Source organism: Enterococcus sp. DIV0294 (assembly GCF_050558155.1).
Taxonomy (GTDB): domain Bacteria; phylum Bacillota; class Bacilli; order Lactobacillales; family Enterococcaceae; genus Enterococcus; species Enterococcus faecalis.
On record NZ_CP187889.1, the window covers coordinates 173,015 to 220,000 of the forward strand.

At 39.4% G+C, this 46,986-nt stretch carries 55 protein-coding genes, 1 rRNA gene and 1 riboswitch (2 of these 57 only partly in view); of the genes, 49 read left to right on the forward strand and 7 right to left on the reverse strand.

Annotated features, from left to right (window positions below; all coding sequences use genetic code 11):
• The 29 genes from rpsC to truA all read left to right on the forward strand — a co-directional run.
• A protein-coding gene (gene rpsC, locus IGJ20_RS00800; RefSeq protein ID WP_002356207.1) for a 30S ribosomal protein S3 crosses the window boundary here: on the forward strand, nt 1-18 show its final stretch. Its footprint begins 639 nt before the window's first position; the window shows 18 of its 657 coding nt (coding positions 640-657); its start codon lies off the left edge, out of view; it ends in the stop codon at nt 16-18.
• A gap of 2 nt (nt 19-20) precedes the next feature.
• Nucleotides 21-455, forward strand: coding sequence for a 50S ribosomal protein L16 (rplP, locus tag IGJ20_RS00805; protein ID WP_002356208.1), 435 nt, complete (start codon nt 21-23; stop codon nt 453-455).
• Nucleotides 445-633, forward strand: a complete 189-nt coding sequence (gene rpmC / locus IGJ20_RS00810; RefSeq protein WP_002383858.1) for a 50S ribosomal protein L29 — start codon at nt 445-447, stop codon at nt 631-633. Before rplP ends, rpmC begins: the two co-directional genes overlap by 11 nt.
• A 23-nt stretch (nt 634-656) precedes the next feature.
• Nucleotides 657-923 carry a 30S ribosomal protein S17 gene (rpsQ, locus tag IGJ20_RS00815; protein WP_002359348.1) on the forward strand — a complete coding sequence of 89 codons (267 nt, stop codon included), beginning with the start codon at nt 657-659 and terminating at the stop codon, nt 921-923.
• Nucleotides 924-980: 57 nt separating this feature from the next.
• A complete protein-coding gene (gene rplN, locus IGJ20_RS00820; RefSeq protein WP_002356211.1) occupies nt 981-1,349 on the forward strand; it encodes a 50S ribosomal protein L14 in 369 nt (122 codons plus the stop codon).
• Nucleotides 1,350-1,384: 35 nt separating this feature from the next.
• Nucleotides 1,385-1,696, forward strand: a complete 312-nt coding sequence (gene rplX / locus IGJ20_RS00825) for a 50S ribosomal protein L24 (protein WP_002356212.1) — start codon at nt 1,385-1,387, stop codon at nt 1,694-1,696.
• A 25-nt stretch (nt 1,697-1,721) separates the two neighbouring features.
• Nucleotides 1,722-2,261, forward strand: a complete 540-nt coding sequence (gene rplE, locus IGJ20_RS00830) for a 50S ribosomal protein L5 (RefSeq protein WP_002356213.1) — start codon at nt 1,722-1,724, stop codon at nt 2,259-2,261.
• Between the two features lie 18 nt (nt 2,262-2,279).
• Complete coding sequence (locus IGJ20_RS00835) at nt 2,280-2,465, forward strand: type Z 30S ribosomal protein S14 (protein WP_002356214.1); 186 nt, start codon at nt 2,280-2,282, stop codon at nt 2,463-2,465.
• A gap of 35 nt (nt 2,466-2,500) precedes the next feature.
• Nucleotides 2,501-2,899 (forward strand): 30S ribosomal protein S8, encoded by a 399-nt coding sequence (gene rpsH, locus IGJ20_RS00840; protein ID WP_002356215.1) that lies wholly within the window; start codon nt 2,501-2,503, stop codon nt 2,897-2,899.
• A gap of 31 nt (nt 2,900-2,930) precedes the next feature.
• On the forward strand, nt 2,931-3,467 hold the full coding sequence (rplF, locus tag IGJ20_RS00845; RefSeq protein WP_002356217.1) for a 50S ribosomal protein L6: 537 nt from the start codon (nt 2,931-2,933) through the stop codon (nt 3,465-3,467).
• 160 nt (nt 3,468-3,627) lie between these two features.
• Nucleotides 3,628-3,984 carry a 50S ribosomal protein L18 gene (gene rplR / locus IGJ20_RS00850; RefSeq protein WP_002356218.1) on the forward strand — a complete coding sequence of 119 codons (357 nt, stop codon included), beginning with the start codon at nt 3,628-3,630 and terminating at the stop codon, nt 3,982-3,984.
• Between the two features lie 20 nt (nt 3,985-4,004).
• Nucleotides 4,005-4,505, forward strand: coding sequence for a 30S ribosomal protein S5 (gene rpsE, locus IGJ20_RS00855; protein WP_002356219.1), 501 nt, complete (start codon nt 4,005-4,007; stop codon nt 4,503-4,505).
• Nucleotides 4,506-4,519: 14 nt separating this feature from the next.
• On the forward strand, nt 4,520-4,699 hold the full coding sequence (gene rpmD, locus IGJ20_RS00860) for a 50S ribosomal protein L30 (protein WP_002356220.1): 180 nt from the start codon (nt 4,520-4,522) through the stop codon (nt 4,697-4,699).
• Between the two features lie 47 nt (nt 4,700-4,746).
• Nucleotides 4,747-5,187, forward strand: a complete 441-nt coding sequence (gene rplO, locus IGJ20_RS00865) for a 50S ribosomal protein L15 (protein ID WP_002356221.1) — start codon at nt 4,747-4,749, stop codon at nt 5,185-5,187.
• Nucleotides 5,188-6,486, forward strand: coding sequence for a preprotein translocase subunit SecY (gene secY / locus IGJ20_RS00870; protein WP_002359350.1), 1,299 nt, complete (start codon nt 5,188-5,190; stop codon nt 6,484-6,486).
• A gap of 86 nt (nt 6,487-6,572) precedes the next feature.
• The gene (locus IGJ20_RS00875; protein WP_002356223.1) at nt 6,573-7,223 is read left to right on the forward strand and encodes an adenylate kinase; all 651 of its coding nucleotides are present in this window, start codon (nt 6,573-6,575) and stop codon (nt 7,221-7,223) included.
• Nucleotides 7,224-7,433: 210 nt separating this feature from the next.
• Nucleotides 7,434-7,652, forward strand: coding sequence for a translation initiation factor IF-1 (infA, locus tag IGJ20_RS00880; RefSeq protein ID WP_002356224.1), 219 nt, complete (start codon nt 7,434-7,436; stop codon nt 7,650-7,652).
• A gap of 32 nt (nt 7,653-7,684) precedes the next feature.
• Complete coding sequence (gene rpmJ / locus IGJ20_RS00885) at nt 7,685-7,801, forward strand: 50S ribosomal protein L36 (RefSeq protein ID WP_002288710.1); 117 nt, start codon at nt 7,685-7,687, stop codon at nt 7,799-7,801.
• A gap of 19 nt (nt 7,802-7,820) precedes the next feature.
• The gene (gene rpsM / locus IGJ20_RS00890) at nt 7,821-8,186 is read left to right on the forward strand and encodes a 30S ribosomal protein S13 (protein WP_002356225.1); all 366 of its coding nucleotides are present in this window, start codon (nt 7,821-7,823) and stop codon (nt 8,184-8,186) included.
• Between the two features lie 27 nt (nt 8,187-8,213).
• Nucleotides 8,214-8,603, forward strand: a complete 390-nt coding sequence (rpsK, locus tag IGJ20_RS00895; protein ID WP_002356226.1) for a 30S ribosomal protein S11 — start codon at nt 8,214-8,216, stop codon at nt 8,601-8,603.
• A gap of 80 nt (nt 8,604-8,683) precedes the next feature.
• A complete protein-coding gene (locus tag IGJ20_RS00900) occupies nt 8,684-9,622 on the forward strand; it encodes a DNA-directed RNA polymerase subunit alpha (RefSeq protein ID WP_002356227.1) in 939 nt (312 codons plus the stop codon).
• 73 nt (nt 9,623-9,695) lie between these two features.
• Nucleotides 9,696-10,079: a 50S ribosomal protein L17 gene (gene rplQ, locus IGJ20_RS00905; protein WP_002356228.1), complete on the forward strand. Its 384-nt coding sequence runs from the start codon at nt 9,696-9,698 to the stop codon at nt 10,077-10,079.
• Between the two features lie 45 nt (nt 10,080-10,124).
• Entirely contained in the window at nt 10,125-10,337 is a 213-nt protein-coding gene (locus IGJ20_RS00910) for a hypothetical protein (RefSeq protein ID WP_002387511.1), read from the forward strand.
• A gap of 16 nt (nt 10,338-10,353) precedes the next feature.
• Nucleotides 10,354-11,553 (forward strand): DUF819 family protein, encoded by a 1,200-nt coding sequence (locus IGJ20_RS00915; protein ID WP_002356229.1) that lies wholly within the window; start codon nt 10,354-10,356, stop codon nt 11,551-11,553.
• 15 nt (nt 11,554-11,568) lie between these two features.
• Nucleotides 11,569-12,744 (forward strand): M20 family metallopeptidase, encoded by a 1,176-nt coding sequence (locus IGJ20_RS00920; RefSeq protein ID WP_202522275.1) that lies wholly within the window; start codon nt 11,569-11,571, stop codon nt 12,742-12,744.
• A 201-nt stretch (nt 12,745-12,945) separates the two neighbouring features.
• On the forward strand, nt 12,946-13,785 hold the full coding sequence (locus tag IGJ20_RS00925; RefSeq protein WP_002359354.1) for an energy-coupling factor ABC transporter ATP-binding protein: 840 nt from the start codon (nt 12,946-12,948) through the stop codon (nt 13,783-13,785).
• Nucleotides 13,761-14,630 carry an energy-coupling factor ABC transporter ATP-binding protein gene (locus IGJ20_RS00930; RefSeq protein ID WP_002381364.1) on the forward strand — a complete coding sequence of 290 codons (870 nt, stop codon included), beginning with the start codon at nt 13,761-13,763 and terminating at the stop codon, nt 14,628-14,630. Before IGJ20_RS00925 ends, IGJ20_RS00930 begins: the two co-directional genes overlap by 25 nt.
• Entirely contained in the window at nt 14,627-15,424 is a 798-nt protein-coding gene (locus tag IGJ20_RS00935; protein WP_002373841.1) for an energy-coupling factor transporter transmembrane component T family protein, read from the forward strand. Before IGJ20_RS00930 ends, IGJ20_RS00935 begins: the two co-directional genes overlap by 4 nt.
• An 18-nt stretch (nt 15,425-15,442) precedes the next feature.
• Nucleotides 15,443-16,192 carry a tRNA pseudouridine(38-40) synthase TruA gene (gene truA, locus IGJ20_RS00940; RefSeq protein ID WP_002364524.1) on the forward strand — a complete coding sequence of 250 codons (750 nt, stop codon included), beginning with the start codon at nt 15,443-15,445 and terminating at the stop codon, nt 16,190-16,192.
• Between the two features lie 50 nt (nt 16,193-16,242).
• On the opposite strand, the gene IGJ20_RS00945 is transcribed toward truA, so the two are convergent.
• The 3 genes from IGJ20_RS00945 to IGJ20_RS00955 all read right to left on the reverse strand — a co-directional run bounded on the left by IGJ20_RS00945 (nt 16,243) and on the right by IGJ20_RS00955 (nt 18,624).
• On the reverse strand, nt 16,243-16,554 hold the full coding sequence (locus tag IGJ20_RS00945; RefSeq protein ID WP_002381365.1) for a heavy metal-binding domain-containing protein: 312 nt from the start codon (nt 16,552-16,554) through the stop codon (nt 16,243-16,245).
• Nucleotides 16,555-16,686: 132 nt separating this feature from the next.
• Nucleotides 16,687-18,042 (reverse strand): branched-chain amino acid transport system II carrier protein, encoded by a 1,356-nt coding sequence (brnQ, locus tag IGJ20_RS00950; protein ID WP_202522276.1) that lies wholly within the window; start codon nt 18,040-18,042, stop codon nt 16,687-16,689.
• A gap of 90 nt (nt 18,043-18,132) precedes the next feature.
• Complete coding sequence (locus IGJ20_RS00955; RefSeq protein WP_002376398.1) at nt 18,133-18,624, reverse strand: GNAT family N-acetyltransferase; 492 nt, start codon at nt 18,622-18,624, stop codon at nt 18,133-18,135.
• Between the two features lie 173 nt (nt 18,625-18,797).
• Between IGJ20_RS00955 and IGJ20_RS00960 the strand changes: the two genes are divergently transcribed.
• On the forward strand, nt 18,798-19,382 hold the full coding sequence (locus IGJ20_RS00960; RefSeq protein WP_002394583.1) for a TIGR00730 family Rossman fold protein: 585 nt from the start codon (nt 18,798-18,800) through the stop codon (nt 19,380-19,382).
• 44 nt (nt 19,383-19,426) lie between these two features.
• Here IGJ20_RS00960 and IGJ20_RS00965 read toward each other — a convergent pair whose 3' ends face one another.
• From IGJ20_RS00965 to IGJ20_RS00975, 3 genes are all read right to left on the reverse strand, one after another.
• Complete coding sequence (locus IGJ20_RS00965; protein WP_002356242.1) at nt 19,427-20,167, reverse strand: amino acid ABC transporter ATP-binding protein; 741 nt, start codon at nt 20,165-20,167, stop codon at nt 19,427-19,429.
• 11 nt (nt 20,168-20,178) lie between these two features.
• A complete protein-coding gene (locus IGJ20_RS00970) occupies nt 20,179-21,762 on the reverse strand; it encodes an ABC transporter substrate-binding protein/permease (protein WP_002381368.1) in 1,584 nt (527 codons plus the stop codon).
• A gap of 194 nt (nt 21,763-21,956) precedes the next feature.
• Nucleotides 21,957-22,131: riboswitch (Lysine riboswitch) on the reverse strand.
• A 189-nt stretch (nt 22,132-22,320) separates the two neighbouring features.
• Nucleotides 22,321-22,617 carry a hypothetical protein gene (locus tag IGJ20_RS00975; RefSeq protein WP_002356244.1) on the reverse strand — a complete coding sequence of 99 codons (297 nt, stop codon included), beginning with the start codon at nt 22,615-22,617 and terminating at the stop codon, nt 22,321-22,323.
• 172 nt (nt 22,618-22,789) lie between these two features.
• Here IGJ20_RS00975 and IGJ20_RS00980 point away from each other — a divergent pair, with 172 nt between their 5' ends.
• From IGJ20_RS00980 to IGJ20_RS01000, 5 genes are all read left to right on the forward strand, one after another.
• The gene (locus IGJ20_RS00980) at nt 22,790-23,503 is read left to right on the forward strand and encodes an NAD-dependent protein deacylase (protein WP_086317586.1); all 714 of its coding nucleotides are present in this window, start codon (nt 22,790-22,792) and stop codon (nt 23,501-23,503) included.
• A 4-nt stretch (nt 23,504-23,507) separates the two neighbouring features.
• Nucleotides 23,508-24,353, forward strand: a complete 846-nt coding sequence (locus tag IGJ20_RS00985; protein ID WP_202522277.1) for a chorismate mutase — start codon at nt 23,508-23,510, stop codon at nt 24,351-24,353.
• Nucleotides 24,354-24,363: 10 nt separating this feature from the next.
• A complete protein-coding gene (locus IGJ20_RS00990; protein WP_002356248.1) occupies nt 24,364-24,876 on the forward strand; it encodes a transcription repressor NadR in 513 nt (170 codons plus the stop codon).
• Nucleotides 24,877-25,103: 227 nt separating this feature from the next.
• Entirely contained in the window at nt 25,104-26,615 is a 1,512-nt protein-coding gene (locus tag IGJ20_RS00995; RefSeq protein WP_202522278.1) for a glucosaminidase domain-containing protein, read from the forward strand.
• A 274-nt stretch (nt 26,616-26,889) separates the two neighbouring features.
• On the forward strand, nt 26,890-28,380 hold the full coding sequence (locus IGJ20_RS01000) for an aldehyde dehydrogenase family protein (RefSeq protein ID WP_002363446.1): 1,491 nt from the start codon (nt 26,890-26,892) through the stop codon (nt 28,378-28,380).
• A gap of 225 nt (nt 28,381-28,605) precedes the next feature.
• Here IGJ20_RS01000 and IGJ20_RS01005 read toward each other — a convergent pair whose 3' ends face one another.
• Complete coding sequence (locus IGJ20_RS01005) at nt 28,606-29,589, reverse strand: L-lactate dehydrogenase (protein ID WP_002356251.1); 984 nt, start codon at nt 29,587-29,589, stop codon at nt 28,606-28,608.
• A gap of 335 nt (nt 29,590-29,924) precedes the next feature.
• On the opposite strand from IGJ20_RS01005, the gene pth reads away from it, so the two are divergent.
• The 14 genes from pth to IGJ20_RS01075 all read left to right on the forward strand — a co-directional run.
• On the forward strand, nt 29,925-30,491 hold the full coding sequence (pth, locus tag IGJ20_RS01010; RefSeq protein ID WP_202522279.1) for an aminoacyl-tRNA hydrolase: 567 nt from the start codon (nt 29,925-29,927) through the stop codon (nt 30,489-30,491).
• Between the two features lie 19 nt (nt 30,492-30,510).
• Nucleotides 30,511-34,050, forward strand: a complete 3,540-nt coding sequence (gene mfd / locus IGJ20_RS01015) for a transcription-repair coupling factor (protein ID WP_407027255.1) — start codon at nt 30,511-30,513, stop codon at nt 34,048-34,050.
• Nucleotides 34,051-34,065: 15 nt separating this feature from the next.
• Nucleotides 34,066-35,655, forward strand: a complete 1,590-nt coding sequence (locus IGJ20_RS01020; protein WP_016626546.1) for a putative polysaccharide biosynthesis protein — start codon at nt 34,066-34,068, stop codon at nt 35,653-35,655.
• Nucleotides 35,656-35,669: 14 nt separating this feature from the next.
• Nucleotides 35,670-35,933: an RNA-binding S4 domain-containing protein gene (locus tag IGJ20_RS01025; protein ID WP_002356255.1), complete on the forward strand. Its 264-nt coding sequence runs from the start codon at nt 35,670-35,672 to the stop codon at nt 35,931-35,933.
• Nucleotides 35,934-35,972: 39 nt separating this feature from the next.
• Entirely contained in the window at nt 35,973-36,140 is a 168-nt protein-coding gene (locus IGJ20_RS01030; protein WP_002368544.1) for a hypothetical protein, read from the forward strand.
• A gap of 47 nt (nt 36,141-36,187) precedes the next feature.
• Nucleotides 36,188-36,667, forward strand: coding sequence for an FtsB family cell division protein (locus IGJ20_RS01035; RefSeq protein WP_002356257.1), 480 nt, complete (start codon nt 36,188-36,190; stop codon nt 36,665-36,667).
• Between the two features lie 44 nt (nt 36,668-36,711).
• Nucleotides 36,712-37,191, forward strand: coding sequence for a S1 domain-containing RNA-binding protein (locus tag IGJ20_RS01040; RefSeq protein WP_002356258.1), 480 nt, complete (start codon nt 36,712-36,714; stop codon nt 37,189-37,191).
• Nucleotides 37,192-37,276: 85 nt separating this feature from the next.
• A complete protein-coding gene (tilS, locus tag IGJ20_RS01045; RefSeq protein WP_002379219.1) occupies nt 37,277-38,665 on the forward strand; it encodes a tRNA lysidine(34) synthetase TilS in 1,389 nt (462 codons plus the stop codon).
• 18 nt (nt 38,666-38,683) lie between these two features.
• Nucleotides 38,684-39,229: a hypoxanthine phosphoribosyltransferase gene (gene hpt, locus IGJ20_RS01050; protein WP_002356260.1), complete on the forward strand. Its 546-nt coding sequence runs from the start codon at nt 38,684-38,686 to the stop codon at nt 39,227-39,229.
• 93 nt (nt 39,230-39,322) lie between these two features.
• The gene (ftsH, locus tag IGJ20_RS01055) at nt 39,323-41,479 is read left to right on the forward strand and encodes an ATP-dependent zinc metalloprotease FtsH (RefSeq protein ID WP_002363441.1); all 2,157 of its coding nucleotides are present in this window, start codon (nt 39,323-39,325) and stop codon (nt 41,477-41,479) included.
• 161 nt (nt 41,480-41,640) lie between these two features.
• Nucleotides 41,641-42,537 carry an Hsp33 family molecular chaperone HslO gene (hslO, locus tag IGJ20_RS01060; RefSeq protein ID WP_002359370.1) on the forward strand — a complete coding sequence of 299 codons (897 nt, stop codon included), beginning with the start codon at nt 41,641-41,643 and terminating at the stop codon, nt 42,535-42,537.
• An 11-nt stretch (nt 42,538-42,548) separates the two neighbouring features.
• Nucleotides 42,549-43,547, forward strand: coding sequence for a tRNA dihydrouridine synthase DusB (dusB, locus tag IGJ20_RS01065; RefSeq protein WP_002356263.1), 999 nt, complete (start codon nt 42,549-42,551; stop codon nt 43,545-43,547).
• A 93-nt stretch (nt 43,548-43,640) separates the two neighbouring features.
• Nucleotides 43,641-45,137: a lysine--tRNA ligase gene (gene lysS, locus IGJ20_RS01070; protein WP_002359372.1), complete on the forward strand. Its 1,497-nt coding sequence runs from the start codon at nt 43,641-43,643 to the stop codon at nt 45,135-45,137.
• A gap of 654 nt (nt 45,138-45,791) precedes the next feature.
• A 16S ribosomal RNA gene (locus IGJ20_RS01075) occupies nt 45,792-46,986 on the forward strand; it runs 366 nt beyond the window's last position.

Here is a 46,986-nt window from a genome sequence, read left to right on the forward strand (position 1 = left end):
GAGAAAGGAGGGAAATAATCATGTTAGTACCTAAACGTGTAAAACACCGTCGTGAATTCCGCGGAAAAATGCGCGGTGAAGCTAAAGGCGGAAAAGAAGTAGCATTTGGTGAATGGGGTTTACAAGCAACTGAATCTCACTGGATTACTAACCGTCAAATCGAAGCAGCCCGTATTGCAATGACTCGTTACATGAAACGTGGCGGGAAAGTATGGATTAAAATTTTCCCTCACAAGTCTTACACAAGTAAAGCTATCGGCGTACGTATGGGTAAAGGTAAAGGGGCACCAGAAGGCTGGGTATCACCAGTTAAACGTGGTAAAATCATGTTTGAAATCGCAGGCGTTCCTGAAGAAGTAGCTCGTGAAGCTCTTCGTCTTGCATCTCACAAATTGCCGGTAAAAACTAAGATCGTAAAACGTGAGGAAATGGGTGGTGAATCGAATGAAGGTTAAAGAAATCAGAGAATTAACCACTGCCGAAATGCTAGATAAAGAAAAACAATTAAAAGAAGAATTGTTCAACTTAAGATTCCAATTAGCAACAGGTCAATTAGAAAACACTGCACGTATTAAAGAAGTACGTCAATCGATTGCACGCATCAAAACAGTATTGCGTGAACAAGCTAACTAATAGTGGAAGGAGGCCAAACGCGTATGACTGAAGAAAGAAATCAACGTAAAGTTTACCAAGGTCGCGTGGTATCAGACAAAATGGATAAAACAATCACAGTTGTCGTTGAAACAAAGAAAAACCACCCTATCTATGGCAAACGTATGAAATATTCTAAAAAATATAAAGCGCATGATGAAAACAACACAGCGAAAGTTGGAGACATCGTAAAAATCATGGAAACTCGTCCATTATCAGCTACAAAACGTTTCCGTTTACTAGAGGTAGTCGAAGAAGCAGTTATTATCTAATAAAACGAGAATTTCCTAATAGATTGAAGCACAAAATCTGAAAGGGGGATACACATCGTGATCCAACAAGAAAGTCGTTTAAGAGTCGCTGACAATTCTGGCGCACGTGAAATTTTAACGATCAAAGTCCTAGGCGGATCTGGTCGTAAAACTGCTAACATCGGTGACGTTATTGTTGCTACTGTCAAACAAGCAACGCCAGGTGGGGTTGTTAAAAAAGGTGAAGTAGTTAAAGCCGTTATCGTTCGTACAAAATCTGGCGCTCGTCGTGCTGACGGTTCTTACATCAAATTTGATGAAAATGCTGCGGTAATTATCCGTGACGATAAAAGCCCACGCGGAACACGTATCTTCGGACCAGTTGCACGTGAATTACGTGAAAACAACTTCATGAAGATCGTTTCTCTAGCACCAGAAGTATTATAATCTCGAGCCCACGTTAAAGGAGGTGCGAAACAGTAATGTTTGTTAAAAAAGGCGATAAAGTAAAAGTTATCACTGGTAAAGATAAAAACAAAGAAGGCGTTGTCTTAGCAGCGTTTCCTAAACAAGATAAAGTTATCGTTGAAGGTGTCAACGTCGTTAAAAAACACCAAAAACCAAACCAAGCAGCCCCACAAGGTGGAATCCTTGAAGTGGAAGCGCCAATTCATGTTTCTAATGTAATGGTGATTGATCCTTCAAACGGAGAAGCTACTAAAGTTGCGTTTAAAGAAGTCGACGGCAAAAAAGTCCGCGTTTCTAAAAAAACAGGTGAAGTTTTAGATAAATAAAAATTGCGGAAGGAGGGCTTACTGAATGAACCGCCTGAAAGAAAAATATATTAAAGAAGTAACACCATCATTGGTGGAAAAATTTAATTACAGCTCAGTTATGCAAACACCTAAAGTTGATAAAATCGTTATCAACATGGGTGTGGGTGATGCAGTATCAAATGCTAAAAACTTAGACAAAGCTGTTGAAGAATTAGCATTAATCACTGGTCAAAAACCACTTATCACAAAAGCTAAAAAATCTATCGCTGGATTCCGTTTACGTGAAGGAATGCCAATCGGTGCGAAAGTAACGCTACGCGGCGAAAGAATGTACGAATTTTTAGATAAATTAGTAACAGTTTCTTTACCTCGTGTACGTGACTTCCACGGTGTCAGCAAAAAAGCTTTCGATGGTCGTGGTAACTATACTTTAGGTATTAAAGAACAATTAATCTTCCCAGAAGTTGATTATGATTTAGTAGATAAAGTACGCGGTATGGACATCGTAATTGTTACAACAGCGAACACTGACGAAGAGTCTCGCGAATTGTTGGCACAATTAGGTATGCCATTCCAAAAATAATATAAGGAGGCGAACTACGTGGCTAAAAAATCAATGATTGCTAAAAACAAACGTCCTGCTAAACATTCAACACAAGCTTATACTCGTTGTGAACGTTGTGGACGTCCACATTCAGTTTATCGTAAATTTCATCTTTGCCGTATTTGCTTCCGCGAACTTGCCTATAAAGGTCAAATTCCCGGCGTGAAGAAAGCTAGCTGGTAAACAAGTAAACTCGCATAAAGGAGGTAAATAGTTCAATGGTCATGACAGATCCAATTGCAGATTTTCTAACTCGCATTCGTAATGCGAACATGGTTAAACATGAAACTTTAGAAGTACCTGCTTCAAAAATCAAACGTGATATCGCAGAAATCCTGAAACGTGAAGGATTTATCCGCGACGTAGAATACATCGAAGATGACAAACAAGGCGTAATCCGTGTTTTCCTAAAATATGGTAAAAACGAAGAACGTGTTATCACAAACTTAAAACGTATTTCTAAACCAGGTTTACGTGCATACGTAAAAGCTGACGAAGTACCAAAAGTATTAAACGGTCTAGGAATTGCAATCATCTCTACATCAGAGGGTGTAATTACTGACAAAGAAGCTAGAGCGAAAAATATCGGCGGCGAAGTAATCGCCTACGTATGGTAATTCTAAAAAATACACAAGGAGGTGTCTCTAAGTGAGCCGTATTGGTAATAAAGTTGTTGTTCTTCCTGCTGGTGTTGAAATCAAGCAAGACGGAAACAACATTACAGTTAAAGGACCTAAAGGTGAATTAACACGCGAATTTTCTTCTGATATCAAAATGAACATCGAAGGAAACGAAGTGACATTCACTCGTCCAAACGATTCAAAAGAAATGAAAACAATCCACGGAACAACTCGTGCAAACTTCAACAACATGGTTGTTGGTGTTTCTGAAGGTTTCCAAAAAGCACTTGAACTTATCGGGGTCGGATACCGTGCCCAAGTACAAGGCAACAAATTAACTTTAAACGTTGGTTATTCTCATCCTGTCGAAATGACAGCACCAGAAGGCGTAACATTTGAAGTACCTGCGAACACACAAGTTATCGTTAAAGGCATCAACAAAGAAGTTGTTGGTGAATTAGCTGCTAACATCCGTGGCGTTCGTCCTCCAGAACCTTATAAAGGCAAAGGGATTCGCTATGTTGGTGAATTTGTACGCCGTAAAGAAGGTAAAACTGGTAAATAATAACAGCTGTGTAGAAAACAGAAGTCAACAACAAGCAACTGTCATTTTATGGGATTTTTCCAATAAAATGCTTTTGTCTTGTCTGCCAGCTTCTCTTTTCCGTAATCTGCTGACTGCTTGAAATATTAGTAGTAAACATTAAATCAAAGAGGTGAAAATTGTGATTACAAAACCAGATAAAAACAAAACACGTCAAAAGAGACATCGTCGTGTACGTAACAAAATCTCTGGTACTGCTGAGTGCCCACGCTTGAACATTTTCCGTTCTAACAAAAACATCTACGCGCAAGTCATTGATGACGTAGCGGGTGTGACGCTAGCAAGTGCCTCTGCCTTGGATAAAGAAATTTCAGGTGGAACAAAAACAGAAACAGCTGCAGCTGTTGGTAAACTAGTTGCTGAACGTGCCGCTGAAAAAGGCATCAAAAAAGTAGTCTTCGACCGTGGTGGATACCTTTACCATGGCCGCGTGCAAGCTTTAGCTGAAGCTGCTCGTGAAAATGGACTAGAATTTTAGGAGAAGGAGGAACACCATTCATGGTTTATATTGATCCAAAACATTTGGAATTAGAAGACCGCGTTGTAGCGATCAACCGTGTAACAAAAGTTGTTAAAGGTGGACGTCGTTTACGTTTCGCAGCTTTAGTTGTTGTCGGTGACAAAAACGGACACGTTGGTTTCGGTACTGGTAAAGCACAAGAAGTACCTGAAGCTATCCGTAAAGCAATCGAAGACGCGAAGAAAAACTTAGTTGAAGTGCCTATGGTTGGTTCTACTATCCCGCACGAAGTAATTGGCGTATTCGGTGGCGGCCGTATCCTTATGAAACCTGCAGTAGAAGGTTCTGGGGTAGCTGCTGGTGGACCAGTTCGTGCCGTATTGGAATTAGCTGGTGTAGCAGATATTACATCTAAATCACTAGGTTCAAACACACCTATTAACGTTGTTCGCGCAACTGTTGAAGGTCTAAAACAATTAAAACGTGCCGAAGAAGTGGCAGCACTTCGCGGTAAATCTGTAGAAGAAATTATCGGTTAAGGAGGACAAAAATAATGGCTGAATTAAAAATTACTTTAAAACGCAGTGTTATCGGACGTCCTCAAAACCAACGTGCTACAGTTAAAGCGTTAGGTTTAGGTAAAGTGAATAGTACTGTTACAAAACCTGCCAATGAAGCAATCAAAGGTATGGTTAACACTATTTCACATTTAGTGGACGTAGAAGAAGTTTAAGATTTATAGATTTGTAATAGAAGATTGCTTAAGGAGGTGCCAAACCTATGAAACTTCATGAATTAAAACCTGCTGAGGGCTCACGCCAAGTACGTAACCGTGTTGGACGTGGTACTTCATCTGGTAATGGTAAAACAGCTGGCCGTGGACAAAAAGGGCAAAAAGCCCGTTCAGGCGGTGGTGTTCGTTTAGGATTTGAAGGGGGTCAAACTCCATTATTCCGTCGTTTACCAAAACGTGGGTTTACAAACATTAATCGTAAAGATTACGCTGTTGTGAACTTAGATACTTTAAACCGTTTTGAAGATGGAACAGAAGTAACTCCTGTTGTCCTAAAAGAAGCAGGAATCGTTAAAAACGAAAAAGCGGGAATCAAAGTTCTTGCAGATGGTGAGTTAACGAAAAAATTAACTGTGAAAGCAGCTAAATTCTCGAAATCAGCACAAGAAGCTATCGAAGCTGCTGGTGGTTCAATCGAGGTGATCTAATTGTTCAAGCTATTAAAGAACGCCTTTAAAGTCAAAGACATTAGATCAAAAATCTTATTTACAGTTTTAATCTTGTTTGTATTTCGCCTAGGTGCGCACATTACTGTGCCCGGGGTGAATGCAAAGGGATTGTCTGATTTAAGTAGCTTACCCTTTTTGAATATGTTGAATATGGTGAGTGGTAGTGCCATGCAAAACTTCTCTATCTTCTCGATGGGGGTTTCGCCATACATTACAGCCTCTATTATTATTCAACTATTGCAAATGGATATTGTGCCTAGATTTGTAGAATGGTCAAAACAAGGGGAAGTAGGGCGTAAGAAATTAAATCAAGCAACAAGATATCTAACGATTGTCTTGGGTGTGGCTCAGTCAATGGGGATCACTGCTGGTTTTAATAGCTTAAGTCAAACTGGGATTGTAAACAATCCAACCTTAGGTACCTTTGTGATGATTGCGGTTATTTTAACTGCTGGGACGATGTTTGTGACTTGGATGGGTGAACAAATTACAGAAAAAGGAATCGGAAATGGTGTTTCAATGATTATCTTTGCCGGGATTATTTCTCGTTTGCCAGGAGCAGTCAAAGAAATCTATGAAGATTACTTCGTCAATATCGAGTCTTCTCGTATTTGGCAATCTGTTATTTTCATTGCAATCTTAGTTATTGCTATTTTGGTGATTGTTACAGTCGTAACGTTCTTCCAACAAGCAGAACGTAAGATTCCAATCCAATATACAAAACGTGTTTCTGGTGCACCAACAAGTAGTTATTTACCGTTAAAAGTAAACGCTGCTGGGGTTATTCCAGTTATCTTTGCCAGCTCGTTAATTGCAACACCAAATGCCATTTTACAAGCTTTCTCATCAAAATTCGCTGGTGAAAATTGGTATGACATTATGACAAAAATCTTCAGTTATAACACAGTTCCAGGGGCAATCATCTATACTGTCCTAATCGTTGCGTTTACGTTCTTCTATGCATTTGTTCAAGTAAACCCTGAGAAATTAGCGGAAAACTTACAAAAACAAGGAAGCTACATTCCAAGCGTGCGGCCAGGTAAAGGTACAGAAGAATATGTATCTGGCGTGTTAATGAGATTAAGTGTTGTCGGCTCAATTTTCCTAGGACTTGTTGCTTTACTTCCAATCATTGCGCAAATGGTTTGGAACTTACCTCAATCAATCGGTTTAGGTGGAACAAGTTTACTAATCGTTATCGGGGTTGCATTAGAAACAACGAAACAATTAGAAGGATTAATGATGAAACGTCAATATGTCGGCTTTATCAATAAGTAAGAATCGAGTGTTGAGGTTTTACCTCAGCACCATTCTCACATATGGCTAGCTTCATAAGCCGGTCTTTAAAATTAGGAGGAGAATATATGAACCTCATTTTAATGGGATTACCTGGAGCAGGTAAAGGCACCCAAGCAGAAAAAATCATTGATACGTATGGCATTCCACATATTTCTACTGGAGATATGTTCCGTGCAGCAATGAAAAATGAAACTGCCTTGGGCCTAGAAGCGAAATCTTATATCGATAAAGGTGAACTGGTTCCTGACGAAGTAACAAACGGAATTGTTAAAGAACGCCTTGCTGAACCAGATACAGACAAAGGATTCCTATTAGATGGTTTCCCACGTACACTGGATCAAGCAAAAGCATTAGATACAATGCTTAAAGAATTAAACAAAAAAATTGATGCTGTCATTGACATCCATGTAGAAGAAGATGTATTAATCGAGCGTTTAGCTGGACGATTCATCTGTCGCACATGTGGCGCAACGTATCATAAATTATTCAACCCGCCAAAAGTTGAAGGCACTTGTGATCGCTGTGGCGGACATGAATTCTACCAAAGAGAAGATGATAAGCCCGAAACGGTTAAAAATCGTTTGGCAGTCAACATTGAAAGTAGCGCACCAATCTTAGCTTTCTATAAAGAACAAGGCTTGATGCATACAATCGATGGCAATCGCGAAATCGATACTGTTTTTTCTGATGTGAAAAAAATCATTGACGAAAACTAATTTCCAATTGCCCGCAGTTTAACCCTGTTGTTGTATTCAGTTTCTCTTGCCAAAACATAACTAAATATGGTAGAATATATCAGTCCGACTTCTACAGTTTTGTGACATCAAAATGAATAACGAAGTTAGTTGAGAATTTCTAGGTGGGAGCTGGAGTTTCCGCCGTTTTATCGTGTGAAAACGCGAAACAAGTACAAGGAGGTACTGTGCGTGGCAAAAGAAGATATGATTGAAGTCGAAGGTACAGTCGTCGAAACTTTGCCGAATGCAATGTTTAAAGTCGAACTAGAAAATGGACACCAAGTTCTTGCTACTGTTTCAGGTAAAATCCGTATGCACTACATCCGTATCTTACCTGGTGACAAAGTAACAGTTGAATTATCACCGTATGATTTAACGCGTGGCCGTATTACTTATCGCTTTAAATAATTGTACTCCGTAAAACCACAGGAGGTATTATCATGAAAGTAAGACCATCAGTAAAACCAATGTGTGAACATTGTAAAGTAATTCGCCGTAAAGGACGTGTTATGGTTATTTGCCCAGCAAATCCAAAACATAAACAACGTCAAGGATAATTAGGAGGTGTAACGAATAATGGCTCGTATTGCAGGAGTAGACATCCCTCGTGACAAACGTGTAGTAGTTTCTCTTACTTACATTTATGGTATTGGTAACACTACAGCTAAAAAAGTTTTAGCAAACGTTGGCGTATCTGAAGATGTTCGTGTACGTGATTTAACAAACGAACAAACAGATGCGATTCGTGCGGAAATTGATAAGTTAAAAGTTGAAGGGGATCTTCGTCGTGAAGTGAACTTAAACATCAAACGCTTGATGGAAATCGGTTCATACCGTGGAATCCGTCACCGTCGTGGATTACCAACTCGTGGACAAAACACGAAAAATAATGCACGTACTCGTAAAGGCCCTACTAAAACAGTAGCAGGCAAGAAAAAATAATTCCTAAGTGAAGGAGGTTAGAACTTCATGGCAGCAAAAAAAGTTAGTCGTAAACGCCGTGTCAAAAAGAATATAGAATCAGGTGTAGCACATATCCATTCTACATTCAACAATACAATCGTAATGATTACTGATACACATGGTAATGCATTAGCATGGTCATCAGCAGGATCATTAGGCTTTAAAGGAAGCAAAAAATCAACTCCTTTTGCCGCTCAAATGGCTGCAGAAGCCGCAACTAAAGTGGCAATGGAACATGGACTTAAAACTGTAGACGTAACAGTTAAAGGACCTGGTTCTGGACGTGAAGCAGCAATTCGTTCATTACAAGCAACAGGTTTAGAAGTGACTGCAATTCGTGACGTGACTCCAGTTCCTCATAATGGATGCCGCCCTCCAAAACGCCGTCGTGTTTAATGAGCGCCACTCATTCTGAGTTTGAATTAGGAACGTCATTGAACAAGACACTTTTCGTTTTGAAAGGGGTATAGATAAGAATGATTGAATTTGAAAAACCAAGAATCGAAAAAATTGATGAAAATAGAGATTATGGTAAGTTCGTCGTTGAACCATTAGAACGCGGTTACGGAACTACTTTAGGTAACTCTCTACGTCGTATTTTATTGTCTTCTTTACCAGGAGCTGCAATTACGAATATTCAAATCGATGGTGTTTTACACGAATTCTCAACCATTCCAGGTGTACGAGAAGACGTAACACAAATTATTTTGAATATTAAAGGCTTAGCATTGAAATTATATGCTGAAGAAGAGAAAACCCTTGAGATCGATATTACAGGACCCGCTACCGTGACTGCCGGCGATATTATCGTAGACAGTGATGTTGAGATCCTAAATAAAGATTTAGTTATCTGTAGTGTTGCTGAAGGAGCTACTTTCCATGCTCGCTTAACAGTGAAACCTGGTCGTGGCTATGTTCAAGCAGACGAAAACAAAAAAGAAGATATGCCAATCGGTGTACTTCCAGTTGATTCCATCTACACACCCGTTCGTCGTGTTAACTACCAAGTAGAAAATACACGTGTTGGTCGTCGTGATGATTTCGACAAATTAACAATGGAAATATGGACAGATGGTTCAATCATTCCTCAAGAAGCACTAAGTTTAGCTGCGAAAATCATGACTGAGCATTTAGATATCTTTGTAAACCTTACTGACGAAGCGAAAAACGCTGAAATCATGGTGGAAAAAGAAGAAACTCAAAAAGAGAAAATGCTAGAAATGACGATTGAAGAACTTGATTTATCAGTTCGTTCATATAACTGTTTAAAACGTGCAGGCATTAATACTGTACAAGAACTTACAAACAAATCTGAACCAGAAATGATCAAAGTACGTAATTTAGGTCGTAAATCTCTTGAAGAAGTAAAACTTAAATTGCATGATCTAGGATTAGGATTACGTAAGGACGATTAAGACTTTTACGAAGTTTCCAGTCCTGCTTAACAGCAGTGGCTCGTGAGAACAGAAACGAAGGAGGGAACCCAACGTGAGTTACCGTAAATTAGGACGCACATCAAGCCAACGTAAAGCTATGCTACGTGATATTACAACTGATTTAATCATCAACGAACGCATCGTAACTACTGAAGCTCGTGCGAAAGAAGTACGTTCAACTGTAGAAAAAATGATTACTTTAGGTAAACGTGGAGATCTTCATGCACGTCGTCAAGCAGCTACTTTCGTTCGTAATGAAGTTGCTAGTGTTCGTGAAGAAGATGAGTCTATCGTTGTTGAATCAGCTTTACAAAAGCTATTTAACGATTTAGGACCTCGTTTCGCGGAACGCCAAGGTGGTTACACTCGTATCTTGAAGACAGAACCAAGACGCGGCGATGCAGCACCAATGGTAGTTATCGAATTTGTTAAATAATTAATAAACCGATCACTTTATAGATGTTTCTTTTAGAGTGTTATGATGTTGGAGGCGACTCCGAGTCTAGCTCTGCTTTCCCTGCTAAAGATGGCTTTAGCAGGGGAGCACTCATCATATAAAGGTGATTTTTTTTTGCTTTGGGAAAACGCTGTTTTCTCAAAGCTTTTTTGTTTCTTAAAAGCATTGCAGAAGCTTTTCCGGTTTGTTATACTGATTATTAATTGGAATTTTCAGATAATTAAACATCTGAGTTAGTAGAAGGGGGAATTATATGTCGCAAATGTTTGCTTTTTCGTTGCTGATGGTTATTTTATACATTGGTGATGTAGTTTCTATCAAAACAAAAGCTTGGATTCCATCTGTTTTTGTTTGTGGTGTTTTATTTATTCTTGGTTATTGGACTATTTTTCCACAAAATATTGTGGAAGTGGCAGGGATTCCTACAGTGGTTGCCACTTTATTAATGTATCTGTTGATTACTAATATGGGCACTCTGCTCTCTGTTAAAGAATTGGTTAATCAATGGAAAACGATTGTGATTGCTTTGTCAGGTATTCTGGGCATTATTGCCTTGTTATTAGCTGTAGGGACTTTTGTTTTTGACTTAAAAACAGTTTTAGTTGCAATCCCGCCGTTAGTAGGAGGTTTAGTTTCTTCATTAGTAATGTCAGAAGCGGCTCAATCAGCTGGTTTAGCCTCACTTTCGGTTTTGGCAATTTTAATTTATGTCATTCAAGGGTTTGCAGGTTATCCCTTAACTTCAATTGTTCTAAAAAAAGAAGGAAAGCGGAAGCTTCAAGAATATCGAGCAGGGACATGGCAGCCGGTTCATGAACAAGAGGGGCAAGAAACAGGAGCAGAACCAGATGTGCCTAAACTATTTGAAAAAGTACCCAAACGATATCATACAGATTATTCACGAATTTTACGTTTAGCCTTAGTTGCCACACTCGCTTATTATGTTTCTGTGTGGACGGCACCGTTTGTGACGATTAGTCCTTTTGTGCTGTGTTTATGTTTTGGCGTGATTGCAACGTCTTTAGGCTTTTTAGAAAAGCAACCATTACAGAAAGCAAATAGCTTTGGTTTTGCGATTTTAGGGTTAATGCTTTTTGTCTTTGATGGCTTAAAACAAGCCACACCTGAAATGTTGATGGATTTATTTTTACCAATGATTGGGATTATTGTGATTGGTGTTATCGGGATGTACATCTTTTCAGCAATTGTTGGTCGTGTATTAGGTGTGAGTAAAGAGATGGCATTCGCAGTTTCGTTGACAGCTTTATATGGCTTTCCAGCCGATTATATTATTACGAATGAAGTGATTCAATCATTGACAGAAGATGAACAAGAACAGGCGGCTTTAACGAGCCATTTAATGCCACCGATGTTAGTGGCAGGTTTCGTAACAGTCACCATTGTTTCGGTTATTTTAGCGGGTATTTTTTCAAGTATTTTATTAAGTTTGTAGAAACGGGGCGTAAGTATGAAAAAAATCAAAGCACTAGTCAAGCAGCATGTACAAGAAATGATTGCTTTTCGACGGGATTTACACCAACATCCAGAATTACAATTTGAAGAATTTCGAACGACAGGAAAAGTTGCGGCAGTTCTTGATCAATTGGGAATTACTTATCGCAAAACAGAACCGACGGGTTTAATTGCTGAAATTGTGGGCGGCAAACCAGGCCGAGTGGTTGCGCTGCGGGCGGATATGGATGCCTTACCTGTACAGGAATTAAATGAAGATTTAGCTTATAAATCTTTAGAAGCTGGCAAGATGCATGCATGTGGGCATGATTCCCATACGGCGATGTTAGTAACAGCGGCTAAAGTATTAAAAGAAATCCAAGAAGAACTTCAGGGAACAGTAAGGTTAATTTTTCAACCATCTGAAGAAAATGCGCAAGGCGCTAAAGCAATGGTTGCGCAAGGCGCAATGACCGGTGTTGATGATGTATTTGGCTTACATATCTGGTCACAAATGCCTGTAGGAACCGCTTCGTGTCGAGTGGGCTCAAGTTTCGCATCCGCAGATATTTTTTCTGTTGATTTTAAAGGCCGTGGTGGCCATGGTGCCATGCCAAACGCTTGTATTGATGCGGCAGTTATAGCTTCTTCTTTCGTGATGAATCTGCAAACGATTGTTTCTCGGGAGACAGATCCTTTAGATCCAGTAGTTGTCACGATTGGACGGATGGATGTGGGGACCCGTTTTAATGTGATTGCTGAGAATGCACGTTTAGAAGGAACGGTTCGTTGCTTTAGTGTAGCAACGCGTAATCGAGTAGAACAGGCGCTGCAACGCTATGCGGAACAAACAGCCGCTATTTATGGTGGTACGGCTTCGTTAGATTATCAATATGGAACGTTGCCAGTGATTAATGATGAGCAAGATGCCTTGTTTGCTCAAACACTAATTAAGGAAAATTTTGGTGAAGCGGCCTTAAGACAAGAAGAGCCGACAACCGGTGGTGAAGACTTCAGTTATTATACTGAACATGCTTCTGGTTGTTTTGCCTTAGTGGGAAGTGGTAATCCAGAGAAAGATACGGAATGGGCACATCACCATGGTCGTTTTAATATTGATGAAGATGCGATGGCAATGGGTGCTGAGTTATATGCCCAATATGCGTTTGAATATTTGAAGACACATTTCTAAAAGAAAATCAGTAACTTCTTGTTTTATGAGAACAAGAAGTTATTTTTATGAAAAATAGACCTGTCAAGACAGATAAGAGCTCCCATAATGACCGTTCTTTTGGTATAATAAAAAATAGTGTGAAGAATCAGAACAGATGATTGAAAAAACGCTACTTTTTTGGTAGTGTTAGAAAGAATAAATAGATTGAGGGAGTACGCGATGCAACCAATCATTGAACTAAATAATATCCAATTTAATTATCAACCAGAAGATGCTTCTCCCGCTTTAAAAGATGTGTCTTTTTCCATTCAACAAGGCGAATGGGTCGCTATTATTGGCCATAATGGTTCTGGTAAATCAACGTTAGCCAAAACGATCAATGGGCTGTTACTGCCAGCTGCTGGGACTATCAAAGTTGGCGGCAAAGAATTAAATGAAGCAAACGTCTGGGATATCCGGCGTATGGTAGGAATGGTCTTTCAGAATCCAGATAACCAATTTGTCGGTTCAACAGTCGAAGACGATGTGGCTTTTGGTTTAGAAAATCAAGGTATTCCGCGTGATGAAATGGTCGAACGTGTTCACGATGCATTAGAACGGGTTCGTATGTTAGATTTTGCCAAGCGAGAACCTGCTCGGCTATCTGGCGGCCAAAAACAACGAGTAGCTATCGCTGGTGTGGTTGCTTTGCGACCAGATATTATTATTTTAGACGAAGCGACAAGTATGTTAGATCCAGAAGGTCGTGCAGAAGTAATTGCTACCATTCAAAAGATTAAAGAAGAAAGCAATTTAACAGTTATTTCTATTACCCACGATATTGATGAAGCGGCTAATGCGAATCGTATTTTAGTGATGCGCCAAGGACAATTGACAAACGAGGGAACACCAGAAAAGATTTTTTCTGCAGGAGAAGCGCTTGTTGAAATGGGCTTGGATTTACCGTTTCCTGAAAAATTAAAAGTAGCTTTGAAAGAGCGCGGCGTTGTTGTGCCAACGAATTATTTAACAGAAGAAGGGATGGTGGATTGGTTATGGACATCCGTTTTAAACAAGTAGATTTTACTTACCAACCCAATACTCCTTTTGAGCAACGGGCATTATTCGATATTAATTTAACGATTCAAGACGGCTCTTATACAGCGATTGTCGGACATACTGGCAGTGGCAAATCAACGTTATTACAACATTTGAATGCTTTGGTGAAACCAACTAAAGGCCAAGTGACAATTGGAGAGCGTGTGATTACGCCAGAAACTGATAATAAGAATTTAAAACCAATTCGTAAAAAAGTTGGGATCGTTTTTCAATTTCCAGAAGCACAATTGTTTGAAGAAACAGTGGAGCGAGACATCGCTTTCGGACCGAAAAACTTTGGTGTTTCAGACGAAGAAGCGAAAAAATTAGCTAAGAAAATGCTTGATTTAGTCGGCTTAGATGAAAAATACTTACAACATTCTCCGTTTGAGTTATCAGGTGGTCAAATGCGCCGTGTCGCAATTGCTGGTGTGCTAGCGATGGAACCAGAAGTCTTAGTATTAGACGAACCGACTGCTGGTTTGGATCCTAAGGGTCGTAAAGAAATGATGGAGATGTTTAGTCGTCTGCATAAGGAACATAATATGACCATCGTTTTAGTGACACATTTGATGGATGATGTGGCTAATTACGCAGATCATGTGATTGTTTTAGAAAAAGGACAAATCGTCCGAGCGGGAGCACCACAAGAAGTGTTTCAAGAGACACAATGGTTGAAAGAAAAACAATTAGGCGTGCCAACTGCAGCCGAATTTGCTGAAAAATTAGTGGCAAAAGGCTTTTCTTTTGAGCAATTACCATTAACAGCCGATCAATTAGCCGATCAGCTTCTGAAAAAAATGCAGGAAGCAGGTGAGGCAAAATGATGAATAAATTGATTTTTGGGCGCTATATTCCAGGTGATTCTTTTATCCATCGTTTAGATCCGCGCGCAAAATTATTAGCTAGTTTTTATTTTATTGGGATTATCTTTTTAGCAAATAATTGGCAGAGTTATGTTTTAATAGCAGCCTTTACTGCTTTTGCTATTTCATTATCAAAAATCAGCGCCCGCTTCTTTATCCGCGGTGTTCGGCCATTATTATGGCTAATTCTGTTTACTGTGGCTCTTCAAACCTTGTTTACACAAGGGGGCGAAGTGTACTTTCAGTGGGGAATTATTTCCATTACCCAGTTTGGTGTGACGAATGGGCTGTTTATTTTCTGTCGTTTTGTTTTAATTATTTTCATGTCAACGTTATTAACTTTAACGACGGCACCATTAGAGTTATCAGATGCGATTGAATATTTGCTACGCCCACTTCGTGTAGTGAAATTTCCAGTTCATGAAGTTTCATTGATGTTATCAATTGCCTTACGTTTTGTCCCAACATTAATGGATGAAACGGAAAAGATTATGAATGCTCAACGTGCCCGTGGTGTTGATTTTGGTGAAGGAAACTTACTTCAAAAAATGAAAGCTATTGTTCCACTGTTAATTCCGCTTTTCGTAAGTAGTTTTAATCGTGCGGAAGATTTGGCGACTGCCATGGAAGCAAGAGGTTATCAAGGTGGCGAAGGACGGACAAAATACCGCATTCTTCATTGGCACCTACGAGATACAATAGTAATGTTTGGCTTTGTCTTGTTAACCATTGGCTTATTTGTATTAAGAACTTAGAAAAGGTGAAGAAAAATTATGCCCCGCTATAAAGCAATCATTGCCTATGATGGCACTCATTTTCATGGCTTTCAAAAGCAGCCTAATGAGCGTACCGTTCAAGAAGAAATAGAAAAAACGTTAGCACGCATGAATAATGGACACTCCGTGACGGTTTTTGGTTCAGGACGAACAGATGCAGGTGTTCATGCAATGGGCCAAGTGATTCACTTTGATTATCCGCAGGAACGTCCGTTGGAAAAAATGCGCTTTGCGTTAGATACACAAACACCAGAAGACATTGCTGTGCGCAGCGTGGAACGTGTTTCAGAAGACTTTCATGCACGTTATCACGTGATCGAAAAAACCTATCAATTTAAAGTGGATATTGGCAAACCGCGAAGTCCATTTCGACGTTTTTATGCCAGTTATTTTCCGTATCCCATTGATCTCGAAAAAATCCAACAAGCTTTACCTGATTTATTAGGCACCCATGATTTTACCTCTTTCTGTGCCTCAGGAAGTTCGGTAGAAGATAAAATCCGAACTATTCATGAAGCCAGTGTTCATGTCAATGAAACGGGGGATGAATTAACATTCACTTTTCGGGGCGATGGTTTCTTGTACAAAATGATTCGGATTTTAGTTGGTACGCTATTGAAAATCGGCAATGGGCGGCTGGAACCAACCGCGATTCCAGCAATTATCGCAGCCAAAGATCGAAATTTAGCAGGTCCGACTGCTCATCCAGAAGGATTGTATTTAGCAGAAGTGAAATATGAAAACTAAAAAGACGTAGACCTTACAAGAAAAGGTCTGCGTCTTTTTAGTTGCAAAATTTAGATGTATTTAACAGCTGTTCCGTAAGCCACGACAGATTGCATGTCTGTGCCAATTGTGCCAGAATCAAAACGCATCATCACAACGGCATCTGCACCTAATTTAGAGGCTTCTGCTTTTAAACGTTCGATTGCTTGGTCGCGTGCTTCTCGTTGCATATCAGTGTAACCTTTGATTTCACCGCCAACTACGCTTTTTAGTCCAGCACCTAAATCTTTAAACATATTTTTAGAACGTGTGGTTAACCCGAAAACTTCTCCAATAATTTCATATTCTTGACCGCTAATTCTCTCGGTTGTTGTAACTAACATGGGCAATTTCCTCCAGTACTTGTTGGTAACTTCAATTTACCATAGTCAAGAGTTTGGTACAACGAATATACATAAAAACGACACTAGAAAAGATGCGCTTCCGCATTTTTTCTAGTGTCGTTTTGGTAAGAATTAATCAAGAATAGGCTCTTTTTTAGAAATCATGACCCAAACCCAACTAATTAGAAAAGCAACCGTTGCTGGAACGACCCAGCCCATGCCAATAGTGAACAATGGTAAGTATTGGCCGGCTTTTTCTAAAAGCGTTGTTACAAACGCCGTATCTTTGATAAAGGCAGGCGCGCTATTTAATGCATCTAAAACAGCAGCAATCAATGTGATATAGGTCGTTGCTTGATAGACTTCCCGTCGATGTTTGAAAATAGGACTGATGATTACCAAAAGCATTAAAGTAATCGCCAATGGATAAAGGAACATCAAGACTGGAACGGCAAATTGAATGATGTTGGTTAAGCCGACATTTGCAAAAATAGCTGGTAAAATAACAACAATTGCCAAGAATTTTTGATAGGAAACTTTCGGAAACATTTCTTCAAAAGTCTCAGAAAAGGCTGTGCTTAAGCCGATACCGGTTTTTAAACAAGCAAGAACTACGATAAAAGCCAGTAAAATACTCCCTGGTAGGCCTAAATAGTAATTGGCAATTTGAGCTAAGGCAATCCCGCCGTTTTCACTGATTGGAAAAGCCCCGATACTCATTGTTCCCATATAAGCAAGTAAGGTATAGATAATCCCCATCAATACAACACTGAAAGCACCTGATTTAATCATTCCTTTAGCGATATCTCCTGGTTTTTCGATGCCCATATTTCGTAAAGTGGAAACGACAACAATCCCAAAAGCTAATGAAGCTAAAGCATCCAGCGTATTATAACCTTCTGTAAATCCTTTAAAGAAAGGACTTGAAATATAATTTTCACCAACAGCGGCACTGGCCACATGACCTAATGGTTTTACAAAGGCTAAAACAATCAAAATTCCTAGCAATGCTAAAAATAACGGATTTAAAAATTTACCCACATAATCTAAGATTTTACTTGGCTTTCTAGAGAAGAGCCAAACGGCTAAGAAAAATAATGCGGAAAAACCAGCAAGAACCAGCCATTGCAAGTCTTTAGGAACAAATGGTGCAAGACCAATCTCAAAAGAAGTAGTTGCTAACCTTGGTAAAGCAAAGAAAGGACCAATCGTTAAATATAATAGTAAGGTAAAAATAAGAGCATAACGACGATTAATCCGAGAAGCTAAGTCAAAAACACCTGAACTTTTAGAAACACCCATAGCAATGACACCAAGAAAAGGTAAGCCAATTCCAGTGGCTAAGAAGCCCAAGTTTGCTAAAAAGACGGAAGCCCCCGCTTCTTGTCCCATATGTACAGGGAAAATTAAATTTCCGGCACCGAAAAACAAACCGAATAACATTGAACCAACGTATAGATAATCACGCCAAACTAACTTTTTTTGCATAGATTCACACTCCTTAATATTGTCTTATTATTTAAAATAACAGAAGAAGAAACAGAGAGCAACCAGTTTTTATAGAAAACATTGGTTTTCTTATTTTTCTATGAAATAAGCATACTGATAATCATCACAATAGTGTCCATTTATATAAAATTCTTCTTTAAAATGTGCTTCCTGCACAAAACCATGTTTTTCATAGAATCGAATGGCTTCTTGATTGGTAGCCATTACTCGCAAACTCAGCTTATGAATCCCGCTTATCTGAGCCATCTCTTTGACATACGACAACAAAGAACCACCAATCCCTTGACCTTGGAAATCTGGCGAAACGCCAATACTTAGTAGCCATTGCTTTTGATGAGCTGCTAACGAAGTGGGCGGATGGACTTCAATAAATCCAGCAAGTTGTTGTCCGCTGATGGCAACGAAAATCGTTTCATCCTTCATTTTTTCCTGATATGCCGCAAGCGAGAGTGGTTGTATCTCGGCAGGGGTATTCTTTTTTGTCCAAATGATTTGGTCCAAGGCATGTAATGCGGGCCAATCTGCTTCGGCAACTAAGCGAATAGTGAGTGAGGTAGACAAGATAATAGGGCTCCTTTTTCTGAAATTTTAAAATATAAAAAGACTATAGCATTTATTGTCTGAAAATTCAAATACTTTTAAAACGAAAAGAAAAATGGCTGCACCTTTTCGATAAAATCAAAATATGCTACCATAGCTACCAGAGGATAGATGGTAAAAAAGAATCTATCTAAATGGAGGGTATGTTTGTGAAAAAAATGGCAGTATATTGTGGCGCCAGTCTGGGGAATGAGCCAATCTATCAGCAAGCTGCAGTAGCGTTAGCCGCTTGGATGAAAGAAAATCACTATGATCTAGTTTATGGCGGTGGCAATGTTGGTCTAATGGGTACGGTGGCTGACACGCTTTTAGCAGAAGGTGGAGAGGTAATTGGTGTTATGCCCACTTTTTTAATGGAGCGGGAGATTGCACATAATGGCATTACAAAGATGCATACAGTTAGCGATATGCATGCGCGTAAGAAAAAGATGATTGAATTGGCAGATGTGTATTTAGCTTTGCCCGGTGGTCCAGGTACACTCGAAGAAATTAGCGAGGTGATCTCTTGGGGCCGAGTCGGTGAACATATGAATCCTTGTATTTTATACAACGTGAATGGTTACTATGATTTATTAGCTGCTTTTTTTGATAAAATGGTAGAAACTAATTTCTTAACAGCGGCGGATCGAGCTAAAATTTTCATTTCAGATTCCTTAGAAGAAATTGGTGCATTTATTGATTCCTATGAACCGCCAATGATTCGTCAATACAAAAAATAACAAAAGAGGCAGTCACTCTAACCAGAATGACTGCCTCTTTTTTACTAGTTTTTCGTTAAAATCCGATGTAAGAACTCTTTTGTCCGAGCTTCTTTTGGATGGACAAAAATATCTTCAGCGGTCCCTTCTTCGGCAATGACACCTTTATCCATGAAAATAACACGATCGGATACGTCCCGCGCAAATTCCATTTCATGTGTTACAATCACCATTGTTAGCCCTGTATGGGCAAGATTTTTCATCGTTTTTAGCACTTCTCCAACCATTTCAGGATCCAATGCAGAAGTTGGTTCATCGAAAAGTAAAACATCTGGATCCATTGATAATGCTCGAGCAATGGCTACCCGTTGCTTTTGTCCACCAGATAATTGAGCAGGTTTGGCATCAATAAAACGAGCCATGCCAACTTTTTCTAAATTTTCTAAGGCAATTTTTTTGGCTTCTTCTTTGTTTCTTTTTAGGACAGTCATCTGACCAGAAGTACAGTTTTCTAAGACATTCATGTTATTAAATAAATTGAATGATTGGAAAACCATACCTAAATGGGTCCGATATTTGGGCAAACTATAACCACGTTCTAAAACATTTTTACCATTATAGATGATTTTGCCATCTGTTGGTTTTTCTAACAAATTAATACAACGTAGTAACGTTGATTTACCAGAACCAGAAGAACCGATAATGGTGACAACTTCTCCTTTATTGACGTTCATATTGATATCTTTTAATACTTCGTTTTCGCCAAAGCTTTTTCGTAAATGTTCAATTTCAATAATTGCACTCATTTGTTTGCCTCCTAGCTTTCTTTTCCTTCTTCAGTTAATTCTTCTACTTTAACGTAAGCAGAAGGGCCATCCATTTTACGTTCCACAACACGTAAGATTCGTGTGATCACAAAAGTCATTACCAAGTACATGATGCCGACAATTGTAAAGGTTTGGAAGAACTGGAAGTTTGCGCCAGAAGCAGCATTCCCTTGGAAGAATAAATCTGCGACACCGATAACACTTAACACGGCCGTATCTTTGATATTAATGACAAATTCATTCCCTGTTGCAGGTAAAATATTACGTAATACTTGGGGAATAACGACTTTACGCATTGTTTGTCCATGGGTCATCCCAATCGCTTGTGCTGCCTCGAATTGTCCTTTATCCACTGCGAAAATACCTCCGCGAACAATTTCAGACATATAGGCACCAGTATTCACAGAAACGATAAATAGTGCGGCCACTGTTCGGTCTAAAGAGATGCCAAAAGCTAGAGCTAAACCATAGAAAATAACCATTGCTTGAACCATCATTGGTGTACCACGGAAAACTTCAATATAAATAGAAAGAATTAAATTTCCTAATTTTTGGAAGAAACGAGCGACTGGGTTTTCAGAATCTGGAATTGTACGGAAGACACCAATTAGTAAACCAAGGGTTGTTCCGACAACTGTCCCAATTAACGCGATAAATAGCGTTAAACCAGCACCACGTAAAAACATGTCGCCATATTGATTCCAAATATTTTTGAAATCGTTAATAAGTCCTGTTTTTTGTTCATCACTATCTGTTGCTGCAGGTTGATCCTTGATTGCTTGGTCCATAATTTTTGTCCGTTCATCTTGAGAAATACCTGCTAAAATTTTGTTTACTTTTTCAATATCTGGATCGCCTTTACGCATGCCGACTGCTACTTGCGAGTCTTCAGCGCTAGCATCAAAGCCATTTTCTTTTGGAAATTCTAACATTTTTAATTCTTTATTGACACTAGTTGCTGTTATGCCTTCAGGGCGTTCACTAACATACCCATCAATCATGCCAGAAGCAAGTGCTGTTCGCATAGCTGAAAAGTTATCCATTGCTTGCTGTTTATTGACATTTGGAATTTGATCAATTAATCCGTAGTGGAATGTATTTAGTTGAGCCGTAATTTTAGCATCAGCTAAATCTTTCAAGCTTTTTGCATTAGCGTATTTGCCATCTTTTTTAACAATTACGACAAATTGTGATTCATAATAAGGGTTTGTAAAAGCAATTTCTTTTTTTCGTTCAGCGGTTGGGCTCATTCCGGCGATAATGGCATCAATTTTTCCAGATTGTAAGGCGGGCGCCAAGCCATCCCATTTGGTTTGGACGATTACTAATTTACGACCTAAACCATCGGCAATTTTTTTAGAAATTTGAACATCATAGCCGCCTGCATAAGAGTTGCCTTGAATAGGCACTGCGCCATGTGCGTCATTTTTCTGTGACCAGTTAAAAGGGGCGTAGCCAGCTTCCATGCCGACACGAAATTCACCATTTTCCTCCGCCGAAGCGTTGGTTGTCATGCCAAGTAACGAAAATAGCGTGACAAGTAGTAGACTGAATGAAAAAACTTTTTTGTTCATCTTTTTCTCTCCTTTAAATTTCTTGTCTGATTGATCGTTTTGTCTTTTTTCAATCAACAAGCTTTGATAATCAGCTGAGCAAAAGCGATTCTGTCTTTTTAAAGGAGAATACTTCTGTCACAACCTATTTTTGAATACAAAAAAACAACCAAACAGATGTAAGGTTGCTAGGTAATGTCGAAAAAAATTCCTCAACGAAACATAGCACAACTTAGCATCACTACTAAGACAGTCCGCAAGCTCTTAACTTACGTCCCAACACACAACAGAAGAGGCTCCGTTATGCATTTCGGCGATTGATCCTAAACTTGCTTCCCAGTGTCCTCTCACTCCACAAGCGTAATAAAAACCGCGACCTCTACCTCTTTTTTGAGGCACTATTCAGTTATTAAATTCAGTTATTAATTTTAGGATAAATCCAGAAGAAAGTCAATATGTTCCAGCAAAGGAATTTATCAAGAGGACACAAACACCATGAAATTAGCGTAACATTTTCCCTACGAAATAGAAACTAATACGAAAAAAGCAACCATTCCTAAAGGAACAGTTGCTTTTTACTTAAGCTTTGACAGCTTTTGGTTCACGACCTAAAATAGCTTGAAGAACAGTCAATACACCTAAAGAAGCTAAAATTGTATAAATTAGACTTGAGTAAGTTAAGATACCGAAATCCCAAGTTTTGTAAACTAATAAAACAATTGCTAAGGCGATAATAGCGATAACGTTGAAGAACGCAAAAGCCCAAAGATTTCCGTTTTCTTTACGAGAAAGATAAAAAACAGAGAACCAAATGCTTAAAACGCCCCAAGCGATGCAGGCAATAATTGCAGCCCAATAAATAATAAATGCGACCATTGTTGTTTCACCTCACTTTTACTCATGCATATTTTACCACGAGTTGAGAAATTTGTCACAAACTCTTTCAAGATAAATCAATATATAGGTAAGAAGTTTTCAAAAAGTGGAAAAACTTTTGGTGCTAATGTTAAAATACGTTATAATATAGAAGATTAGGAGCTGAATCGATATGCAAGATATCACGCAAGCCGAGGCAATTCATTGGTTGGCAACCCAACAAAAAATCACATTTTTAACAGGTGCGGGTATCTCGACAGCCTCAGGTGTGCCAGATTATCGTTCCTTAAAAGGTGTCTATCAAGGAATCCAGCAACCGGAATACTTATTGAGCCGGACTTGCTTAAAAACAGAGCCAGAAAAGTTTTATCAATTCGTTAAAACGCTCTATCATCCAGACGCACAACCTAATATCATTCACCAGAAAATGGCCCAATTAGAGCAAATGAAACGGGGAAAAATTGTTTCACAAAATATTGATGGGCTTCATCGAAAAGCAGGTAGCCAAGAAGTGGTGGACTTTCATGGTAATTTATATGAATGTTATTGCCAAACTTGTGGTACAACGGTTCCTTGGCAAGACTATTTGCTTAGTGATCGGCACGCTGATTGTCGTGGACAAATCCGTCCAGCTATTACTTTGTATGAAGAAGGACTATCCGAAGAGGCAATTGAAAAAGCCATTCAGGCCGTTGTTTCTGCCGACTTAATCGTGATTGTCGGCACGAGTTTTCAAGTGCATCCATTTTGCGATTTGATTCATTATAAACAACCAACGGCAGCTATTTTAGCTATTAATCAAACGCCGCTATTTTTACAACAACCTTATTATTTTTTAGAAGCGAAAGCCGAAACGATATTTGCAGAATTAACGATAAAGGAGTAACGGAATGGAAGAATTTAAATCAGAAAAAGAAAAAATGATCGCAGGTGCACTATATTTTGCCTCAGATCCTGAATTAGTGGCTGATCGCAAAAAAGCCCGTGAACAAATGGCGTTAATTAACCAACAACCAGACACATATATTCGTCGTCAATTAATAGAAGAAACATTTGGAAAAGTGGGTGTCGGGACGTACATCGAACCGATGATTCAATTTGATTATGGCTACAACATTTCTGTGGGAAAAAATTTCTATGCCAATTTTAATAACGTTTTTTTAGATGTTTGTCCAATCGAAATTGGCGATAACTGTATGTTTGGACCCAATGTGCAACTTTATACAGCCGAGCATCCATTACAAGCAGCCAAGCGTAATAGCGGAATGGAATCAGGGAAACGAATTATCATTGGCAACAATGTTTGGATTGACGGTGGAGCGATTGTCCTTCCTGGCGTAACATTAGGCGATAATGTAGTGGTGGCAGCAGGTGCTGTTGTGACTAAATCGTTCCCAGAAAACTGTGTGATCGCAGGTAATCCAGCACGGATAATTAAAGAATTGACTGAAGATGACGCCCCAACAACTTCTTTAGAACAACAACGAGCAAAGATTAACCAAATCGATAAGGAACTGGTCCGTTTATTAGAACAGCGGATGGACGTCGTCGCAGAGATTGCTGCAGTGAAAAAGAAAGCAGGTCATGCGGTTTTTGATTCTGAAAGAGAACAACAAGTATTAGAAACTATTCTGAATCATGTTGAAAATGCCGAGTATGAAGAAACATTATCTGAGACTTTCCAGGGAATTATGGACGCCTCTAAACGTTTCCAAGAAAAACATTTAGGAGAGTGAGGCGAAGGTCGTGGATGGAGAAATCAGAAGAAGAGAGATTGTTAAAAGATTAAGAGAGACCGAAAAGCCAATTAGTGCCACTCGTTTTGCAAAAGCTTTTGATGTCAGCAGACAAATTATTGTAGGAGATGTCGCTCTATTACGGGCGACAGGGGTCGAAATTGTCGCAACAGCTCGAGGGTATATGTTGGAACAACCTTTAGAAGGAATTGAACGGAAAATTGCTTGTCAACATACACCTGAACAAACGAGAGAAGAATTGTCAGTCATTGTTGCCAAAGGTGGAGAAGTGGTAGATGTGAGTATTGCACATCCGCTTTATGGGGAATTAATCGGCAGTTTGCGCATTCAATCAGAGAAAGATATTGATAAATTTATGGACAAGTATCAAAAAGAGCATGCTACATTACTATCAGTTTTAACAGGAGGCGTCCATCTGCATACTATTCGCTGTGCAGACGAAGAAACTTTCCAAGAAATCAAAGAGGCACTTCGAAAAAAAAGTATTTTGTTTGAAGGATAACGAGAAAAAGAGAGGACGTTGATGTTTGTTCAAGCCCTTTCTTTTTTTTCTTAGAAAATTACCAAAAAAAGATAGAAGAATTTGTGAATTTTCTTCTATTTTTTCAACTTTTTGCTAGAAATTTTTTATGAAACAGTATACTATTAAAAAAGGAGCCATTTAAACAATAACTATGTCAATTATTATGTTGGTACATAAAAATAAATGGAGAAAAATAAAAAAGGAGAATGAGTATGAAAAAACAATTTGCCATGTTCTCTACCTTATTACTTTTAGGTTCATCAATGCCAGTAGGCGCATTTGCAGAAGGTAATAACTTGGTAGCTGAAAATAGTTCTGTTGCAGAAACAACCCCAGAAGCAACAACTGCTGAAGACACTGAAACGACAGCGACTAGTGAAACAACAGAAGCGACAGAAGAATCAACAACTGAAACAGAAAGTTCAACCGAATCAAGTGAATCTACAACCACGGAGTCCACGGAAACGTCAGGAACCGAAACGACAGATTCCACAACGGATTCAACATCCACAAGTACGACAGAATCGACTACTGACTCCACCTCAACGAGTACAACAGAGTCAACCACAGATTCTACGTCAACAAGTACAACTGAATCAAGTACCACGCCGACGACCACACCAAGTTCTTCTAAAGAACAGCCAAAACCTGGCACGAGTACTTCTGAATCAAAACAGCCGGCGAAACCAGTGACACCAACAGCGCCAGCTGAAAAGCCAGTAGAACAACCAGCAGCGTCAACACCGCAGCCCGAAATAGTCCCACCAGTTACAAATGAAACGGTTGGGTTAGTGGAAGACGATGAGACGTTTACGGTCAGCAAAACGAAGAAGACAGAAGAGTTTATTCAAGAAATCGGTGAATCTGCTCGGAAAGTGGCCAAGGACAAAAACTTATATGCTAGTGTGATGATTGCTCAAGCAATTTTAGAAAGTGGCAGCGGCAATAGTAAATTAAGCCAGAAACCAAACTACAATTTGTTTGGTATTAAAGGCGATTACAAAGGTCAATCTGTTTCTTTTATTACCTATGAAGACAATGGTTTCGGTAACCTATACACAGTAGAAGCAAAATTCCGTCAATATCCAACGTATAAAGAATCAATGGAAGATTATGCGAAATTATTGAAAAATGGTTTAGATTCCAATAAAGATTTCTATCATGGTGTCTGGAAAACGGAAGCCAAATCATACAAAGAAGCGACACGTTTCCTAACAGGAAAATACGCAACGGACAAAGATTACCATAAGAAATTAAATGCGTTAATTAAAACATACGATTTAACTTATTATGATAAAGAAAAAGCAACCGTTGAACCAATGGAATCAAATTTCCCAGCCTATAATGGCAAAAACTATGACACCTTTAATAGTTATGCTTGGGGCAACTGTACACAATATGTTTACAACCGTATTACGCAATTAGGTAAACGTGTGGACTTAACAATGGGGAATGGTCAAGATTGGGGCGAAACAGGTCGTGCACGCGGGTACAAAGTAAGTCGTACACCAAAAGCAGGCGCAGCGGTTTCCTTCCCAGCTGGCGTTTTAGGCGCAGACAATACTTATGGTCATGTCGCATTTGTGGAAAAAGTCTTTAAAGATGGTAGCATCTTAATTTCTGAAATGAACGTGAAGGGATTAAACGTTGTTTCGACACGTACAATCTCAGCCGATGAAACACATTTAATGAACTATATCGTTCCAAAAGATAAATAAAAAAATCAGCTCTTTGTCAATAAGAACGAATGAGTTGGAAAAATCAAAGCTAGCACTGAAGAAGCAATTTTAATTCTTCAGTGCTAGCTTTTTTTGTGGCAAAAGTTCTCTCCAATAAAGTTTAATACATTCAGATATTGCCAGGAGGCTTCAGGTCGGGATGAGTTAGCAACAGTCGCTGAGAGCTATATTTTTTTTAGGTATAATCATTTACTTTTAGGTGGAAGATGTCTTATAATTGTAAGCGGATACAAAATAAAAAAGAGGTGGGTAAATGAGTAAAAAAGAAATAAATAAAGTAGTTGCCAGTAGCTATCAATTGTATATTAATGGAGAGTGGACAACAGGTAGTGGTAACAAAATGATTGCTAGTTACAATCCTAGTAATGGCGAAAAATTAGCAGAATTTGTTGATGCCACAAATGCAGATGTGGATCGAGCTGTAGAAGCAGCTCAAGAAGCGTTTCAGACATGGAAAGATGTTGACGTTGTAACAAGAAGCAATCTTTTGTTGAAAATTGCTGATTTGATTGAAGAAAATCAAGAACATTTGGCTATGGTGGAGACTTTAGATAATGGAAAACCGCTTCGGGAAACGCAATCGATTGATGTCCCTGCCAGTGCAGACCATTTTCGGTATTTTGCTAGTGTGATTCGTGGAGAAGAAGGGTCTGTCAAAGAATTTGATAAGGATACGTTATCCATTGTTGTGAAAGAACCCATTGGTGTTGTGGGTCAAATTATTCCGTGGAATTTCCCCTTATTAATGGGTGCTTGGAAATTAGCACCAGCGTTGGCAGCAGGTAATACGGTTGTGATTCATCCGTCCTCGAGCACATCATTAAGTCTGTTGGAATTGTTTAAAATTTTTGATCAAGTCTTGCCGAAAGGAGTAGTGAATTTAATCACCGGTCGTGGTTCTGATTCAGGAAATTATATGTTGGCACATCCAGGGTTTGATAAGCTAGCTTTTACAGGCTCAACAGAGGTGGGGTACACTGTCGCTAAAGCGGCGGCCGACCGCCTAATTCCAGCCACTTTAGAACTTGGCGGAAAATCAGCCAACATTATTTTTGAAGATGCCAATTGGGAACGTGCATTAGAAGGCGTGCAGTTAGGGATTTTATTCAATCAAGGGCAAGTTTGTTGTGCTGGGTCTCGTGTGTTCGTTCAGTCAGGTATTTATGATCAATTTGTAGAAGCTTTAAAGGAAAAATTTGAACAAGTGAACGTTGGTTTCCCGTGGGAAAAAGATGTTGAAATGGGCGCTCAGATCAATGAGCATCAATTGGAAGAAATTTTAAAATATGTCGAAATTGGTGTGAAGGAAGGAGCTACGCTGATTACTGGTGGGCAACGTTTAACAGAAAATGGGCTAGACAAGGGGGCGTTTTTAGCACCTACGTTATTAGCGAACGGCACGAATACAATGTGCGTGGCCCAAGAAGAAATCTTTGGTCCTGTTGCAACAGTGATTAAATTTGAAACGGAAGAAGAAGTCATTCGTTTAGCTAATGATTCTGAATATGGTCTAGGTGGTGCGGTCTTTTCTCAAGATATCAATGTGGCATTACGGGTTGCTCGTGGTGTACGGACAGGTCGGATGTGGGTCAACACATACAATCAATTGCCTGCGGGCGCGCCATTTGGCGGTTATAAAAAATCAGGAATTGGTCGAGAAACGCATAAATCAATGCTAGATGCTTATACGCAAATGAAAAATATTTACATTGTGACAAAAGAAGAAGCAGACGGACTGTATTAAGTAGTGTAGTGAATTTTAGATAACAAACTTATTTTTGGCTATTGTTATTTTCGAGCTAAACAAAACAATAATTTTTTGAAAAAGTTGAGTGATGAGTAAAGTAAAACAGATTAAAAGTAAAGCCTGGTGCAAAAATCACTTTGGATTTTTGTACCAGGCTTTAAAGCGGAGTAACAATAGTGGTCACTCTTGGTTGTTTTTAATTTTCGACTATTATAGAAGGAGTTATTTTGCTTCTTCTGCTTCAAATTTAGCAAAAGCTGTTTCAATAACTTCTTTTAATGCAGAAGCAGAAGCTTCCATTTTTTCTTGTTCAGCATCTGTTAATGGAATTTCAATGACTTGTTTAACGCCTTGGCGGTTGATGATCGCTGGTGCACCGATATAAATATCGTTTTGACCATATTCACCTTCTAAATAAACAGATAATGGTAACACAGAGTTTTCATCGTTTAGGATAGCTTTAGTGATACGCGCTAGTGCAACCGCGATTCCATAGAAAGTAGCTCCTTTTTTCTCGATGATTGTGTAAGCAGCGTCGCGTACGTTGAAGAATAAATTAACCATTGCTTCTTCATCGACGTCAGGATTATTTTTCACCCATTCGTAAATTTGTAAGCCAGCGACATTCGCATGTGACCAAACTGGGAATTCTGTATCTCCGTGTTCACCTAAGATGTAGGCATGGACATTTCGTGCATCAACGTCAACTAATTCGGCAATTGCTTGACGGAAACGAGCAGAATCTAGTGAAGTTCCTGAACCGATTACTCGTTCTTTCGGGAAGCCAGAGAATTTCCAAGTTGAATAAGTCAAAATATCAACTGGGTTTGCGGCAACTAAGAAGATACCGTTGAAACCAGAATCAACAATTGTTGTAACGATTTCTTTATTAATTTTCAAGTTTTTATGAACTAAGTCTAAACGAGTTTCGCCTGGTTTTTGAGGCGCGCCAGCTGTTAAGACAACTAAGTCTGCATCATGGCAATCGTCATAAGTAGCAGCATAGATTTTTTTAGGAGAAGTAAATGCTAATGCGTGAGATAAGTCCAACGCGTCTCCTTCAGTTTTTGGTACATTAATATCAATAATCCCAACTTCTTGAGCAATATTCTGAGTTACTAAAGCAAAGGCATAGCTAGAACCTACGGCACCGTCCCCGACTAAAATTACTTTTTGGTGATCTTTATTCCCTGCGGCTGCAGTCATGTGTACCATTCCTTCCTCTACATTCTTTTTCGTGAGCAACGAGTTTTTATTTCCTGTTGCTAAAGTGATAGTAACATGGTTTGTAAAAAATGTCACGAACTTTGATTGTAAAAATGATACAGTTTTCAGACCTGTTTCAAAATGGTAGCTCTTACATGTGCGTAATTTCACTATCTTACGCATATTTAAATTTCTAAAAAATTTTTTTACATCTTTCTTAATCTTCAAAGACTGCGAGTTTTTTTATTTCTATGGTATAATGAATAAAACTGGGTAGCGCATACGCTTCCCAGCCATTTTGTGTTGGCAAGCTTATAATCCAAGGAGAATGAAAGATGAAAGTAATCGTAGGACTGGGAAATCCCGGTAGTAAATACAAAGAAACAAAACACAACATTGGCTTTATTACGCTAGATGAAATTGCGTATCGGCAAAATGTTTCGTTTAATAATAGTAATTTTGAAGCAGATATTGCAGAGTTTTTTATAGGGACTGAGAAAGTATCGTTAGTGAAACCATTAACATTTATGAATGAATCAGGTCGCTCTGTTGGTCCGTTGTTGACCTACTTTGGGGTAGATGAGGAAGACTTGATTGTTATTTATGATGACTTAGACTTAGAGGTCGGTAAAATTCGTTTACGGCAAAAAGGTAGTGCTGGCGGCCACAATGGGATAAAAAGTCTGATTGCCCATTTAGGAACAAATGTCTTTCCTAGAATTAAAATTGGCATTGGTCGGCCCTCAAAAAATGATACAGTTATCCACCATGTACTAAGTACTTTTCCCAAAGAAACACACGAAGAGATGTTACTTGCTGTAAAAAAAGCAGCCGATGCCGCTTTATATGCATGTGAAGGACATACGTTTGTTGAAACAATGAATCAATTTAATGGAAAATAGCAGAAAGGAGGGCCCTTGTTTGAATATTATCGAACGAATTAGCCAAACAGAAATTGCTAAATCATGGCGCAGTCAACTAATGACAACAGGAACGCGCCAACTAATTACTGGGTTATCAGGCTCTGCTAAAACATTACTGATGGCAGGAGCTTTACAAAAGACGCATCAAAAAATTGTTATTGCGGTTCCAAACCTATACTATGCCAATCAATTAGTAGATGATTTTTTAAATATTTTACCTTCAGAACAAGTTCATCTATTTCCAGTAGATGAAGTGTTATCCGCCGAAATGGCCTTTTCTTCACCAGAAGCGCGCGCAGATCGAGTGAGTGCGTTAAATTTCCTGATGACAGCGAATGCAGGAATCGTGGTCGTACCAGTAGCTGGACTACGAAAGTATTTGCCAACGAAAGAAACGTGGCAAAATGCGCAACTTCATTGGGAAATCGGGACAGAAGTAGAACCTGAGATCCTCGCGCAACGCTTAGTGTTAATGGGCTATGAACGCCAATCGATGGTCGGAAAGCCTGGCGAATTTAGTATTCGCGGAAGCATTGTTGATGTCTATCCGCTAAATGCCGAATACCCTGTTCGGGTGGAACTGTTTGATGTTGAAATCGACTCAATCCGTTATTTTGAAGCGGATACTCAACGCTCATTAGAAAATCTTGAAGAAGTAATGATTTCACCAATGACTGATTTAGTATTCTCAAAGGCAGATATGAATCATGGCATGACGAGGTTACAAGATGCTCTAGAAAAACGTTTAGCGACAGCTAAAGATCAAACGGAGACCGATTTTTTAGAAGAATATTTTGGTCAGTTGCTGTCTTCTTGGGAACAAGGGATTCCTACAGAAAATGCTCACTATTATACAGATTTTCTGTACCAACAACAAACTACGCTGTTAGATTATTTACCAGAAAATAGTTTGCTTTTTGTGGATGATTATTCTCGTATGATGGAAACGGAGCGAGAAATCGCTAGAGAGGAAGCGGAATGGCAAACCCTGAAAATTGAAGAAATGCGCGTGTTTTCTGAACAAACTTTTGGCGTAGACTTTCATGATCAATTGCGAAAAACTGCACGAAATACGACCTTCTTTTCACTTTTTCAAAAAGGGATGGGGAATCTTCGTTTCCAAGAAGTCCATAATTTCCAATATCGTTCAATGCAACAATTCTTCGGTCAAATGCCGTTGCTAAAAGCGGAAGTGGACCGTTGGCAAAAGCAAAACCAAACGGTCGTTGTTTTTGTTCCTACGAAAGAACGGATTCAAAAAGTCGAAGAGCTATTTCAGGACTTTGACATACCTAGCGTAGTAAGCAATTGGGATCAGTTGTTAGATGGGCATGTCCAAATTGTCCAAGGGGCATTACAAACAGGGTTTGAATTACCTAAAAACAAGCTCGTGGCGATTACGGAAAAAGAAATTTTTCATACAACGACCAAAAAACGGGCACGTCGTCAAACAATCTCTAATGCGGAACGTTTGAAAAGTTATAGCGACTTAAAAACGGGCGATTATGTCGTTCATGCGAATCACGGGATTGGTAAATATATTGGTATGGAAACCTTAGAAGTTGATGGGGTCCATCAAGATTACATGACTATCTTGTACCAAAATGATGACAAGTTATTTATTCCAGTAACACAATTGAACTTGATTCAAAAGTTCGTTGCTTCCGAGTCTAAAACGCCGAAAATTAACAAGCTAGGCGGCAGTGAATGGACGAAAACCAAACGAAAAGTTGCTTCGAAAATTGAAGATATCGCGGATGATTTAATCTTACTTTATGCGACAAGAGAATCGGAAAAAGGCTATGCTTTTCCGCCAGATGATGCGTATCAAAAAGAATTTGAAGAGGCTTTTCCGTATTCTGAAACAGATGATCAATTACGTAGTGCTGCCGAAATTAAACACGACATGGAAAAATCTCGACCAATGGATCGTTTGTTAGTTGGCGATGTAGGGTTTGGTAAAACAGAAGTGGCTTTACGAGCGGCTTTCAAAGCTGTTAGCAACAATAAACAGGTTGCCTTTTTAGTGCCAACAACTATTTTAGCGCAACAACATTACGAAACGATTCAAGAGCGGTTTGAGGGCTTTCCTGTAGAAATTGGTTTATTAAGTCGTTTCCGCACGAAAAAACAGCAAAATGAAACAATTGAAAAAATTAAACATGGCCAAGTAGATATTGTGATTGGTACCCATCGTTTATTGTCGCAAGATATTAATTTTAGTGATTTAGGCTTGTTGATTATTGATGAGGAACAACGGTTTGGAGTGAAACATAAAGAACGACTAAAACAATTGCGTTCACAAGTGGATGTCTTGACGTTAACAGCAACGCCAATCCCAAGGACCCTTCATATGTCTATGTTAGGTGTCCGTGATTTATCCGTCATCGAAACCCCACCAGAGAATCGTTATCCGATCCAAACGTATGTCATGGAAAATAATCCTGGGGCGATTCGGGAAGCGATTGAGCGAGAAATGGCCCGAGATGGTCAAGTCTTTTATTTATACAATCGAGTAGATACGATTGAACGAAAAGTTGAAGAGTTACAAGCACTAGTTCCAGATGCACGAATTGCGTATGCACATGGTCAAATGACAGAAGTACAACTGGAGAATACTTTGTTTGATTTTATTGAAGGACAATATGATATATTAGTCACTACAACAATTATTGAAACAGGAGTAGATATTCCTAATGCTAATACCTTGTTTGTAGAAAATGCGGACTACATGGGCTTATCTACGTTGTATCAATTACGTGGTCGTGTGGGGCGTAGCAATCGAGTGGCCTATGCTTATTTTATGTACGAACAGCAAAAAATCCTAAACGAAGTTAGCGAGAAACGTTTAGAAGCAATTAAAGACTTTACGGAATTAGGTTCTGGGTTCAAAATTGCGATGCGTGACCTTTCCATTCGAGGGGCCGGAAACCTTCTTGGTGCCCAACAACATGGCTTCATTGATTCGGTTGGGTTTGATATGTACTCACAGATGTTATCTGAGGCAGTTGCTCGTAAACAAGGAAAAAATATCCAAGACCAAAAAACGTCTGTTGAAATTGATTTGGGCATTGATGCTTATATTCCAGGAACGTACATTACAGACGAACGACAAAAAATTGAAATTTATAAACGGATTCGTCAATTAGAAAATATGGATATGTACGAAGAATTAGAAGCGGACTTGTTAGACCGCTTTGGAGAGTATCCTGACGAAGTGGCGCATTTATTAACTACTGGCCGTATCAAAATGGATGGCGACCGTGCCTTGTTAGAAAGTATTCGTAAACGCGACCAAAAAGTCAAGTTTGTGTTAAGTAAAATTGGCACAAAAACATACTCTGTGGAGCAGTTGTTTGAAGCGTTATCGGCAACCAGCTTAAAAGCGGATCTAGCAGTTGAGAAAGAACAAATGACTATTTCCTTGAAGTTGCCGAAAGATTGTAAAGAAGCTGTTTGGATTCAAGAAATTGCTACTTTTACAACCGCATTGCGACAAGAAAAATACAAACATTCGCAAGAAACGGATTCCCTTTAAAAGGAGGCCTAGAAGATGGCACAAAAAGAAATGCAACGAATGATGCAAGGTGCCGTTGTGTTAACCATTGCTTCCTTCATTGCAAAAGTGTTGAGTGCGTTTTATCGCGTTCCTTTTCAGAACTTTGTAGGGGATGAAGGATTTTACGTGTATCAGCAAGTTTATCCAATCTATGGGATTGCGATGACATTAGCATTGTCAGGCTTACCGCAATTTATTTCCAAAATTGTTGCTGAACAACCAGATATTCGGAGTCAAAAACAAGTGTTGCGCCAACTATATCCCTATGTGTTATGGTTAGCGATTGCTTGTTGGGCCTTCTTTTTCTTTGGTAGTCAAGAAATTGCTATTAGTATGGGGGATGCTGCACTCCAACCATTAATGGAAGTTGTTTCCTTTACCTTTTTACTCGTTCCAATTCTTTCCTTCTATCGTGGGAATTTTCAAGGGCATTTGTTGATGGTGCCTAGTGGTATTTCACAGGTGATGGAACAGTTTGTGCGTGTCGGGGTTATTCTAGTAGCTGCGTTGTCCTATCATTACTTTGGTGGCTCCATTTACCAAACGGGGACGGTGGCCATGAGTGGTGCGTTGGCTGGCGGTGTCTTAGCGGTACTTGTCTTATGGTACTACAATCGAAAAATTCTTAGTGGAAGTACGGAATACTTGCATCAATGGAAGATTATGCCTCAAACCATAGGACTATTTAAACGTTTAATGATTGAGGGTGGTTTGGTCTCTTTATATAGTGCTTTTCTGATTCTATTTCAATTAATTGATTCCTTTAAAGTAAAAAATGCTCTCATGCTTTTCGGGCTCTCTGATTTAGCTGCGAAAGTTGACAAAGGGGTCTATGATAGAGGACAACCACTAGTTCAATTAGGATTGGTAATTGCTTTAGCTTTAAGCTCGACCTTTTTACCAGGTTTGACAAAATATTTTATGAAAAAAGACCGTCAACAATTTTTACAAGTTGCAAAAATCTTTTTGCGTCTTACCACAACCTTGGCATCGGCGGCTTCGATTGGTCTGATGATGTTATTGCCGTACATGAACTTTACACTTTTTAAAGATTATAAAGGCAATGATGTTTTAGGGGTGTATGTTTTATCCATCGCTTTTATGGCCATTATTCAGGCCTACCAAAGTATTGAACAAAGTCGCAATCGTTTTAAAGGTCCTTTAGTGGCAGCTGGTGTGGGCTTATTAGTGAAGTTACTGACAACGGGCTTTTTCACCATTCGTTGGGGAACATTAGGCGCTAGTTGGTCTACTATTCTTGGGTTACTAGCGACGTTATTCGTTTTAGTCCGACAATCGGATGCAGCGATTAATTGTTTTGTTCGAGAACGAAACTTTTTGAAAAAACTGTTGCTTAGTTTAGCAATCATGATGCTGTCATTACTGGTCTATCAAGGAATTATCTCCATCTTGTTCCAAGGTGTGCATCACCGAAGTCAAGCGTTTTTCGTTACAGTTATAGGTGTTGCAGTGGGCGGTACAGTTTTTATTAGCACCATCATTAAGTTAGAATTATTTACGATACGTGAATGGTTAAGTTTACCGTATGGCGCAAAAATTTTACGGATGAGACAAAAAAAATAAAAGAGGTGAATGTGATGCGGTTAGATAAATTTTTAAAAGTTTCTCGCATTATTAAAAGAAGAACAGTTGCCAAAGAAGTCGCTGATAAAGGCCGGATTCAAATCAACGGAGTCTTAGCCAAATCTTCTAGTACTGTGAAGATTGGTGACCTTGTCAAAATTCAATTTGGGAACAGAATTTTAGAAGTAGAAGTCCTGCAACTGAATGACTCTACGAAAAAAGAAGATGCCACAAAAATGTATGAGATAAAATCAGAAACACGCGTCTCTGAAGAATAAGCAGGTGAGGATGGAGCGCTTGGCAAGTTCATTGAAAAGATGAATATTCCAAGCGCTTCATCCTTTCAGCTTTTTAATGAAACAGACGCGCCGCTTTTGAAAAAAATTAATAAATCAACCGCTGTTATTTCGAAAGCAAAGAATATTTTAGAAAAAAGCTTGATTTTCTTTAACTTCTCTGAAATTAACATTAGACAAGGTTCTTAGATGTTGGTATAATAAAACGGACAATCCAAAGCGAGTGGAGCGAGACGATGGGAAAGAATGAAAAAAACTCGAAGAAAGTTGCGGCATTGGAAAATGACTACACGAAAGAACAGTATGTCGAATTCCAAAAACAACAGAAACAATTGATTTTTAGACGCAGACGCTTGGCAGCGATTTTTCTCGTGGCCTTCATTATTTTTGCCTTTTCTGGCATCCAATTGATGAAAGATTATCATCGCTTAGGTGCTTTCAAACAAGAACGAGCAGATGCAATTGCTGAATCCGTAGCAGTTGATAAGAAGGTCAAGGATCTAAAAAAAGACGTTGCTTTGTTAAAAGATGATGATTATGTGGCAAAATTAGCACGTAGCCGTTTCCTTCTCTCAAAAGAAGGCGAACAGATTTATCCCACACCAGAACAAATGAAAAAAACACAGACTTCTGGAGCGGAAGAAAGCAAGAGCAGTTCAGAAAAAAATAGTCAATCACAGTCTTCAACTGAAACAACTAAGTCTTCAGCTGAATAAACTGCAATTATAATTAGGGAAAAAATAGGAGGAACAATTTTTTTATGTCAATCGAAGTAGGAGCTAAATTGCCAGGAAAAGTGTCAGGGATTACTAACTTTGGTGCATTTATTGATTTAGGAGAAGGAAAAACTGGGTTAGTACACATCAGTGAAGTGTCTAATGGATTCGTTAAAGATATTCATGATGTATTAACAGTAGGTGACGAAGTAACAGTGAAAGTAACCTCAGTTGGTGACGACGGCAAAATTGGCTTATCGATCCGTAAAGCACAAGAGCCAGCAGAAGGGCAACAACCAAAACGTGAATTTCAACGTCGTGAAAACAATTATGAGAATCGTGACCGTAATCCACGCGCAGGGGGCAAAAAGCCTTTCAATAAACCACAAGCAAATAACAATAACAATAAACAAGATTTTGACTCATTGATGAGCTCTTTCTTGAAAGATAGTGATGACCGTTTATCTTCATTAAAACGTAATACTGAAGGCAAACGTGGCGGACGTGGCGGACGTCGCGGCTAAGCACAAACAAATAGGGGGACTGGGGATAACGAATGGGTTATTTCTCGGTTCCTCTTTTATTCTAAGGAAGAAAGAAGGGCGAACAATGTTTTGGCAGTTTTATAAACGAGGAAAAGAACAAGGATTTTGGCAACCGCATCAAACAATCGTGGTCGCTGTTTCTGGTGGTGTAGACTCCATGGCCCTTTTGACGTTAATGGAACAGGTGGCAGAAAAAGAACAGTTACAATTGGTTGTTGCACATGTCAATCATCAATTGCGAGAAGCGTCGGCACAGGAAGCGCAATATCTCGCTACCTATTGTCAGCAGCGAGAGCTAACGTATTATGAAACACGTTGGGAAGACCCTGAAAAGCAACGGAATTTAGAAGCGAAAGCGCGCACATTTCGTTATGAATTTTTTAAAGAAGTCATGGAAATTGAAGGTGCGGCGGTCTTAATGACGGCACATCATCTAGACGATCAAGCGGAAACGATTTTAATGAAACTGATTCGAGGAACTAATTTTTCCCATTCCGCAGGCATTAAAGAGAGACGTCCTTTTGCGACAGGGGAATTGATTCGTCCGTTACTCATTTATCCAAAAGAAGAATTGTATCAATTTGCACAGCGCCAAGCATTCGTTTATTTTGAGGACGAAACGAACCAAACCAATGAATATTTGAGAAATCGGCTCCGTAATCAGGTTTTGCCGCTATTAAAGCAGGAAAATCCGCAATTCTTAGATCAGATTGCTTCTTTTAGTAATGAACAACGTTTTGCCCAAGAATTTATTCAAGAACAAATTGAGCCTCAATTATCTGAAGCCGTAGAACCGACCAAACAAGGATGGCGCATTCCTTTGAAGAGATTATTAAAAGAAACGCCTGCGTACCAGCACTTCTTTTTAACCGCGTTTTTCCAAAAAACATTAGTGCCATTAGGGGTTTCGTTAAACCAACGCCAGATGACACAAATTTTAAAAGTTTTGAATGATGAACGGCAACCGCAAGGCTCGGTTATGTTAGAACAGCAATGGCAACTAGCTAAAAGTTATGATTGGCTATGCTTAGAACAAAAACAGGCTGCACTGCGAGAAGAAGTTACACATTTATTAGTACCTGGCGCGGGGATTTATTTATCGGAAACCGAGTGGCTAGGATTAATTGCGACAGACAAACCGTTTCCTCTTCCTGAAGAGATTAATCAATGGACGGGTCAGTTGTTAGCAATCCCGTTGACAACAGCCACACCTTTGACCGTTCGTCATCGCCAAAGTGGTGATCGGATTACATTAAAACCAGGGTTTACGAAAAAATTAAGCAGAGTTTTTATTGATCAAAAAGTGCCAAATGAAGCGAGAGAGAGTGCTTGGGTCATTACGGATGAGCAAGAGGAAATCATTTGGGTACCAAAATTTGCAAATTCCTATTTGAGTATTCCTTTAGAAACTGATAAAATACACTACAGACTCCTTTTTAAGACAAAGGAGTAATGCTGAAAGGAGCGCACTATGATAGAAAAAGATATTGAGAAAGTCCTAATCTCCAAAGAAGAAATTCTTGCGAAGTCTGCAGAGCTTGGCAAGCAACTGACAGAAGAATATCAAGGGAAAAATCCTTTAGTGGTCGGTATTTTAAAAGGTGCAGTACCATTTATGGCTGATTTGACTCGTGAAATCAATACTTATTTAGAATTGGACTTTATGGATGTATCTAGCTACGGCAACGCGACAGTTTCTTCAGGCGAAGTAAAAATTGTCAAAGACTTAGACACAAATGTCGAAGGTAGACATATTTTAATCGTAGAAGATATCATCGATAGTGGTCGTACATTAGCGTATTTAGTAGATTTGTTTAGATACCGTAAAGCTGCATCTGTGAAAATTGTTACCTTATTAGATAAACCAGAAGGCCGTGTAGTAGACATTAAAGCTGACTACGTAGGGTTTGATGTGCCCAATGAGTTTGTGGTCGGTTACGGATTAGACTATGCAGAAACGTACCGCAACTTGCCTTATATTGGCGTTTTAAAACCTGAAGTTTACGAATCAAATTAATATCTATCAAGGAATTAATTGTGTTACAATGTAAAGGTCAGGATTGATAAAAGAATAACATGAATTGTAATGATGAGCATAAGGAGGACAGGCATGAACAAAAAGAATAATGGCATGAAAAATGGTTTATACTACGTCTTAGTAGTACTTGCCATGGTCATGGTTGTCTATTTCATTTTTGGAAATAACAACCAACAATCGCCAGACATCGATTACTCAACCTTCCAACAACAATTGGAAGACGGAAAAGTCAAAGACATGACCATTCAACCAACCAATGGGGTTTACCGGATTGAAGGTCAGTATAAAGAAAAACAAGAAGTGAAAGACACAGGTGGTCTGTCATTGTGGGGCTCAACGCAAGCGTCGTCAAAAGGCTTCACAACAACCGTTTTACCTAGTGATACAACCTTAGCTGGCATTCAAGATGCGGCACAAAATAACAAGGTGAAGCTAGTTGTCAAAGAACAATCAACAAGTGGTGCTTGGTTGTCACTGTTGTTTAGTTTCTTACCATTAGTGATTATTTTCTTCTTCTTCTACATGATGATGAGCCAACAAGGCGGTGGCGGTGGCGGCGGTGGCCGTGTGATGAACTTCGGTAAATCCAAAGCCAAAGAAGCCGATAAAAAAGCTAACCGTGTCCGCTTCTCAGATGTAGCTGGTGCGGAAGAAGAAAAACAAGAATTAGTTGAAGTAGTGGAATTCTTAAAAGATCCACGTCGTTTCGCTGAATTAGGCGCACGGATTCCTGCGGGCGTACTATTAGAAGGACCTCCAGGGACTGGTAAAACGTTACTTGCTAAAGCCGTAGCAGGTGAAGCAGGTGTGCCATTTTACTCAATCTCAGGTTCAGATTTCGTTGAAATGTTTGTCGGGGTCGGTGCTAGCCGTGTCCGGGATTTATTTGAAACAGCGAAGAAAAACGCGCCTGCGATTATCTTTATCGATGAAATCGATGCAGTTGGTCGTCAACGTGGTGCTGGTATGGGTGGCGGACACGACGAACGTGAACAAACCCTTAACCAATTATTAGTTGAGATGGATGGTTTTGATGGCAATGAAGGAGTTATCGTAATTGCTGCAACGAACCGTTCAGACGTGTTAGACCCAGCGTTGTTACGTCCAGGTCGTTTTGACCGCCAAATCTTGGTAGGACGTCCAGATGTCAAAGGTCGTGAAGCGATTTTACGTGTTCATGCGAAAAACAAACCGTTAGCTGATGACGTTGATTTGAAAGTTGTTGCACAACAAACACCAGGTTTTGCTGGTGCTGATTTAGAAAATGTCTTAAACGAAGCAGCCTTAGTTGCCGCTCGTCGTAACAAGAAAAAAATTGATGCTTCTGATGTGGATGAAGCCGAAGACCGCGTAATTGCTGGTCCAGCTAAAAAAGATCGCGTGATTAATAAAAAAGAACGCGAAATGGTGGCTTACCATGAAGCCGGACACACAATCGTTGGTTTAGTCTTAAGCCGTGCCCGTGTTGTCCATAAAGTAACAATTATCCCTCGTGGTCGCGCAGGCGGTTATATGATTGCTTTACCAAAAGAAGATCAATTCTTAATGACTAAAGAAGATATGTTTGAACAAATCGTTGGCTTACTTGGTGGACGTACAGCAGAAGAAATTATCTTTGGCGTTCAATCAACAGGGGCTTCAAATGACTTTGAACAAGCAACAGGGATTGCCCGTAGCATGGTAACTGAATATGGAATGAGCGACAAATTAGGACCTGTTCAATATGAAGGAAACCATCAAGTCTTTGTCGGTCGTGATTATGGTCAAACAAAAGCTTACTCAGAACAAGTGGCGTTTGAAATCGATCAGGAAGTTCGCCGTATCTTAATGGATGCTCATACAAAAGCGCATGAAATTATCGAAGCGCACCGTGAACAACATAAACTAATCGCTGAAAAACTATTAGAATATGAAACATTAGATGCAAAAGCAATCAAATCATTATTTGAAACAGGTAAAATGCCTGAAGGTGCTGACAGCGACTATCCTAGTGAAAAAGAAGCGCAAACATTCGAAGAAGCAAAACGTGCTTTAGAAGAAAAAGAAGCGCAAAAACAAGTTGAAGAAAAACAAGACTTTGAAGAAGCGAAAAAAGAATTACATGATGAAGCAGAAGAAGTCAAAGTAGAAAGCGAACAAACAGAAAAAGAAGTCCAATCTGAAGAGAAAAAAGATTCAGATTCCAATTCTGAATATGATCGCAATAACTACGAAGATCGTTATAAATAACCAATTAGTAGAAGGTGCAGTATTTGTCGAGTTGACGAATACTGCACCTTCTATAATATTAAGATATTCTATAGAAGGAAGATTATTTGGTTGAAAAAACACCTGATTCCTAGTATTATCTGACTAATGGACAAAAAAGCACCAAGAGAAGAGGAAAAAGAATGGAAGATTATTTAGTAAAAGCCCTTTGTTATAAAGGTTCAATTCGAGCATATGCCATCAGTGCCACTGAAACTGTTAGCGAAGCGCAAAGAAGACATGATACATGGAGTTCTTCTACCGCAGCGTTAGGGCGCACATTGATTGGAGCCCTTTTACTAGGAGCGACTTTAAAAGGTGACGATAAATTAACTGTAAAAGTACAAGGAAATGGCCCAGCTGGCGCTATTATTGTCGATAGTAATGGCCGTGGAGAAACAAAAGGCTACATTAAAAATCCACATGTCAGCTTAAAGTTGAATGCAACAGGTAAAATTGATGTACGTGGTGCTGTCGGTAACGAAGGAATTTTCACAGTCATTAAAGATTTAGGATTAAAAGAAACCTTTTCTGGACAAACACCTATTGTTTCTGGTGAAATCGGTGAAGACTTTACATATTTTATGGCGGTCTCTGAACAAGTTCCTTCAGCTATCGGTTTAGGTGTATTGGTGGACACGGATGAATCTGTGAAAGCAGCCGGTGGTTTTATGATTCAAGTAATGCCAGGTGCCGATGAAAGTACCATTGATTTTATTGAACAGCGTCTAGCGGAAGTACCACCAATTTCACAATTACTAGAAAATGGAGAAACACCTGAACAAGTCTTGTATCGCTTATTGGGAGAAGACGAAGTAGAAATTTTAGAAAAAATGCCTGTACAATTTAAATGTGACTGTTCCAAAGAAAAATTTGCGACCGCTTTGATTGCTGTTGGGATCGATGAATTAAATGCGATGATTGATGAAGATCATGGAGCAGAAGCAGTTTGTCAATTCTGTAACAATAAATATCACTATAGTGAAGAAGAATTAATTGAACTTCGCGATGAAGCGATTCGCAATACGAAACAAAAGTAGGAGGAAAGACTATGTGGAAAATTGGAGACGTTGAAATCCCCAACCGTGTTGTCGTAGCTCCGATGGCGGGTATTAGTAACGCTGCTTTTCGTGTGACTGTAAAAGAATTTGGCGCAGGATTAGTCGTTTGTGAAATGATTAGTGATAAAGGAATTAAATTAAGAAACAAAAAAACCTTAGAAATGCTATATATTGATGAGCGAGAATATCCTTTAAGTGTACAAATTTTTGGTGGAGATAAAGAAACATTAGTGGAAGCTGCTAAGTTTGTGGAAGAAAATACGCAAGCGGCGATTATTGATATTAACATGGGTTGCCCTGTCAATAAAATAATTAAAGCTGAAGCTGGTGCGAAATGGTTGCTGGATCCGAATAAAGTGCATGAGATGGTTCACGCAGTCTCTTCGGCAGTTTCTTTGCCTGTCACTGTAAAAATGCGAACAGGCTGGGATGAAGATCATCTATATGCTGTAGACAACGCTTTGGCTGCCGAACAAGCAGGGGCTTCGGCCATTGCTATGCATGGTCGGACACGTGTCCAAATGTATGAAGGGACAGCCAACTGGGACGTTTTAAAGGAAGTGAAAAAGCATTTAACCATTCCTTTTATGGGAAATGGCGATGTCAAAACGCCTGAAGATGCTAAACGCATGTTAGAATATGTTGGAGCGGATGGTGTGATGATTGGTCGAGCTGCTTTGGGCAATCCTTGGATGATTCAACGGACGAAAGAATACTTGGAAACGGGCGAATTGATGCCTGAGCCTTCACCAGCTGAAAAAATTAACATTGCAAAAGTTCATTTACAACGATTAGTGGATTTAAAAGGTGAAAAAATTGCGGTCCGTGAGTTTCGCCAACATGCTTCTTACTATCTAAAAGGAATTTCGCGAGCAGCCAAAGTGAAAGTTGCGATTAACCAAGTTGAAACACAACAAGCAGTTGTCGATTTACTTGATGCCTTTGTAGAGAAGATTTCCAAAGTTGCTGTAACTACTATAGAAGAATAAAAAATTCAAGCCGAAAGTAAAATTCGGCTTGCTTTTTTTCGAATTACTGTGGCATTATTAGGATAGGTTAAAATCAAGAATGGAGGAACAACAGTGGCAGAAGAACAACAAGCGCATTTAGAGGATTTAAATGATCAAATGCTCGTGCGCCGCGAAAAAATGGAAGCTTTACGTGAAGAAGGGATTGATCCTTTCGGTAAACGTTTCGATCGCACTCATAATTCAGCAGAACTTCATGAACAATATGATAATCATACAAAAGAAGAACTTAGTGAAATGAATACAGAAGTCAGCGTTGCTGGACGTATGATGACAAAACGTGGTAAAGGAAAAGCTGGTTTCGCCCATTTGCAAGACCGTGAAGGCCAAATTCAAATTTATGTTCGGAAGGACCAAGTTGGAGACGAAGCCTATGAACTATTTAAACATGCTGACTTAGGCGACTTCTTTGGTGTGACAGGTCAAGTAATGAAAACCAATACGGGGGAAGTTACTGTTAAAGCTCAAACAATTACGTTATTAACTAAAGCTTTGCGTCCATTGCCAGATAAATACCATGGATTAACGAATGTGGAACAACGCTATCGTCAACGCTATTTGGATTTAATCAGTAACAAAGAAAGCTTTGATCGTTTCATGAAACGCAGTCAAATTATTAGCGAAATCCGTCGTTATCTAGATGGCAATGGCTATGTCGAAGTAGAAACGCCTGTCTTGCATAACGAAGCAGGAGGAGCTGCTGCTCGTCCATTTATCACACACCATAATGCATTAGATATGGACTTATACTTACGCATTGCCCTAGAGTTACATTTAAAACGTTTAATTGTCGGTGGCATGGAAAAAGTATATGAAATTGGTCGTGTCTTCCGTAATGAAGGAATCGATACCACTCATAACCCAGAATTTACAATGCTAGAAGCTTATACCGCTTATACTGATTATCAAGATGTGATGGATTTAACAGAGGGAATTATTCGTAATGCTGCGGAAAAAGTCTTAGGAACTACTGATATCACGTACGATGGTCAAGCGGTTGACTTAGGAAGTCCTTTCAAACGTCTACACATGGTAGATGCGGTCAAAGAACAAACGGGCGTAGATTTTTGGCAAGAGATGACGATAGAAGAAGCCCGTGCGTTGGCTAAAGAACATAATGTTGAAATTACAGATGCGATGACAGTCGGTCATATCATTAATGAATTTTTCGAAACATTTGTAGAAGATACATTGCAACAACCAACATTTATTTATGGTCACCCAGTAGCTGTTTCACCATTAGCGAAGAAAAATCCAGAAGATGGTCGTTTCACTGACCGCTTTGAACTATTTATTATCGGAAAAGAGTTTGCTAATGCATTTACAGAATTAAATGATCCAATTGACCAACGTGAACGTTTTGAAGAACAAGAAAAAGAACGGGAACAAGGAAATGATGAAGCACACGGAGTAGATGAAGATTTCATCGAAGCCTTAGAATATGGCTTGCCACCAACCGGAGGATTAGGTATTGGGATTGATCGACTAGTTATGTTATTAACCGATGCTCAATCAATTCGTGATGTATTATTATTCCCAACAATGAGATAAAAAAAGATGCCCTTAAGGGCATCTTTTTTTTGTATTCGCAAAAAATTAAATAAAAAAAGAATAGAAAAACAATTGAAACCAATTCTTTTTTTCTAAAAAAATCGAAGATGAGTAATAAAAAGAATGGGTAATCTGATAAAAAAACGAACTTTATCTAATCGGATAAGAAAGAATAATCGGTATTGAAAAAAAGTTTAAAAAAAGTGAAAATAATGATTGACCAATGCTTGAAATCTTGGTATATTATTACATGTCGCAAGGCGAGTCACACAGCTGAGCGATTCAGAAATCAATAATTAAATAACAATTCTTGATTTCAAATATCTCGAAAAAAGTTTGAAAAAACAACAAAAAAAGTTGTTGACAAATAACAAGCGAGATGATAAGATATAGAAGTTGTCACAACAGACAACAACAACCGAGCAAAACAACTTAAAAAACTTTTTTAAAAAAGTTCTTGACATTCAAACGAAAGTTTGTTATGATATAAAAGTTGCTGCGAGGTAACGTAGACCTTTGAAAACTGAACAAAGAATAGACGAACCAAATGTGTAGGGCGTCTTGATTCAATTCAAGACAACAAACATTTTTAACAAGCAAGCAATATGCTAGCAAACAAATTGAGCTTAACAATCGCAAGATTGTTCTAACTTTTATTATGAGAGTTTGATCCTGGCTCAGGACGAACGCTGGCGGCGTGCCTAATACATGCAAGTCGAACGCTTCTTTCCTCCCGAGTGCTTGCACTCAATTGGAAAGAGGAGTGGCGGACGGGTGAGTAACACGTGGGTAACCTACCCATCAGAGGGGGATAACACTTGGAAACAGGTGCTAATACCGCATAACAGTTTATGCCGCATGGCATAAGAGTGAAAGGCGCTTTCGGGTGTCGCTGATGGATGGACCCGCGGTGCATTAGCTAGTTGGTGAGGTAACGGCTCACCAAGGCCACGATGCATAGCCGACCTGAGAGGGTGATCGGCCACACTGGGACTGAGACACGGCCCAGACTCCTACGGGAGGCAGCAGTAGGGAATCTTCGGCAATGGACGAAAGTCTGACCGAGCAACGCCGCGTGAGTGAAGAAGGTTTTCGGATCGTAAAACTCTGTTGTTAGAGAAGAACAAGGACGTTAGTAACTGAACGTCCCCTGACGGTATCTAACCAGAAAGCCACGGCTAACTACGTGCCAGCAGCCGCGGTAATACGTAGGTGGCAAGCGTTGTCCGGATTTATTGGGCGTAAAGCGAGCGCAGGCGGTTTCTTAAGTCTGATGTGAAAGCCCCCGGCTCAACCGGGGAGGGTCATTGGAAACTGGGAGACTTGAGTGCAGAAGAGGAGAGTGGAATTCCATGTGTAGCGGTGAAATGCGTAGATATATGGAGGAACACCAGTGGCGAAGGCGGCTCTCTGGTCTGTAACTGACGCTGAGGCTCGAAAGCGTGGGGAGCAAACAGGATTAGATACCCTGGTAGTCCACGCCGTAAACGATGAGTGCTAAGTGTTGGAGGGTTTCCGCCCTTCAGTGCTGCAGCAAACGCATTAAGCACTCCGCCTGGGGAGTACGACCGCAAGGTTGAAACTCAAAGGAATTGACGGGGGCCCGCACAAGCGGTGGAGCATGTGGTTTAATTCGAAGCAACGCGAAGAACCTTACCAGGTCTTGACATCCTTTGACCACTCTAGAGATAGAGCTTTCCCTTCGGGGACAAAGTGACAGGTGGTGCATGGTTGTCGTCAGCTCGTGTCGTGAGATGTTGGGTTAAGTCCCGCAACGAGCGCAACCCTTATTGTTAGTTGCCATCATTTAGTTGGGCACTCTAGCGAGACTGCCGGTGACAAACCGGAG

Bases quoted from the DNA above. Each gene is read 5' to 3' on its own strand.
- rplP (WP_002356208.1), top strand. From the start codon at position 21: ATGTTAGTACCTAAACGTGTAAAACACCGTCGTGAATTCCGCGGAAAA.
- rpmC (WP_002383858.1), top strand. From the start codon at position 445: ATGAAGGTTAAAGAAATCAGAGAATTAACCACTGCCGAAATGCTAGAT.
- rpsQ (WP_002359348.1), top strand. From the start codon at position 657: ATGACTGAAGAAAGAAATCAACGTAAAGTTTACCAAGGTCGCGTGGTA.
- rplX (WP_002356212.1), top strand. From the start codon at position 1,385: ATGTTTGTTAAAAAAGGCGATAAAGTAAAAGTTATCACTGGTAAAGAT.
- rplE (WP_002356213.1), top strand. From the start codon at position 1,722: ATGAACCGCCTGAAAGAAAAATATATTAAAGAAGTAACACCATCATTG.
- rpsH (WP_002356215.1), top strand. From the start codon at position 2,501: ATGGTCATGACAGATCCAATTGCAGATTTTCTAACTCGCATTCGTAAT.
- rpsE (WP_002356219.1), top strand. From the start codon at position 4,005: ATGGTTTATATTGATCCAAAACATTTGGAATTAGAAGACCGCGTTGTA.
- rpmD (WP_002356220.1), top strand. From the start codon at position 4,520: ATGGCTGAATTAAAAATTACTTTAAAACGCAGTGTTATCGGACGTCCT.
- rplO (WP_002356221.1), top strand. From the start codon at position 4,747: ATGAAACTTCATGAATTAAAACCTGCTGAGGGCTCACGCCAAGTACGT.
- IGJ20_RS00875 (WP_002356223.1), top strand. From the start codon at position 6,573: ATGAACCTCATTTTAATGGGATTACCTGGAGCAGGTAAAGGCACCCAA.
- rpmJ (WP_002288710.1), top strand. From the start codon at position 7,685: ATGAAAGTAAGACCATCAGTAAAACCAATGTGTGAACATTGTAAAGTA.
- rpsM (WP_002356225.1), top strand. From the start codon at position 7,821: ATGGCTCGTATTGCAGGAGTAGACATCCCTCGTGACAAACGTGTAGTA.
- rpsK (WP_002356226.1), top strand. From the start codon at position 8,214: ATGGCAGCAAAAAAAGTTAGTCGTAAACGCCGTGTCAAAAAGAATATA.
- IGJ20_RS00900 (WP_002356227.1), top strand. From the start codon at position 8,684: ATGATTGAATTTGAAAAACCAAGAATCGAAAAAATTGATGAAAATAGA.
- IGJ20_RS00910 (WP_002387511.1), top strand. From the start codon at position 10,125: ATGTTGGAGGCGACTCCGAGTCTAGCTCTGCTTTCCCTGCTAAAGATG.
- IGJ20_RS00915 (WP_002356229.1), top strand. From the start codon at position 10,354: ATGTCGCAAATGTTTGCTTTTTCGTTGCTGATGGTTATTTTATACATT.
- IGJ20_RS00920 (WP_202522275.1), top strand. From the start codon at position 11,569: ATGAAAAAAATCAAAGCACTAGTCAAGCAGCATGTACAAGAAATGATT.
- IGJ20_RS00925 (WP_002359354.1), top strand. From the start codon at position 12,946: ATGCAACCAATCATTGAACTAAATAATATCCAATTTAATTATCAACCA.
- IGJ20_RS00930 (WP_002381364.1), top strand. From the start codon at position 13,761: ATGGACATCCGTTTTAAACAAGTAGATTTTACTTACCAACCCAATACT.
- IGJ20_RS00935 (WP_002373841.1), top strand. From the start codon at position 14,627: ATGATGAATAAATTGATTTTTGGGCGCTATATTCCAGGTGATTCTTTT.
- truA (WP_002364524.1), top strand. From the start codon at position 15,443: ATGCCCCGCTATAAAGCAATCATTGCCTATGATGGCACTCATTTTCAT.
- IGJ20_RS00945 (WP_002381365.1), bottom strand. From the start codon at position 16,554: ATGTTAGTTACAACAACCGAGAGAATTAGCGGTCAAGAATATGAAATT.
- brnQ (WP_202522276.1), bottom strand. From the start codon at position 18,042: ATGCAAAAAAAGTTAGTTTGGCGTGATTATCTATACGTTGGTTCAATG.
- IGJ20_RS00960 (WP_002394583.1), top strand. From the start codon at position 18,798: ATGGAGGGTATGTTTGTGAAAAAAATGGCAGTATATTGTGGCGCCAGT.
- IGJ20_RS00965 (WP_002356242.1), bottom strand. From the start codon at position 20,167: ATGAGTGCAATTATTGAAATTGAACATTTACGAAAAAGCTTTGGCGAA.
- IGJ20_RS00970 (WP_002381368.1), bottom strand. From the start codon at position 21,762: ATGAACAAAAAAGTTTTTTCATTCAGTCTACTACTTGTCACGCTATTT.
- IGJ20_RS00975 (WP_002356244.1), bottom strand. From the start codon at position 22,617: ATGGTCGCATTTATTATTTATTGGGCTGCAATTATTGCCTGCATCGCT.
- IGJ20_RS00980 (WP_086317586.1), top strand. From the start codon at position 22,790: ATGCAAGATATCACGCAAGCCGAGGCAATTCATTGGTTGGCAACCCAA.
- IGJ20_RS00985 (WP_202522277.1), top strand. From the start codon at position 23,508: ATGGAAGAATTTAAATCAGAAAAAGAAAAAATGATCGCAGGTGCACTA.
- IGJ20_RS00995 (WP_202522278.1), top strand. From the start codon at position 25,104: ATGAGTATGAAAAAACAATTTGCCATGTTCTCTACCTTATTACTTTTA.
- IGJ20_RS01000 (WP_002363446.1), top strand. From the start codon at position 26,890: ATGAGTAAAAAAGAAATAAATAAAGTAGTTGCCAGTAGCTATCAATTG.
- IGJ20_RS01005 (WP_002356251.1), bottom strand. From the start codon at position 29,589: ATGACTGCAGCCGCAGGGAATAAAGATCACCAAAAAGTAATTTTAGTC.
- pth (WP_202522279.1), top strand. From the start codon at position 29,925: ATGAAAGTAATCGTAGGACTGGGAAATCCCGGTAGTAAATACAAAGAA.
- IGJ20_RS01020 (WP_016626546.1), top strand. From the start codon at position 34,066: ATGGCACAAAAAGAAATGCAACGAATGATGCAAGGTGCCGTTGTGTTA.
- IGJ20_RS01025 (WP_002356255.1), top strand. From the start codon at position 35,670: ATGCGGTTAGATAAATTTTTAAAAGTTTCTCGCATTATTAAAAGAAGA.
- IGJ20_RS01030 (WP_002368544.1), top strand. From the start codon at position 35,973: ATGAATATTCCAAGCGCTTCATCCTTTCAGCTTTTTAATGAAACAGAC.
- IGJ20_RS01035 (WP_002356257.1), top strand. From the start codon at position 36,188: ATGGGAAAGAATGAAAAAAACTCGAAGAAAGTTGCGGCATTGGAAAAT.
- IGJ20_RS01040 (WP_002356258.1), top strand. From the start codon at position 36,712: ATGTCAATCGAAGTAGGAGCTAAATTGCCAGGAAAAGTGTCAGGGATT.
- tilS (WP_002379219.1), top strand. From the start codon at position 37,277: ATGTTTTGGCAGTTTTATAAACGAGGAAAAGAACAAGGATTTTGGCAA.
- hpt (WP_002356260.1), top strand. From the start codon at position 38,684: ATGATAGAAAAAGATATTGAGAAAGTCCTAATCTCCAAAGAAGAAATT.
- ftsH (WP_002363441.1), top strand. From the start codon at position 39,323: ATGAACAAAAAGAATAATGGCATGAAAAATGGTTTATACTACGTCTTA.
- hslO (WP_002359370.1), top strand. From the start codon at position 41,641: ATGGAAGATTATTTAGTAAAAGCCCTTTGTTATAAAGGTTCAATTCGA.
- dusB (WP_002356263.1), top strand. From the start codon at position 42,549: ATGTGGAAAATTGGAGACGTTGAAATCCCCAACCGTGTTGTCGTAGCT.